Genomic DNA, 57,019 nt, shown 5'->3' with positions numbered 1-57,019 from the left:
GGCCTGGTTGGCGAAGTCCTGGCTGATCTTGTCACGGACGTCGTTCTCCGGCAGGACGGTGAAGTTCACCTTGATGCCGGTGTCCTTGGTGAAGTGGGCGGCGGTCAGCTTCTGCAGCTCCACCATCTGCGGGTTGTTCACCATCAGGACGTTGACGGAGCTGCCGTCGGCGGATCCGGACCCGCCGGCGCCCGAGCAGGCGGCGAGCGGAGCGATCAGCGTCCCTACCGCCGCCACGGCGAAGAGGGTCCGTGGCGAGCGTCGGCTCTGGGTTCGCATGGGTACTCCAGGAGATGTTGACACTAATGGGGACATGAGGGGGACGAGAGCGCCGCGCGGGGGCGGGCGAAGAGTCAGGTTCGGCGGGTGCCGGGTGGTCAGACCCGGATGACCTGCGGCCCGAGCAGCGAGTAGCGGTGCGCCTCGGTCGCCGGGAGCAGGGTGCTCGTCACGATCGCCTCCAGCGCGCCGACTTCGGCGAACCGGCAGAAGCTGACCGCCCCGAACTTGGTGTGGACGCCCGCGAGCACCACGCGGCGCGCGGCCCTGACCGCCTGCGCCTTCACCTCGCTGACCGCCGGGTCGGGCGTGGTCAGACCGTGTTCGCGGGAGATGCCGTTGGCGCCGATGAACGCCAGGTCGATGACGAAACCGGACAGCATCTTCGTCGTCCAGTGGTCCACGGTGGCGAGGGTGCCGGAGCGGACCCGGCCGCCGAGCAGCAGTACGGAGATGGTGCCGGTCTCGGCGAGCGCGCCCGCGACCGGCAGGGAGGCGGTGACCACGGTCAGCGGCCGGTCCCGGGGCAGGGCCTCGGCGATGAGCTGCGGGGTGAAGCCCTCGTCGACGAAGACCGTTTCGGCGTCCCCGAGCAGTTCGGCGGCGGCGGTCGCCACCCGCCGCTTCTCGGGTACGTGGCTGGTGGCACGGAAGGCGAGGGTGGTCTCGAAGCCGGCGCTCTCCACGGGGTAGGCGCCGCCGTGGGTACGGCGCACCAGACCGTGGTCCTCGAGGGAGCGCAGGTCCCGCCGGACGGTCTCCTTGGCCACGCCCAGGTCGGCGGCGAGCGCGGTGACGTCGACCGATCCGGTGGCACGCGCCAACCGCACGATCGCGCGCTGGCGTTCCTCGGCCGTCCCGTGGCTCATGGGTCGACCACCCGCTTCCTGGTTTAGATGCCCGTTCGGGCCCGGTGCGGCCCTTGCCGGATGTTCTACAGCGGGTGCGCGGTTCTGACCAGGCTTGTTTTGGGTTCGCTCCTGTCCGTTTACGCCCGTTCGGCTCGGGTGGTGCCCGCCTCGGACCTGCAGGGGGGTGTTCCGGTGCGTGGGAACGGGCAGCGCTGATGCCCGAATGCGAGAACGGGCGGGCCCGTTCGGTGCCCGCCCGCCCTCGGCTGCGTCGATTTTCCGCCGTGTCAGTAAGGCCAGATGGGCGGGTCCGTCACGAAGGGGCCGCCGATGTGGAGATGGGCCTTGTTGTCCGGGTCGAGCTCGCCCTGCTCGGCGATCAGCTTCCCGGCGTACCGCTCGGAGTCGTCCCGCGGTTCGTAGCCGAGCGCCCGCGCGCTGGTCAGATCGAGCCACAGGCGGGTGTTGGCGGACGCGCCGTACACGACGGTGTGGCCCACGCCCTTCGCGGTGAGGGCCGCGTGGAAGAGACGGGCGCCGTCGGCGGGGCTCATCCACAGGGAGAGCATCCGCACGCTGGTCGGTTCGGGGAAGCAGGAGCCGATGCGCACCGAGACGGTCTCCAGGCCGTGCCTGTCCCAGTAGAGCTGGGCGAGGTCCTCGCCGAAGGACTTGGACAGGCCGTAGAACGTGTCCGGGCGGCGCGGGGTCCCGACCGGCAGGAGCGGCTCGCCGGGGCCGGGGTGCGGGGTGTGGCCCACCACGTGGTTGGAGGAGGCGAAGACGATCCGCCGCACGCCCTCCTCGCGGGCCGCCTCGTACAGGTGGTACGTGCCCTCGATGTTGGCCTTCAGGACCTTCTCGAAGGGGGCTTCCAGGGAGATGCCCGCGAGGTGGATGATCGCGTCGACGCCCCGGACGGCCTCGCGCAGCGCGTCCCGGTCGGAGAGGTCCGCGACGATCGCGTCCGGCTCGTCCTCGATGGGCCGCATGTCCAGCAGGCGCAGCGCGTAGCCGTAGTCGGGCAGCAGGCCCCGCATCAGGGTGCCGAGCCCGCCGGCGGCGCCGGTGAGCAGAACGGTGCGGGGAGCGGGCATCCTCGGTCTCCTTGAGATGGGTCGTTCCTGTGTGTGGACACGATTCACATGGATGGACACGCTATGAACAGTGTCCGTACCCCGTCAAGTGTGTCGCGAACGCGCGAAATCCGCGCCTGTGTTGCCGGTTTGCGCGCTTGACCTGCCCGAATGGGGGCTCCTAACGTGATCGCGTTCATGAACGTGGACATTGCTCAGAAACAGGCACTCGCCCGGCTGATCGAGCGCGGCAGCGCACCGCTCGACGAGGAGGAAGCGTGAAGACCTCGGCCTTCGTCTACCCCTGGGACGTCAACGGCGATCCCGGGGCGCCCGGCCGTCTGGCCGCCCTCGGAGTGGAGCAGGTGACGCTCGCCGCCGCCTACCACTCCACACGCGCGCTGACCCCCCGTCATCCGCGCCACCGCGTGGTCACCGCCGAGCACGCCGCCGTGCTGTACCCGGTGGACGGCCGCTGGGAGGGCCGCACACCACGCCCGTACCCGGCCGGCGACTGGGCGCCGGGCGACGCGTACGGCGAGGCCGCGGCGGCCCTGGCCGGCACCGGTCTCGACGTGCACACCTGGGTGGTCCTCGCGCACAACTCCCGTCTGGGCGCCGAGAATCCGGACACCTCCGTCGTCAACGCCTACGGCGACCGCTACCCGTGGGCGCCGTGCATCGCCCAGCCCGCCACGCGCGCGTACCTGACCGAGCTGGCCGCCGAGGCGGCCGTCCGCCCCGGGGCGCGCGGCACCGAGCTGGAGTCCCTCGGCTGGTACGGGCTCGCCCATCTGCACGCCCACGACAAGACCGGCGGGGTGGGCCTCGGGGAGGCCGGCCAGTACCTGATGTCCCTGTGCTTCTGCCCCGCCTGCCGCACTGGGTACGGCGAACAGGACCTGGATCCGGATGAGTTGGCAGGCGCCGTACGCTCCGCCCTGGAACCGGTGTGGCGGGGCGCGGCCTCCGACGGCGGAGGCTGGGCCGGTGTGGTGGAACTGCTCGGCGAGAGCACGGCGGACGCCACCCGTGCCTGGCGCGACCGGACCGCGCGCACCCTCCAGGAGGCGGCGGTCGCGGCGGTCCGCGCGGCGGCCCCCGACGGCTTCCAGGTCCTTCTGCACGCCGACCCGGTGTCCTACCACTGCGGCGCCAACGCCGGTGTCGACCCCGCCCACATCCTGTCCGTGGCGGACGGCGTGGTGGTGCCCTGCACGGGCGGTTCCGGCCTGCTGGCCCCGTTCGCCGAGCAGGGCCGCCCGGACGCCGTCCTGGCCGCCAACTTCACGATCGTCTCCGGCATGGGCGGCAGCCCGGGCACCCTCGCCGAGGACGCGGGCCGTGCGCGGGACCTCGGGGCGTGCGAACTCCGGCTGTATCACGCGGGGTTGGCCTCGGACGGCGACCTGGCGGCGGTGCGGTCGGCGTTGCGGGGCCTGTGAAGCAGCATCAGTGACGTGGCCGACAGGGCCAGGGCCAGGAGGGCCAGGACCACCGGGAGGGAGACGGCGCCGACCAGCGCGGCGCCCGCGGCCAGACCGACGACGTTGGGGGCGAAGAGCAGCGTGTTCGCGGTCGCGGACGCCCGGCCGAGCAGCTCCGCCGGTGTCTCCCGCTGCACGGCGGTGAACGCGGCGATCGGCACGCACGGCAGCCCGGTGCCGCTCAGCACGCTGCTCACCAGGGCCACCGGATCGGACGGGACCGCGCGCAGGGCCACGCCGGCCGCCGTGAGGGCGATGCCGAAGGCCGCGAAGCGGCGGCTGCCCAGGCGGCGCAGAGCGGTGCCCGAGGCGAGACCGATCGCCACCGAACCGGCGCCCTGCACGGCGTACAGCACCCCGGTGTACGCGGGCGCGTGGCCGAGGCGGTCGACGACGGCGTAGATCAGCGCGCCGGTCACGCCGGTGAACAGCATCGTGGCGCCGCCGGCCAGCACCAGGGGCCGCAGCCGCGGGTGGGACCACAGATGGCGGGCGCCCTCGGCGGTCCGCGCGCGCCAGGACCCCTCGGACCGGCGGGGCTCGTCCTCGCGGACCCGTAGCATCGCGTACAGACCGGCGGCGAGCAGGAACGTGGCCGCGTCCAGCAGGGCCACGCAGCGGCCGCCGTACGCCGCGTACAGGCCGGCGCCCGCCAGCGGGGCCAGCAGCTTCATGCCCTCGTTGGCGGTCATCCGCAGCCCGTTGAAGTCGCCGAGCAGCTTCGCGTCGACGGCGGTGGCGACGAGCGCCGACTGCGCCGCGTCCTCCACGACGCCCGTCGCGCCGTAGAGGAACAGCACCCCGTACAGCACCCAGACGCGGCCCGGGGCGTCGACCGTGAGGAGGATCGGGAGCAGCGCCGCCAGCAGCAGGTTCGTGCCGATCAGCACCGGCCGCCTGCGGGTGCGGTCGGCGAGCGTGCCGAGCGCCGGGCCGGCCAGGGTCGGCGCCCACATCGCCAGCAGGCACAAGGCGGCCAGCCCGTTGGAGCCGGTGAGGTCCTTGACCCACACACCCGAGGCCAGCCACAGCGCCGAGGTGCCGAAACCGGACACCACCACAGCGGCCAGGCACACTCCCGCCGCACGGTCGCGCAGCACCCGCACCAGGGTCCATTCAGTCGTCATACGGCCCGATCGTCGCCCTGAGGCCCCGCCCCGCGGATCCGGCGGATGCCGTAGAACCCGGCCCCGCCCGGTCGGCAGTCCGCAGGTGAGGGTCGGTCATGTCACGGGGGTGCGAGGGCGAACGGGCGTGGTCCGTGGGCGGCGTCCGGCGGGATTTCCTGTGCCGGAGGCATTGACGAAAGCCTTTGCCCCTCTTACCTTCATCGCGTCGTACTTCGTACGTCATATATGAGACGCGATACGCGAGTTCGGAAACTCGCGATCCGAGCCGTGATGTGATCGACGAGATCCGAGAGGCGCGCATGACCTCTGTGCCCACGCCGATCCCCTCCCGCACGCAGGTCGTGCTGGAGGGAATCAAACACCGCATCCTCACCGGGCGGCTGACACCCGGTCAGGCCCTGGTCGAGACCGAACTCGCCGCCCAGTTCGGGGTCTCCAAGACCCCGGTGCGCGAGGCGCTGAAGACCCTGGCCGGCACCGGACTGGTCGTGATGAACCAGTACAAGGGCGTCACGGTGCGCGAGGTGGACGCGGACATGGCACGCGAGGTCTACGACGTGCGGCTGCTCCTCGAACCGGAGGCGCTGAGGCGTTCGGTGCGCCGCGGTGCCTCCCTGGACGCCGCCCGCGACGCGCTGAAGCGGGCCGAAGAGGCCGCGGACACCGCCGAACGCTCCCTCGCCAACCGCGAGTTCCACCGCGCCCTCTACCTGCCCTGCGGCAACCCGCTGCTCGGCAGGATGCTCGACGAGGTCCGCGACCAGGCAGCCCTCGTCTCCGCCGTCGCCTGGTCCGCCGACCCCTCCTGGGACCGGGAGGCCGCCGAGCACCAGGACATCCTGCGGCTCGCCCTGGAGGGCGACGCCGACGGCGCTGCCCGCGCCCTCCACGCCCACATCGCGTCGTTCGTGCAACGGGCCTTCCCCTCCGCGGAGTCGAAGGCCCAGGGAGAGGACGGTCAGGCATGACAACGGCGTTCGAGACCCAGCGGGCGGCCCTGGCCGACGTGGTGGCGATCCCGGTGACCCCGTTCACCGAGGACGGCGGCGTCGACGGCGCCACCTACCGGGCCCTGCTGCGCCGCCTGCTCGACGGCGGCATCACCACCCTCACGCCCAACGGCAACACCGGCGAGTTCTACGCCCTCACCCCCGAGGAGCGGCGGCAGGTCACCGAGATGACGGTCGAGGAGGCCGGGGACCGGGCGAGCATCCTGGTCGGCGTCGGCCACGACGTGCCCACCGCGGTCGCCACCGCCCGGCAGGCCCACGAGCTGGGCGCGCAGATGGTCATGGTCCACCAGCCCGTGCACCCCTACGTCTCCCAGGGCGGCTGGGTCGACTACCACCGCGCCATCGCCGAGGCCGTGCCCGAGCTGGGCGTCGTCCCCTACATCCGCAACGCCCAGCTGCCCGGCACCCGCCTGGCCGAACTCGCCGACGCCTGCCCGAACGTCATCGGCGTCAAGTACGCCGTCCCGGACGCCACCCGCTTCGGCGCCTTCGCCCGGGACGCGGGCCTGGACAGGTTCGTGTGGGTCGCGGGACTCGCCGAGCCCTACGCGCCCTCCTACTTCTCCGCCGGCGCCACCGGCTTCACCTCCGGCCTGGTCAACGTCGCCCCGGCCGTCTCCGTCAGCATGCTCAGGGCGCTCAGGGCCGGCGACTACCCGGCCGCGATGAAGGTCTGGGAGCGGATCCGCCGCTTCGAGGAGCTGCGCGCGGCGAACGGGTCCGCGAACAACGTCACCGTCGTCAAGGAGGCCCTCGCCGCGCTCGGCCTGTGCCGCCGGGACGTGCGCCCGCCGAGCAAGCCGCTGCCGGAGAGCGAACGCGCCGAGGTCGCCGCCATCGCCGCGGGATGGTGGATATGAGTGCCCGGCCCGGCGGGACGCGCCCGGAGGACCTGCGCAGCCACCAGTGGTACGGCACCGACGGCCTGCGCTCCTTCAGCCACCGCGCACGCACCCGCCAGCTCGGCTACCTGCCCGAGGAACACCTGGGCAAGCCGGTCGTCGCGATCCTCAACACCTGGTCCGACATCAACCCCTGCCACGTCCACCTGCGCGACCGCGCCCAGGCGGTCAAGCGCGGGGTGTGGCAGGCGGGCGGCTTCCCGCTGGAGTTCCCGGTCTCCACGCTCAGCGAGACCTTCCAGAAGCCGACCCCGATGCTCTACCGCAACATGCTCGCCATGGAGACCGAGGAACTGCTGCGCTCCTACCCGGTCGACGGCGCGGTCCTGATGGGCGGCTGCGACAAGTCCACACCCGCCCTCCTGATGGGCGCCGCGAGCGCCGACCTGCCCGCCGTCTTCGTGCCCGCCGGGCCCATGCTGCCCGGCCACTGGCGCAGCGAGGTCCTCGGCTCCGGCACCGACATGTGGAAGTACTGGGACGACAAGCGGGCCGGACTGATCGGCGACTGCGAGATGGCCGAGCTGGAGAGCGGCCTGGCCCGCTCGCCCGGCCACTGCATGACCATGGGCACGGCCTCCACGCTGACCGCCGCGGCCGAGGCCCTCGGCGTGACCGTGCCCGGCGCCTCCAGCATCCCGGCCGTGGACTCCGGACACGACCGCATGGCGGCGAGGGCGGGCCTGACGATCGTCGAACTGGTCCGCAAGGACCGCAGGCTGAGCGAGATCCTGACCCGTGAGGCGTTCGAGGACGCGGTCACCACCGTCCTCGGGCTCGGCGGCTCCACCAACGCCGTGATCCATCTGATCGCCATGGCGGGCCGCGCGGGCGTCCGGCTCACCCTCGACGACTTCGACCGCATCGCCCGCACCGTGCCGGTCCTCGCCAACGTCCGCCCCGGCGGCCAGAAGTACCTCATGGAGGACTTCCACTTCGCCGGCGGCCTGCCCGGCTTCCTCTCCCGCATCCCGGACCTGCTCCACCTGGACCGGCCGACGGTGTCGTACGACACCCTGCGCGAGCAGATCGCCGGCGCGCGGGTGCACGACGACGACGTGATCCGGCCCCGCGACAACCCGGTCGCGGACGAGGGCGGCGTGGCGGTGCTGCGCGGCAACCTCTGCCCGGACGGCGCCGTCATCAAGCACATCGCCGCCGAACCGCACCTGCTCGAACACACCGGGCCCGCCGTCGTCTTCGACGACTACCGGACCATGCAGCGCACCATCAACGACCCGTCGCTCGGCATCACCGCCGACAGCGTGCTCGTGCTGCGCGGCTCCGGCCCCAAGGGCGGCCCCGGAATGCCCGAGTACGGCATGCTGCCCATCCCCGACCACCTGCTCAAGCAGGGTGTGCGGGACATGGTCCGGATCTCCGACGCCCGTATGAGCGGCACGAGTTACGGCGCCTGCGTGCTGCACGTCGCCCCCGAGAGCCACGTCGGCGGACCGCTGGCGCTGGTGCGCACGGGCGACCGGATCACCCTCGACGTCAAGGCCCGCACCCTCCGACTCCACGTGGACGACGAGGAGTTGGAACGCCGCAGGGCCGAGTGGACGCCGCCGCCCGCGCGGTACGAGCGGGGTTACGGCGCCCTGTACTCCGAACAGATCACCCAGGCCGACACCGGCTGCGACTTCGAGTTCCTGGCCCGGCCCGGAAAGGTGCCGGACCCGTACGCCGGGTAGCCGGCCCCGCCCGGAACCGGGAGACCATCGCCCCATCCCCCTGCCCACTCCGCGGAAGCGCTTCACCCACGTGTACGTAGCAAGCGCTTCCTACGGACCGCTGTACTGCCCCACTGCGAACGGAGAACAGTCGTGGCCCAAGCCGCAGCCGTGGCGAAACCGCCCGCGCCACCCCGGCGGCGCGGTGCCTCCGCCACGCCGCGCAGGCTCCCGTACCTGCTGATCGCCCCGGCCGCCCTGCTCATGCTGGGCTTCATCGCCTACCCGGTGCTCAGCGTCTTCTACTACAGCCTGCAGAACTACAACCCCACCAAGCCGTGGCGGAACGGATACGCGGGCTTCGACAACTTCGTCCACGCCTTCACCCAGGACCCCCAGTTCTGGGACACGCTGATCTTCAGCGCCAAGTGGGTGGTCGTCGAGGTCGGGCTGCAACTGCTCCTCGGACTCGCCCTCGCCCTGATCGTCAACCAGACCTTCGTGGGCCGCGGGCTCGGCCGGGCCCTGGTGTTCTCCCCGTGGGCCGTCTCCGGCGTGCTCACCTCCGCGATCTGGGTGCTGCTCTACAACTCCCAGACCGGCATCACCCGTTACCTCGCCGACATGGGCATCGGCTCCTACGGCACCAGCTGGCTGTCCGACACCTCCACGGTGTTCCCGGCGGCGGTGGTCGCCGACCTGTGGCGCGGGGTGCCCTTCTTCGCCATCCTCATCCTCGCCGACCTCCAGTCCGTCTCGAAGGACCTGTACGAGGCGGCCGAGGTCGACGGGGCGAGCCGGCTCAAGCAGTTCTGGCACATCACCCTGCCCCATCTGAAGGACGCCATCGTCCTGTCCACGCTGTTGCGCGCGGTGTGGGAGTTCAACAACGTCGACCTGCTCTACACCCTCACCGGCGGCGGACCGGCCGGAGAGACCACCACCCTGCCGCTCTACATCGCCAACACCAGCGTCGACGCCCACAACTTCGGCTACGCGTCCGCCCTGACCACGGTGGCGTTCGTCATCCTGCTCTTCTGCTCGATCGTCTATCTGCGGCTGAGCAAGTTCGGAGGTGAGAAGTGATCACCGAGATCGCGCCCGCGCCCGAGCGCGCGGTGCCCGGACCGGCCCGGCCGCGCGGCGCGCGCCGCGCCTGGGACGAGGTCCCGCGCTGGCACATCTATCTGCCGCTGTCCGTGTACCTGCTCTTCACGCTGATCCCCTTCTACTGGATCCTGCTGTTCGCGCTGCGCCCGGCCGGCTCCACCTCGCTCGTGCCCTGGCCGATGACCTTCGACCACTTCGAGAAGGTGTGGACCGAGCGGAGCTTCGGCCTCTACTTCCAGAACAGCGTGCTCGTCGGCGTCGCGACCCTGGTCCTCACCACGGTCGTCGCCCTGGCCGGCGGCTACGCGCTCGCCCGGTTCGACTTCCGGCTCAAGCGCGGCTTCATGCTGGCCCTGCTCTGCTCCCAGTTCGTGCCCGGCGCGCTGCTGCTCGTCCCGCTCTTCCAGATCTTCGCCGAGCTGTCGATGATCAACTCGCTGGGCAGTGTCGTCATCGCCGAGACCGTCTTCCAGCTGCCGCTGTCGATGATCCTGATCAGCGGCTTCATCAAGAACGTGCCCCCGTCCCTGGAGGAGGCCGCCTGGGTGGACGGCTGCAGCCGCTTCTCCGCGTTCCGGATCGTCGTCCTGCCGCTGCTGCGGCCCGGGCTGATCGCCGTCGGCTCCTTCGCCTTCGTGCACGCCTGGAACCACTTCCTGTTCGCCCTGATGTTCCTCTCCGACCAGAGCAAGCAGACCATCCCGGTCGGCCTCAACACCCTGATGAGCTCGGACAGCGTCGACCTGGGCGCGCTGGCCGCGGGCGGCATCGTCGCCGCCGTACCCGTGGTGATCGTGTTCGCCTTCATCCAGAAGTGGCTGATCACCGGCTTCAGCGCGGGGGCGGTGAAGGGATGACGGCCACCACGCCGCCCACAGCGGTCACCACGCCGACGGCGACCCCCGATCCGACGGCGGCCACCCCGCCGTTTCCGGTCGTGCTCGCCGGAGCCCGCGGCCACGGCCGCTGGCACCTGGACAACATCCGCCGGCTCCAGGAGAAGGGCCTCGTACGGCTCGTGGGGATCTGCGAGCTGACCCCGCTGACCGAGGACGAGATCCCCGACGGGCTCGGCACACCGGCACAGTCCGCCGACTTCGGCGCCCTGCTGGACGCAACCGGCGCGCGGATCGCGGTGATCTGCACGCCCATTCCGACCCACACCGACCTGGCGCTCACCGCCGCGGGGCGGGGCGTCCACCTCCTGCTGGAGAAGCCGCCCGCCCCCTCGTACGCGGAGTTCCGCCGCATGGCCGACGGCGTCGCCGAGGCCGGGGTCGCCTGCCAGATCGGCTTCCAGGCGCTGGGCTCGCGCGCGATGCCCGCGATCCGGGAGCTGGTCGCCAAGGGCATGATCGGGACGGTCGAGGGGGTCGGCGCGGCGGGCGCCTGGGCACGCGACGAGGCCTACTACCGGCGGGCGCCCTGGGCGGGCAGACGCCGCCTGAACGGCGTCGACGTGGTCGACGGGGTGCTCACCAATCCCCTCGCCCACGCCGTCTCCACCTCGCTCGCCCTGCTCGGCGCCACCCGCGCCGAGGACGTCACCGGCATCGAGACCGAGCTGTGGCGGGCCAACGACATCGAGGCCGACGACACCTCCTGCGTCCGCGTCACCACCCCGCACGGCCGGGCCGCCGTCGCGGCCACCCTGTGCGCCGAACGCCCCGACGACCCCTACGTCATGGTGCACGGCAGCAGCGGCCGGATCACCTTCTGGTACAAGCAGGACCGGGTGCTGCTGCAACGGGCGGGCCACGGCCCGGAGGAGTTCGAGTACGGCCGTACCGACCTGCTGGAGAACCTGGTCGACCACCTGACCACCGGGGCGCGACTGCTGGTCCCGCCCGCGTCCACGGGCGCCTTCATGCGGGTCGTCGAGGCGATCCGCACCGCCCCCGGACCTACCGCGCTGCCGGACCGTTCCTGGCGGCGCCCGGCCGGCGAGGACCGCCGGGTCGTGCCCGGCGTCGACGGACTCGTCGCGGCCGTCGCCGACACCCTCCGCCTGTACTCCGAACTGGACGTCGACTGGGCGTTGCCGAAGGAGGTGACCGTGGGATGACGGACTCCCCGGTCCTGCGCGTGGCGGGCCGCCCGGTCGCGCGCTGCGTCACCCGTCCCGAGCTGCCCGACCGGCTCTCCCCGCGCCCGTATCTGCACCCCGTCACCACCCTGGCCGGCACGGCGGTCACCGAACTCGGCCCCGCCGATCACCTCCACCACCTCGGCGTCGGTGTCGCCGTTCCCGACGTCGAGGGGCACAACTTCTGGGGCGGACGCACCTTCGTGCGCGACCGGGGCCCGACCGAGCTGGACAACCACGGCGCCCAGCGGCACACCGGCTTCCCGCTGCGCGAGGCCGACCGGTTCACGGAGGAGCTGCGCTGGGTCGCCGCGGGCCGTGAACTGCTGCGCGAGCGCCGTACCGTCGCGGCCACCGGACTCACCACCACCGCCTGGGCCCTGGACTTCACCTTCGCCCTCACCAACGTCACCCCGCGGGCGCTGTCGATCGGCAGCCCCGCCACCAACGGGCGCCCCGGCGCGGCGTACGGCGGCTTCTTCTGGCGGGCCCGCAAGGAGGAACGGCCCCCGCTCGTGCTCACCGCCGACGGGGACGGCGAGGCGGCGGCCCACGGCACCCGCGCCGGCTGGCTGGCGCTCGTCGGCGGCACCTGGACGCTGGTGTTCGCCGGCGCCACCGGCGCCACCCGCGAGGACGCCTGGTTCGTGCGGGCCGCCGAGTACCCGGGAGTCGGCTCGTCGCTGGCGGCGGAGCGGCGGCTCGCGATCGAGCCGGGTGGGACGGTCCTGCGCCGGATCGTCACCGTCGTCGCCGACGGACGGCTCGGCCGGGACGAGGCCGGGGAACTGGCCCGCGAGGCGGTCCTGTCGTCCCCCACGCCCAACGAGTCGTAACCCACCCGCAGTCATCGGTCGGGAGCCGCCGTGGCACATCCTTCCAGCAAGCGCTTACCGGCGGGTCTCCCCACGTCTCACGCCCCAAGCACCGTGTTCCATCTCCGAGTTGGATCCAGAAGAAGAGAGCTGATCAATGAAGATCAACATCCGTAGAAGCAGGCGCGCCGCCGTCGCCGTCGTCCTGGGTTCCGCGCTCGCGCTGACCGCCACCGCGTGCGGTGACGACGGCAGCGGCTCCGCGAAGAGCAAGGGTTCCGAGGGGTCAGGCAAGGGCGAGATCACCTTCTGGGACAACAACGGCGGTGTGCGCACCGACGTCTGGAAGCAGATCATCGCGGACTTCGAGAAGAAGTACCCGGACATCAAGGTCAACTACGTCGGCATCCCGGCCGCGAGCGCCCAGTCCAAGTTCGACACCGCCATCCAGGGCGGCGGTCTGCCGGACGTCGGCGGCGTGGGCACCGCGGTGCTCGCCGAGATCGCCGCCCAGGGCGCCCTGGAGCCGCTGGACGGCCGGCTGGCCAAGAGCGAGCTGAACGGCAAGCTCAGCGAGAACGTGCTCGGCGTCAGCAAGGCGGCGGGCGGCGGCGACACCCTGTACCACGTGCCGACCTCGGTGAACAACGGCACGCTGTGGTACCGCACCGACCTGTTCAAGAAGGCGGGCCTGGACGCGCCGACCACCTGGGGCAAGTTCTACGAGGCCGCGGACAAGCTCACCGACCAGGGCAAGAACGCGTTCGGCTTCACCATCCGCGGCGGCGAGGGCTCCATCGCCCCGGCCCTGGACGCGGTGTACGGACAGTCCGGCATCACCTCGTTCTGGGACGGCGACAAGACCACCGTCAACGACCCCAAGAACGTGGCGGCGCTGGAGAAGTACGTCGCGCTGTACAAGAAGGACACCCCGTCCGCCGACGTCAACAACGACTTCACCAAGATGGTCGCCCAGTGGGACAGCGGCACCATCGGCATGCTGAGCCACAACCTGGGCTCGTACCAGGACCATCTGAAGGCCCTCGGCAAGGACAAGTTCCGCGGCGTCCCGAACCCCACGCTGGACGACGGCACCCGGGTGCAGGTGTCCAACCCGGTCGACGGTCTGGGCCTTTTCAAGGCGAGCAAGAACAAGGCGGCCGCGTGGAAGTTCATCGAGTTCGCCGCCTCGGCCGCGGAGAACTCCAAGTTCAACGAGTCCGCCGGGCAGGTGCCGACCAACGTCGACGCCGCCCAGGACGCCTGGATCCAGCAGGCCGAGCCGACGAAGCTGGCGGCCGAGGCGCTGAACGGGGCCGACACGAAGATCGTGCAGCTGCCGTACTACCTGCCCGACTGGAACACCATCTCCAAGGCCGACAACGAGCCGAACTTCCAGAAGGTGCTGCTCGGCAAGATGAGCGCCAAGCAGTTCCTGGACACGCTGGCCGACCAGCTCGACAAGGCGCAGGCCGAATGGAAGCAGAACCAGGGCTGACGCCGGCCGGCGCAACGAAGGCGGACGGTCCGGGAGCCTGTTGTCGCATCCGGGCCGCCGGCCGTCCGCGGCGGGGCGCGCGGTTCCCCGCGCCCCTTCTCGTCCCGACTCTCCGTTGAAAGAGGATCCGTACAGTGCGTACTTCGATGTGTCATGCACGCGTCATTGTCACCACGGTGAGCTGCGCGGCGCTGGTGCTCGCCGTCACCGGCACCACGTCCGCCGCCGCGGCCCCCGCGGCCGCCGACCCCGCCCGCCAGGTGCTCGGCGCCAAGGACGGCTGGGGCTCGTACGGCACCGGCACCACCGGCGGCGCCGGCGCCGACGCCGCCCACACCTACACGGTCACCACCTGGGACGGCTTCAAGGCCGCGCTCGCCGAGGGAGGCAGCGCGCCCAGGGTCATCAAGGTCAAGGGCATGGTCGACGCCGACGGCCCGAACTGCTCCGCCTTCGAGGTGCCCGGCTACGACTTCGACGCCTACCTGGAGACCTACTCGCCCGAGACCTGGGGCCGGGACCGGAACCTGGACGGTGAGCCCGACGACAGCCCCGAGGGTCTGCGCCGCGCCTCCGCCGCCGTCCAGGACAAGTACATCAAGGCGAACATCCCCGCCAACACCACCATCGTGGGCGTCGGCAAGGACGCCGGCTTCAAGGGCGCCAGCCTCCAGATCAAGAACGTGGACAACGTCGTCGTCCGCAACCTCACCCTGGAGAGCCCGCTGGACTGCTTCCCGCAGTGGGACCCCACCGACACCGCCGACGGCAACTGGAACTCCGAGTACGACAGCGCGGTGATCACCGGCTCCACCCATGTGTGGATGGACCACAACACGTTCACCGACGGCGAGCACCCCAACAGCACCCTGCCGTACTACTACGGCCGGATCTTCGAGCAGCACGACGGCGAGCTGGACATCGTCAGGGGTGCCGACTACGTGACGGTCTCCTGGAACGTCTTCGAGGACCACGACAAGACCATCCTCATCGGCAACAGCGACAGTGCGTCCACCGCCGCGGTCGACCGGGGCCACCTCAAGGTGACCCTGCACCACAACCTGTTCAGGAACCTGGTCGAGCGGGCCCCGCGCGTCCGCTTCGGACAGGTCGACTCCTACAACAACCACTATGTGGCCCAGGCCGGCTACGGCTACAGCCTCGGCATCGGCATGGAGTCCCGACTCGTCGCCGAGCACAACGCGTTCACGCTGGCGCGGGGCGTCGAGGCGGGCCGGATCCTGAAGAAGTGGAAGGACTCGCCGGTCACCGAGTCCCACAACTACGTCAACGGCAGGCTCACCGACCTGGTCGCCGTGCACAACGCCCAGGTGCCCGACGAGATCCTCCAGCGGGGCGGGGACTGGACCCCGGCCCTGCGCACCCGGATCGACAACCCGAAGGCGCTGCCCGGCATCGTCGACCACCGGGCGGGCGCGGGCCGTCTGCACTGACGCTCGGTTCCCGGCGGGCCGGGGGTACACCCTCGGCCCCGGCCCGCCGCCGTCCCGTCCCGTCCCGGCGGTTGACCCGCCCCGCCATCGCGATTGCCTCGACCCGCCACCGTCGTTGACCGGCGCTGCGTTGGCTCGCCACCGCCGAGAACCGCCCCGCCCCTGGCCCGCCGCCGTGCTGCCCCGCCACCGTTGTCGACCCGCCTGCCCTGTCCCGCCCCGCGAAGGAGCACCCGTATGCCCTCGCCCCACCTCCGCCCGTTCTCGCCCTCGCTGCCCGGGAAGGGGCTGTCCAGAAGGGGGCTGCTGCTTGCCGGGGCCGCCGCTGGCGTCGCGCTCGGTGCGGTCGGCGTGCCCGCTTGGGCCGTCGCCCGGCCGTTCGGCCGCTACGGCTCGCCGGACGCCCGCCGTACCCCGCGCACCCTCTACGTCGACCCGCACGGCCGGGGCGACTTCACCCGGGTGCAGGCCGCGGTGGACGCGGCCGTCGGCGGCGGATGGACCCTGGTCCTCGCGCCGGGCACCTACCGGGAGACCGTCTCCGTGGACACCGCCCGCCCGGACATGACCTGGATCGGCGCCACGGGCGACGCCCGCGACGTGGTGATCGTGTACGACAACGCGGCCGGCACCCCGAGGCCCGACGGCGGCACCTACGGCACCAGCGGATCGGCCACCACGACCGTCCAGGCGGACGGCTTCACCGCCCACAGGATCACGTTCGCCAACGACTGGCTGCGCGCGGACCATCCCGGCGTCACCGGCACCCAGGCCGTCGCCGTCAAGGCGCAGGGCGACCGCTCGGCGTTCCGGCACTGCCGCTTCCTCGGCCACCAGGACACCCTGTACGCCGACACCAGGTCCCTGACCGCCTTCGCCCGCCAGTACTACGCCCACTGCCACGTCGAGGGCGACGTCGATTTCGTCTTCGGTCGCGCGACCGCGGTGTTCGAGAACTGCCACTTCCGCGCGCTGGACCGCACCGACCTGGCGGCGCCGCCGTACGGCTTCGTCTTCGCGCCCTCCACCGCGGCCGCCAACCCGCGCGGCTACCTGGTCACGCACGGCCGGGTCACCAGCCGGGCCCCGGACGGCGGCTACAAGCTCGCCCGCCCCTGGGTGCCCAGCTCGGACACGACCGCCCGGCCGATGCTGACCGTCCGTGACACCTGGCTCGGCGCAGGCGTCGACACGGTCACGCCATACGCCAATATGTCGGACATGTACCCCTGGCAGGACCAGCGTTTCGCCGAGTACCGCAACTCCGGACCCGGCGCGCGGATCACCGTACCGGCCAACCGCCCCCAGCTCACCGGGGTCCAGGCCCGGGCGGCGACCCGGGAGGCGTACCTCGGCGACTGGACGCCGTGGCGGGAACGCTGACGGTGCGTGACCGGGTGAGGTGAACGGCGGGTTGCGCAGGCGAATTGCCGGTCCCGCCAGATATCGATAGGGCAAAAGGTACCCCGTACAGTCTCGCGCATCCGAGGGTGACGCGCGTAGAAAACGACTCATGCACAAGCCACTGCGTATCGCGGCCCTCGCCGCCACCTGCGCCCTCACCGGTGCCGTGATCTACGGCGCCGGTGCGGCCACGGCAGGTCAGTCGACCGCCAACTCGACCCACGAGCCCTACAACATCGGGCTCCTCACCCAGGACATCGACACCTACTACGGCACCAAGCTCGACAGCGACGGTGTCTACCAGGCGTCCCCGGACAGCCAGTACGCCAAGGACCTCGCGCGCGTCGACGCCGAGGCCAGGAAGTGGATCGACAAGGCGGCGGACAAGGCGGGCCACAAGGGCCAGAAGAAGCCGGCCGTCGTCTTCGACATCGACGACACCCTGCTGCTCAGCCTGGACTACGAGAAGAAGAACAGCTACGGCTACAACAGCGCGACCTGGGCGGCCTACGTCAACCGGGCCGACCGCCCGGCCGTCTTCGGCAGCCCCGAACTCGTGCGGTACGCCGCGAAGAAGGGCGTCACCGTCTTCTACAACTCCGGGCTCAGCGAGGCGCAGCGCTCCGCCGCCGTGGAGAACCTGAAGAAGGTGGGCGCCGACGTCAACCTCGACGCCGCGCACATGTTCCTCAAGGACGCGGCCAATCCGCCGTCCTACCTGAAGAACTGCGCCACCCCGGGCTCCTGGACCTGCACGACCGTCCAGTACAAGTCCGGCACCCGCAAGCACATCGAGGACCTCGGGTACGACATCGTCGCCAACCTCGGCGACCAGTACTCCGACCTCGACGGCGGCCACGCGGACCACACCTTCAAGCTGCCGAACCCCACGTACTTCGTCAGCTGATTCAAGGCACGTGCCCCGCCCGGTCCACGAGCCCGGGCGGGGCACGCCCCGTGCGTGCCCGCCGTCATCCGGCGTCGGCCCGCAGCGTCAGCACCACCTCGTCGATCTCCTCGCCACGCGCCTCGGCGAACCCCCGGGCCCGCGCCGACTCCCGGAACCCGCACTTGGCGAGCACCCGCAGCGAACCGGCGTTGTCCGCCGCGGCCCGCGCGTACAGCGGACGTTCGGGTACCTCGGCCAGCAGGGCCCGCAGCGCGGCCGTGGCGACGCCCCGGCCCCAGTAGGCGCGGTCCACCCAGTAGGTGACCTCGCACTCACCCGGCTCGCCGTAGACGGCGGCGCTGCCGACCACGTCACCGTCCAGCAGGACGGTGCGCAGCACGACGGACGAGGCGCGCATCCCGCGCCAGTGCGCAGCGAAGGCCTCGTGGTCGGCCGGGTTCCTCGGGGTGAAGGCGGCCATCCGCAGCGCCTCCGGGTCGTTCATCTGCCGGAAGAACACCGGCAGATCGCTGTCGTGGACCTCGCGGAGCACGACCTCCATGTGTCACAGCCTCCGGGTGGCGAGCGTCAGTCGGTCACGGGCGTCGAAGAGAGCATCCTTCACCATCTGCTCGTGCGCCGCCGTCAGGCGCGCCACCGGGACCGAGCAGCTCACCGCGTCCCGGGCCGGGGTCCGGTACGGGATCGCCACCCCGAAGCAGCGCAGACCCAGGGTGTTCTCCTCGCGGTCGACCGCGTACCCCTGCTCGCGGATCCGACGCAGTTCCCCGATGAGCCGCTCGCGGTCGGTGATGGTGTGCTCGGTCAGCGCGGGCAGCGTCTCGGGGAGCATCTTGCGCACCTGCTCGTCGGTGTACGTGCTCAGCAGCGCCTTGCCCAGCGAGGTGGAGTGCGCGGGCAGGCGGCGCCCGACCCGGGTGAAGGGGCGCAGATAGTGCTGCGACTGGCGGGTGGCCAGGTAGACGACGTTCGTGCCGTCGAGACGGGCCAGGTGGATCGTCTCGGTGGTGTCGTCGGACAGCCGGTCCAGCGTGGGACGGGCCGCCGCGACCACCTCGTCGCCGTCGATGTAGGACGTGCCGACGAGCAGCGCCCGTACGCCGATGCCGTAGCGCGTGCCGGTGGCGTCGGTCTCGACCCAGCCCAGTTCGACGAGCGTGCGCAGCAGCATGTACAGGCTGGACTTGGGATAGCCGACGGCCTCCTGGACCGCGGCCAGCGAGTGCATACCGAGCCGGCCGGCGAAGAACTCGAGCAACTCCACGGTCCGTACCGCGGACTTGACCTGCGCCCCGCCGCCTGCGTCGCCTGCCGACATCGCCCTGGACCCCTTCGTTCGACGAGAAGCTGGAGATATAGTCTCCGGCAGTGTATTCACCACCAGAGACAGCGTTCAGCATATCGAACGCGCTGGTGGTGACCCCCAATACGGCCGACCGTAGAGACCGGCCGGATACTGCGGCAAGACATGTGGAGGGATCCGCGGTGGCAGCACCAGTGTGGAGTGTCGACCCCCGTACCGGGAAGCAGCGGGAGCAGGTCGCGGTGGAGGCCACGGCGCAGGAGGTGGACGCCGCCGTGCGGGACGCGCACGAGGTGCGCACGGCGCTCGCCGACCGTGCCGTCCGCGCGGCCTTCCTGCGCTCCGCCGCCGACCGGCTGGAAGGGGCCCGGGACCGGCTCGTCGAGGCCGCCGACGCCGAGACCGCGCTCGGACCGGTCCGGCTCACCGGCGAACTGGCCCGCACCTGCTACCAGTTGAGGGCCTTCGCGGACATCGTCGACGAGGGCGCCTTCCTCGACGTGATCATCAACCACCCGGACGCCGACGCGGCCCCGCCGATCCCGGACCTGCGCCGCCACAAGGTGCCGCTCGGGGTCGTCGCCGTCTACTCGGCCTCCAACTTCCCCTTCGCCTTCTCGGTCGCCGGCGGCGACACGGCGAGCGCGCTCGCCGCGGGCTGCCCCGTCGTCGTCAAGGCCCACCCCGACCACCCGGCCCTGTCCGAGCTGGTCGCCAGGGTGCTGCGCGGGGCGGCCGCGCACCACGGCGTCCCCGAGACCGTGCTCGGCCTGGTCCACGGCTTCGAGGCGGGCATCGAACTCGTCCGGCACCCGCTGGTCGCGGCCGCCGGCTTCACCGGTTCCGTACGCGGCGGCCGGGCCCTGTTCGACGCCGCGGCCGCGCGGCCGGCGCCGATCCCGTTCCACGGCGAACTGGGCTCGCTCAACCCGGTCCTCGTCACCGAGGCGGCGGCCGCCGAGCGGGCCGAGGCCATCGGCGCCGGGCTGGCCGGCTCGATGACGATGGGGGTCGGGCAGTTCTGCGTGAAGCCCGGACTGGTCCTCGTGCCGTCCGGAGCCGCCGGCGACGGCCTGGTGAAGTCGCTCACCGACGCCGTCAGCGACACCGACCCGGGCGTCCTGCTCGACCACCGGATGCGCGACAACTTCCTCACCGGCGTCGCCGAGCGCTCGGCACTGCCCGGAGTCGAGTCGCCGGTCACCGCGGGCGCGGGCGGCGAGCACTCGGTCAGCGCGGGCTTCCTGACCGTCCCGGCCGCGCGGCTCGCCGAGGAGGGGCAGCACGACCTGCTCCTGGAGGAGTGCTTCGGACCGGTCACCGTGGTGGCCCGCTACGAGGACGAGACCGAGGTCGAGGCCGTCCTGTCGCGGCTGCCCGGCAACCTCAGCGCGACCGTGCACCTGTCCGCCGAGGAGGCGGCCGGCCAGGGGCGCGGCGCCGAACTGCTCGCCCGGCTGACCCCGCTGGCCGGTCGCGTGCTCGTCAACGGCTGGCCGACCGGTGTCGCCGTGGCCGCCGCCCAGCACCACGGCGGCCCCTACCCGGCGACGACCTCGACCTCCACCTCGGTCGGCGGTACGGCGATCGAGCGGTGGATGCGTCCGGTGGCGTACCAGAACGTCCCGGAGGCGCTGCTGCCGCCCGAGCTGCGTGACGACAACCCTCTCGGGCTGCCCCGCCGCTTCGACGGACGTCTGGAGCGCTGACCCCGCACCGCACGGAACCGGATCGCCGGGCCTCCGCGTCCTCCGTCGCATGATCGACGACGGTGAACGCGGACGCCTGGTGATCCGAACCGCCGTGCCCGCCGAGGCGGAGGCCGTCGCCGGCCTGATGACGCGTGCGCGGTCCACGTACTACCCGGACGGCGTCCCGGAGGCCGACGCCGACTGGACCGCCCGGTGGCGCGCGGCCATCGCACGCCCCGACGGCCAGGTGCTGTGCGCCGTCGACCAGGGCCGCATCGTCGGCGTCGCCTCCTTCCGCACCCCGCGAGGCGGCCCCGCGGACATGGTCGTGCTGCTCCAGTTCCACGTCGACCCCGGCCACTGGCGCTCGGGCATCGGCACGGCGCTGCACGCGGCCTGCGTCGAGCAGTGGCGCACCGACGGCAGGCGGACGGCCGTCCTGGAGGTGCACACCGGCAACGAACGGGCCCGTCGCTTCTACGCCCGGCGGGGCTGGACCCCGGATCCGCTGCGGCCTCCCGCCGAGGGCGAGCGTCATCTGGGGCTGCGCCGCACGGTGACCGGGGAATGAAAACCGCTGCTTGAACGTTCACGGACCCGGCGGAGGACGTCCACCTCCGCTTCCGTACGAGCGGGAGAGAGCCGAGAGCATGCGCGTCGAGATCTGGTCGGACATCGCCTGTCCCTGGTGCTACGTCGGGAAGGCGCGCTTCGAGAAGGCGCTCGCGGCCTTCCCGCACCGGGAGCAGGTCGAGGTGGTGCACCGGTCGTTCGAGCTGGATCCGGGGCGCGCCAAGGACGACGTGCAGCCGGTGGTCGCCATGCTCACCAAGAAGTACGGGATGAGCGAGGCGCAGGCGCACGAGGGCGAGGACAACCTGGGACGGCAGGCCGCCGCCGAGGGCCTCGACTACCGCACCCGCGGCCGGGACCACGGCAGCACCTTCGACATGCACCGCCTGCTGCACCTCGCCAAGGAGCACGGCAGGCAGAGCGAGCTGCTGGACGCCCTGTACCGGGCGAACTTCGCCGAGGAGCGGTCCGTCTTCACCGAGGGCGGCGAACGTCTGGTGGAGCTCGCCGTCGCCGCCGGACTCGACGCCGACGCCGCCCGCAAGGTGCTCGCCGAACCCGACGCCTACGCCGAAGAGGTCCGCGCCGACGAGCGGGAAGCCGCGCAACTCGGAGCCTCCGGAGTCCCGTTCTTCGTGCTCGACCGGAAGTACGGCGTCTCCGGCGCCCAGCCCGCCGAGGTCTTCACCCAGGCCCTCACCCAGGCGTGGGGCGAGCGCTCACCGCTGACCCTCCTCCAGAGCGGCGACACGGACGGGGACGCCTGCGGCCCGGACGGATGCGCGGTGCCGCGGAGCTGAGCGTCGCGGACGAACCGCAGGTCACGGCGGATCCATAAGGGTTGCTTCGCGGATCTGCGCGGAAATTCGCAATGGACGGGGGCCGCGACGGGCCGCACAGTGGACCCATGGAAACCTTCGAGACCCTCGTCCGCGCCGAGTTCGCCCCGAAGACCACCTATCTGAACAGCGCAACCCTCGGTCTCCTGCCCGCCCGTACCGTGGAGGCCCTGGGCACCGCCGTGGCGGCGGTCGCCGCCGGGCAGCCGACCGACATGTTCGCCGACGTCGAGGCCGCCCGCGCCTCCTTCGCCCGGCTGATGAAGGTGCCGGACCGGCGCGTGGCGGCCGGCGCCTCCGTCGCCGTCTACACCGGACTGATCGCCGCCGCGCTGCCCGAGGGCGCCGAAGTCCTCACCGTGGAGGGCGACTTCAGCTCCGTGGTGAACCCCTTCCACGTCCGCCGGGACCTGAAGGTGCGCAGCGCTCCGCTGGAAGGGATCGCCGAGGCGGTACGGCCCGGCACGGCCCTGGTCGCGGTGAGCGCCGCACAGTCGGCCGACGGCCGCGTCGCCGACCTGCCCGCCATCCGCGCGGCCGCGCGCGAACACGGCGCGCGCGTGTACGTCGACGCCTCCCAGGCCGCCGGCTGGCTGGACCTCGACGCGGACGCCTACGACTACGTCAGCACCGTCGCCTTCAAGTGGCTCCTGTGCCCGCGAGGCGTGGCCTTCCTGGTCGTCCCCGACGACCTCGGCGGCCTGAACCCGCTGTTCGCGGGCTGGGTGGCGGGGGAGCGGCCCTGGGACAGCTGCTACGGCCCCGTCGAGGAACTCGCCCACTCCGCACGGCGGTTCGACGAGAGTCCCGCCTTGTTCTGCTACGCGGGCGCCCGCCGCTCACTCGAACTCGTCGAGGAGCTCGGCGTGTCCGCCGTACGCGCCCACGATCTCGCGCTCGCCGACCGCTTCCGCGCCGGGCTGCGCTCCCTCGGCCACGAACCGGTCTCCGCGCCGGGTTCCCCGATCGTCGCCGTGCCGGGACTCGGCGCGCGCCAGGCAGAGTTGAGCGCCGAGGGCATCGAGGTCTCCCAGCGCGCGGGCAATCTGCGGGCCGCCTTTCACCTCTACAACACGCCCGCCGACGTCGACCGCCTGCTGGACGCTCTGGCCGGCTGAGGCCGCCGCCCGGACGCGGACACGGGCCGGGGCCTCCCGTCCCACACGAGGAGGCCCCGGCCGGTCCGTCGTCCCACCGCACGGGTGTGAAGTCCCGTGCGCCGATGCTGTGTCTTCCGGGGGCCAACCCCCGGACCCCCGGCCGGTTCGTCTCACCGCACCGGAGTGAAGTCCCGCGCCCCGATGAACTCCGGGCGCCGTACCGGCGCCGCGAACGGGTCGACCGCCGTGTTCTCCACGCTGTTGAACACGATGAACACGTTGCTGCGCGGGAACGGCGTGATGTTGTCGCCGGAGCCGTGCATGCAGTTGCAGTCGAACCAGGTCGCGGAGCCCGCCCGGCCCGTGAACAGCTTGATGCCGTACTGCCCGGCCAGCGCGGTCAGCGCCTCGTCGGACGGCGTGCCCGCGTCCTGCATCTGCAGCGACTTCTTGTAGTTGTCCTTCGGCGTGGCCCCCGCACAGCCGAGGAACGTCCGGTGCGACCCCGGCATGATCATGAGGCCGCCGTTGGTGTCGTGGTTCTCGGTCAGCGCGATCGAGACGGACACCGCCCGCATGTTCGGCAGGCCGTCCTCGGCGTGCCAGGTCTCGAAGTCCGAGTGCCAGTAGAAGCCGCTGGCCCCGAAGCCCGGCTTGACGTTGATCCGCGACTGGTGGACGTAGACGTCCGAGCCGAGGATCTGCCGGGCCCGCCCGACGACGCGCTCGTCGCGTACCAGAGCGGCGAACACCTCGCTGATCCGGTGGACTTCGAAGACCGAGCGGATCTCCTTGGACTTCGGCTCCACGATGGAGCGTTCGTCGGCCCGGATCCCCGGATCGCTCACCAGCCGGTCCAGCTCGCGCCGGTAGACGGCGACCTCGTCCTCGGTGATCAGCTGGTCGACGGCGAGGAAGCCGTCGCGCTCGAACGACTGGAGGCCGGCGGTGTCGATCGGTCCGGGCGTGTCGGGGGAGCCCCAGACGACCGGGTCCTGGCGGGGAGTGGTCACCTCGGTGGTGCCGCGGGTGGGATACAGGTCGGTGACGGTGCCCATGGTCGTGCTCACACCTCCTCGGCCTCGGTGAGCAGGGGATAGACGCCGTTCTCGTCGTGGTCCTCCCGGCCCGTGACGGGCGGGTTGAACACGCAGACGCAGCGGAAGTCCTCCTTGACGCGGAGCGTGTGCCGCTCGTGGCCGTCGAGGAGGTACATGGTGCCGGGCGTGATCGTGTACGTCTTCCCGGTCTCGCGGTCGGTCAGCTCGGCCTCGCCCTCGACACAGACGACGGCCTCGATGTGGTTGGCGTACCACATCGACGTCTCCGTGCCCGCGTACAGGATCGTCTCGTGCACGGAGAAGCCGACCTTCTCCTTGGCGAGGACGATGCGCTTGCTCTCCCAGGTGCCGGACGCGGCCTTCACATGCCGGTCGGTGCCTTCGATGTCCTTGAACGAACGGACGATCACGGTGTCGCGTGCCTCCTTGCGTGGTTGCTTCCGGTTCTCTGTGGCTGTGTGGCTGTGGGGCCCGCTGGTCTCAGGCGGTCTCGCGTGTCGCGCGGGCGAGGATGCTCATGCCCTCGTCCAGCTCGTCGGCGGTGATGGTCAGCGCCGGCAGCAGCTTGACGACCTCGCCCTGCGGGCCCGACGTCTCGACCAGCAGCCCGAGGTCGAAGGCGCGCCGCGCGATCCGCCCGGCGCGCTCCCGGTCGTGGAACTCCATGCCCCACACCAGGCCCCGGCCCCGGTACTCCTTGACGTCCGCGAGGTTCTCCTCGGTGATCGAGATCAGCCACTGTTCGAGCCGCTCACCGCGGGCGCGGGTCTGCTTCTCCATCGCCGAGCCGTCCGTCCAGTAGGTCTCAAGAGCGGCCGTGGCCGTGACGAACGCAGGGTTGTTCCCGCGGAAGGTGCCGTTGTGCTCGCCCGGCTCCCACACGTCCAGCTCCGGCCGGAACAGGCACAGCGACATCGGCAGGCCGTAGCCGCTGATGGACTTGGAGACGGTGACGATGTCGGGCACGATCCCGGCCTCCTCGAAGGAGAAGAAGGCCCCGGTGCGCCCGCACCCCATCTGGATGTCGTCGACGATCAGCAGCATGTCCTGCCGCTCGCACAGCTCCTTGAGCGCGCGCAGCCACTCGGGCCGGGCGACGTTGATGCCGCCCTCGCCCTGCACGGTCTCGACGATCACGGCGGCCGGCTTGTTCAGACCGGAGCCCTGGTCCTCAAGGAGCCGCTCGAACCACAGGAAGTCCGGGACCTTGCCGTCGAAGTAGTTGTCGAACGGCATGGGCGTGCCGTGCACGAGCGGGATACCGGCGCCGGCCCGCTTGAAGGCGTTCCCGGTGACGGCCAGGGAGCCCAGCGACATGCCGTGGAAGGCGTTCGTGAACGACACGATCGCCTCGCGCCCCTTGACCTTGCGGGCCAGCTTCAGCGCCGACTCCACGGCGTTGGTGCCGGTCGGGCCCGGGAACATCACCTTGTACGGCAGGTCGCGGGGGCGCAGGACCAGGTTCTGGAAGGTCTGGAGGAAGGTGCGCTTGGCGGTGGTCGACATGTCGAGCCCGTGGGTGACCCCGTCGCGCTCCAGGTAGTCGATCAACGCCCGTTTCAGCACCGGGTTGTTGTGGCCGTAGTTGAGCGAGCCCGCGCCCGCGAAGAAGTCGAGGTACTCGTGGCCGTCCTCGTCGTACATACGGCTGCCGCGCGCGCGGTCGAAGACGGTGGGCCAGCCGCGGCAGTAGCTGCGCACCTCGGACTCCAGGGTCTCGAAGACGCTCAGGTCGGGCTGGGTGATGGTCACGGCGAATCGCTCCTCGGTGGGGGAGTGAAAGGGAGGCGGAGAGGGGGGGGCTGGGACCGGAGGCCGGCCGGAGGGGCCGCGGTCAGAAGGAGAGCGGGCCGATCCGGTGGAGGACCTCCGGGTCGTGCGGTCCGTCCGGGAACTGCTCGGTCCCGAACAGGACCTCGCGCTCGACCGCGGCGCCGTGCCGGGCGGCGTAGGAGGCGAAGAGCCGCTCGGAGGCGGTGTTGCCCGGAGTGATCGTGGTCTCCAGGGAGGTGAGCCCGCGCTCGGCCGCGACCCGGGCGGTCAGCGCGTCCAGCAGCCGGGCGGCCAGGCCCTGTCCGCGGTGGCCGGCGTCCACGGCCACCTGCCACACGAGCAGGGTGTGCGGACGGTCGGGCCGCGCGTACCCGGTGACGAAACCGACCGGCTCGCCGTCGGCGCCGCGCGCCACGGCCGAGGTGGCGGCGAAGTCGCGGCACCAGAGTAGATAGCTGTACGAGGAGTTCACATCCAGCGTCCCGGATTCCTTCGCAAGTCGCCAGAGTGCGGCGCCGTCGGCGGGGGATGGACGCTCGATGCGGGGCGTCTCCGGCAATTCTGTGTGGGGGGAACGCAGGTCTGCTTGGGCGGCAGTCATGTGGAATGAACTTACCGAGCAGAATTCAAAAATGCATCGCCCGAGAACCTTACGTGGGCCGGGCACATGTGTTATCGCGCGGGCGCCTGATCGCGCGAGAGGGGGGCGTTATGGGCGGGTTTGCCCCTTAATTACTGGGCAAAAGGGTCACGCCTGTGGAGTCCGTCACAGTCGGACAACGCTCCCGGCGACCTTCGAATTGGGTCGCCGAGAGCTCGTGAAATCTCTGCGTTTACGCCCCGGGAAACGGGGCAGAAGAATATGGGAAGCTGCCCGGAATTTAATTACCGAATTATCTCGTCAATAAGTTCTGTGAGTTCTGTGAGCCCTGTCCGTCCGATTCCGGAGAACGCGGGCCCGCCGCCCGCGCGTCTACTGCTGCCAGGCCTTCGCGGCCGCCTGTCGGGCGCCCTCGGCGTCCACGGTCGCGCCGAGGCCCGTCAGGGCGGCGGCCAGGGCCGTCAGGGCGGCCTCGACGACGTCCGGGGTGGCGTCCTGTCCGTAGTGGTTGACGCGGACCATCTCCTTGGCGAGCGGGCCGCCGCCCGCGGCCAGCGGGAGGGCGGGGCCGGTCTCCAGGGCGCGCGCGACCAGCTCGGAGGCGTCGACGTCCGACGGGGCCCGCAGGGTGGTGGCGACCGGGGCCGCCTCCGACGCCTGGTGCACGTAGGGCTCCAGGCCCGCGCCGAGAGCCGTCGCACCCGCGCGGGTCGCGGCGGCGGCGCGGCGGTGACGGTCCATCACCGCGGCCAGGCCGGAAGTCTCGATGCGCTCGAGACAGGCCTCCAGTGCCAGCATCTCCAACTGCGCGGGCGCGTGCAGCAGCGCCTTGCGGCCGCCGTCGAGCCAGCGCTCCTTCCAGTCGAGGAGGGACAGGTAGGAGCGGCGCGGAGCGTGCGGGTTCGCCGCCATCCGGGCCCAGGCGCGCTCGCTGACCGACACCGCCGACACCCCGGCCGGGCCGCCCATCGCCTTCTGCGCCCCGATCACGCAGAGGTCCACGCCCCACGCGTCCGGCAGCACCGGCTCGGCGCCGACCGAGGCCACGGCGTCCAGGTAGAACAGGGCGCCCTGCTCCGCCACGGCCTCGCCGATCTCCGCGACCGGGTTGGTGTTGCCGGTCGCCGCCTCCGCGTGCACCAGCGACACGAAGTCGATCTCCGGGTGCTCGGCGAAGGCCTCCCTGACCTGGTCCGCCGTGACCGCCGTGTGGTACGGCACGGACAGGTCGTACACCGTCGCGCCGCAGTCGCGCAGCCAGTCGCCGAACGTCTGTCCGTACGGACCGGTGATCACGTTCAGCGCGGTCGTGCCGGGACCGGCCGTGCCCCTGATGGCGCCCTCCAGCGGCAGCAGCGCCTCGCCCTGCATGATCACGACGTCCTGCTCGGTGGCCAGCAGCCGCGCCACCCGGTCCTCGATCGAGGCGAAACGGTCGGCGCTCAGCGGGGCGAGGTCCAGGAACGGGTTGGTCACGGCGGTGCTCTCTTCGTACGGGCCGAGGCGGACGCATCGAGGGTAGTCGGCGGGTCTGCCCCGCTTTCACCCGGTGACCTCGGACCGGGTGGTCCGCGACGGGCGCGGGCTGATTAGGGTGCGGTGCATGAGCGATCACGCGGTGCTGCACGTGAAGGGTCGGGTGCTCGTCGGCCCGGACGAGGACCAGGTCCGGGACGAGCTGTGGGTGGTCGGCGGCCGGATCTCCTACGACCGCCCCACAGGCGCCGCCGATGTCAGGACCGTCGAGGGCTGGGTGCTGCCCGGCCTGGTCGACGCGCACTGCCACGTCGGCCTCGACGAGCACGGACCGGTGCCCGACGACGTCTCGGAGAAGCAGGCGCTGACCGACCGCGACGCGGGCACCCTCCTGCTGCGGGACGCGGGCTCGCCCTCGGACACCCGCTGGATCGACGAGCGCGAGGACCTGCCGAAGATCATCCGTGCGGGCCGCCACATCGCCCGCACCCGCCGCTACATCCGCAACTACGCGTGGGAGATCGAACCGGAGGACCTGGTCGCGTACGTCGCCCAGGAGGCCCGGCGCGGCGACGGCTGGGTCAAGCTGGTCGGCGACTGGATCGACCGCGACCTCGGCGACCTGTCGGCCTGCTGGCCGCGCGGGGCGGTCGAGGCGGCGATAGCGGAGGCCCACCGCCTGGGCGCGCGGGTGACGGCCCACTGTTTCGCGGAGGACTCCCTGCGCGATCTGGTCGAGGCGGGCATCGACTGCATCGAGCACGCCACGGGTCTGACCGAGGACCTGATCCCGCTGTTCGCCGAACGCGGCGTCGCGATCGTCCCCACCCTCGTCAACATCGCCACCTTCCCCCGCCTCGCCGACGGCGGCGAGACCAAGTTCCCGCGCTGGTCGGCCCATATGCGCCGGCTGCACGAACGTCGCTACGACACGGTCCGGAACGCCTACGACGCCGGCATCCCGGTCTACGTCGGCACCGACGCCGGCGGCTCCCTGCCCCACGGCCTGGCGGCGGCCGAGGTCGCCGAGCTGGTCAAGGCCGGCATTCCGCCGCTGCAAGCCCTCTCCGCGACCACCTGGGCCGCCCGCGCCTGGCTGGGCCGCCCCGGCCTGACCGAGGGCGCCCCCGCCGACCTCGTCGTCTACGACGAGGACCCACGCGCGGACGTACGGGTACTGGCGGCACCGGGGCGCGTGGTGCTGAACGGCCGCGTGACCGGCTGAGAGACAAGGGGCCTCGCCCCTGCGGCCGACGTGTGGACCCCGTCCGATCGGCGGAGACGTGATCGGACGGGGTTTTTCATGCGCGCCAGGGCACGTGACCGCCCAGGTGAAGACACAGTTCGGTCACAGGATTTTCACGGGTTTCGAAGTCTGCCCCTCGAGGCGGTCGGTCAACTCGTCGAACTCGTCGAGGGTTTCGGGGAGCAGCGTGGTCGCGAATGTCCGCGCCGGCGGGCACCGTGACCACGGGTATCCCGTACCCGTCGGTCAACTGGGAGCGCTTGGTGCCCTGCTTGCCCCGGTCTACCGGAGACTTCCCCGCGCACTGCCCGCCCGAGGGTGCCTTGGTGATGCACCCGTCCGCGGCCAGGTCCTCGAGTTCCAGGCCCACCATCTGGTCGTACGCTCGCAGCACGGCGAGGAGCAGGTGGCCGATGACACCGGCCTCGATCCACTCGTCCCGTCGCCGGCGGATCGTGGTCGCCGAACAGGCCCGGTCAGCGACCCGCTCTTAGCCCATCCCCGAGACCAGCGCCAGGACAAGTCGAACACGACCGCGTCCGCGATCCGCGGGTTGTGGCACCCCGGCGGGTGCGAATCGGGCCGGGCAGGGAGCAGCCTCAGGAACTCCTCACGGATCGGGTCGATGATGGACGCGGGCACGGCGGACACGAACCCCCCAGATGGTCACATAGCGTAGACAACTCCATGATCATCAAACCCGTCTCCGTCGTGCCACCCTCTCCGTCCTCGCCCGAGCCTACTGGCCGACGCTCTAGATGATGAAGCGGTGGATGGCCTCGTTGGCGTGGTCCTGAAACGACGGGTTGGCCAGGTCAGGGAAGATGTCCGCTTGGTCGACCAAGGGACCCTTCAGCTTGTTGGCCGCGCTGGCGTAGAACACGCCGCTGGACAGGGTCGGGTCGGTGACACCGTCGACCAGTCGCTTCGCGCCAACCTCAAGCTTGTGGGAGATCCCTAGGGCGGGCATGACGTACTTGGCCGCCATACGCAGCGGTAGGGCGATGTCGTTGGAGGCTTGGGTGCCGGTGGTGGCGCCGGGACTCACGGTGATGAAGCGGCGGTCGGGGTGTTGGCGGGCCAGGTAGGCCATCCATAGGGCCCCGATGTACTTGGCCTGCCCGAAGGCGAGGTTGAAGTCGGTCTTTCCGTCGGCGAAGAATCTACCGTCGATGACGGTGGCGAGTTCATCGGCAGAGGTTGAGACAAAGGACGGCCGTTTCATCCGCAAAATCGGAAGTCCCCTGGCTGCTTCACTTCCGGCGAGGACCGCGACCTCGCCAAGCCGCCCCTCGGCCAAGAGCCCTTCGAGGAGGACGACGTGGCCAAGAACATTCGTCGCGAACACATTGGTGACGCCGTCGGCGGTCAACTCCATCGATTGCGGGCCAATGACACCAGCGTTCATGACCAACGCGTCGACGGATCCGTCGATGGCCGCAAGGCCGGTTCGGACCGAGCCCAGATCGGCGACATCCATAACAACGATGTCGAAGATGCGCCGGCCGGTAGCGGCTTCGAGTTCGGCCTTTGCCGTTGTCGCCCGATCTCGGTTGCGGCATGCCAAGTAGATGCGGGCCGTCTCCGGTCGCAAAGCCAGTTGCCGGGCCACGTCCTTGCCGATCCCGACGTTGGCGCCCGTAATCATCACGGTCTTTCCTGGGAGTGTGCTCATCGGGATTCCCTCTCATCTTCTGTGGGGCTGTTCAGGTTGGACGGCTCTTGCTGCGTCGCGGGGCCAGTGCTCCGTTGGCGAGTCACGCGGCCGTTCTTGGTCGAGGGCTCTGCTGCCACTGCTGCACCCCTGACTTTGGACGTCGGATTCCACCCGAAACGAAGGGGGTCAGGCACTCAGACGCCGCGACCGGCGTCAGGTCGATACTCGGCCCCCATCAACGGGAACAGTGACGCCATGGATAAAGCTGGCATCCTCGCTAGCCAGGAAGACGATCGCGGAGGCAAGTTCCTCGGGCTCAGCTACGCGACCTGCTGGTGCTAGACGTGCGAGCTGGTTCACCATCTCGCCGGGGATGCCTTCGGTCATACGGGTGCGCGTCGGGCCGGGCGCAACGGCGTTCACGCGAACGCCACGCGGGCCGTATTCGGCGGCCCATGCCTTCGTCAAGAGTTCGAGGGCCGCTCGGCTCGCGCCGTACATCGCCATGCCGGGCTGTCCGAAGCTGGCGACCATCGTGCTGACATTGACGATTGAGCCCCATCCACGCTCGGCCATCGCGGGTGCCAGGGCCGCGACGAGGAAGAACGGAACCTTGACGTTGAGTGCGAAGGTCTCGTCGAACTCTGTTTCGGTCGCTGCATCGCTCGGCCCCAGCAAGGCGACTCCAGCGTTGTTGATGAGGATGTCGACGTGACCATCGCCGGCCTCAATGGCCCATCACGCTAGGTCTTGCGCCGATTCCAGGTCTCCCAGCGTGGTGAGCCTGAACGACGCTCTGCCTCCGCCGCCTTCGATCTCGGCCACGACCTGCTCGGCTCTTTCTGCGTTGCGTCCGACAACCAGGACGTGAGCGCCGCGGGCAGCGAGAGCTATGGCCGTCGCCTTGCCGATCCCGCTCGTAGAGCCGGTGACCAGTGCAGTTCTGTCTTTCAAGTCAGCAGGCATGCGTTGCTTCCTCCTCCTCAAAGTGGGTTACGCAACCCAGTCTGGCTCGATCGGACTGGGCTGTCAAACTCAGAATCGCTACTATGGGTGCATGGTGAACAAGGCGAACGATCGGCCGCGGCTCACGCCGAAGGGTGAACGCGTCCGGGCGCGGATCGTGGAAGGGGCTGCGGCCTTGATCCACGAGCGCGGGGTCGCGGGTACCACCTTGGAAGACGTCAAGGTGGCAGCGGAGGTCAGCGGTTCGCAGCTCTACCACTACTTTCCCGACAAGAACGAACTCCTGCAGGCGGTCATCGGCTACCAAGCCGACACCCTCGTCAATCACAATCGGCAGGCGCTCGGCAGCGAGGACGGAGTCGCAGCCTGGCGGAACATGCTGATCGCCGGGGTGGAGCATGGCCAGGCAAAGGGCGGCTGCCCACTCGGTTCGCTCGGCGGTCAACTCGCCGAGAGCGACCCCGAGGCCCGAGCCCTCATCGCCGCCGGATTCGAGCGATGGTCAACCGCCATCAGCGAAGGACTCAGGTCGCTTCATGCCGAGGGGAAGCTCGCACCCGGCATTGACCTGGACGCCCTCGCCACCACTATGCTCGCCACCCTGCAAGGGGGACTTCTACTCGCCCAGGTACAACGCAGTACGCGTCCCTTCGAAGTTGCGGTCGATACCCTCCTCGCCCTTGCCATCCAGCCTTGAGACTCAAAGGCCGGTTCCGATATGGGGGGACAACCCCCGGATAATCCCCGAAGCCACCGGCCTGGGGTCGCCAGTGACACCTAGGACAAGTCACCCGTGGGCGTCCCCGCGGCTGCCCCGGCGGCGTCCCTCTCCCGAGGGCGCCGCCGGGGCTCCCCAGCCACTCACGCGGCTGGGGCCACCGCTGAAGATGAGCGACCTGGTTGCGTCCGTCACCAACACGGCCCACGCCTCCCCCCGAGTCCGCCCTGCTCAGCTGCAGGGCGCGTCTGTCAGCCCTGCGAGTAGCCGGGTGTTCTCCGCCATGAGCCGCTGAACGATGCGTCGCATAGCCACCAGGTCCGCGCGCCGCCCGACTGCTGGGGCCTGGTCCCGCTCCTTGCGCACTTCCCCGGGCTCATCGTCGCGTTGAGGCAGAGCAGCACGGTCCCGCCGAGCGGCGGCGATGCGGTTCTCCATCTGAGGACCTGGCCGCGGACGGGTGCATCACCAAGGCACCCTCGGGCGGGCAGTGCGCGGGGAAGTCTCCGGTAGACCGGGGCAAGCAGGGCACCAAGCGCTCCCAGCTGACCGACGGGTACGGGATACCCGTGGTCACGGTGCCCGCCGGCGCGGACATTCGCGACCACACACTGCTCCCCGAAACCCTCGACGAGTTCGACGAGTTGACCGACCGCCTCGACCACGCCCCGCAGAACCCGGCGCTGAGCCTGGACGCCGGCTACGACTACCAGCCCGTCCACACCGCCCTGGCCGAACGCGAGATCAGGCCACGCATCAGCAAGCGCGGCACGAAGACGCCGATCCAGACCGACGGCCGCTGGGTGGTCGAGCGCACAAACTCGTGGATGAACAACTTCGGCAAGCTTCGCCGCAACACCGAGCGGCGACGAGCATGCACCGAGTTCTTCCTTGCTCTGGCCACGGCCATCATCACCGTCCGTAGCCTGATCCGACGAGCCTGGTACACCCACCGGTGGGACACCCGCCCGCGCAGCCCCCGCATCCGATAGCCCAGCTCAACGCCCACTGGCGGACGCTCTAAGGACGTCGTCGAGGGCGAGACCGCCTCCAAGGTGGTCTACGAGGTGCCGCTGACCCGCGCCAAGGGCGGCCCGTACGACATGTCCGGTGCCGATGTGGCCACCTGGGGCCAGGCGGACGCGCCCACGGACGCCACCGCCGTCTTCGACGACGAGTCCGACCCCGGCACCCACACGGCTACGGCCACTACGCCCGGAAAGGACGGCTACCGACAGGCCACGGTCCACTACCTCAACGCCTCGGCGCAGGAGGTGAACTCCGCCACCTGGTCCCCGACCGGCGTCGGTGACATCGACACCACCGGGTACGACCGGTTCGGCAACACGGTCCGCTCCCTGGACGCCCCCGGTCGCCTGCTGGCCCTCGGCAAGGAAGACGATTCCGACGAGAAGGCGGCCGAACTGGAGCTGCCGGACGACCCTGCGGCCCGCGCCGGTCTGCTGGACAGCCGCAGCGTCTACAGCCGCGACGGTCTCGACCTGCTCGAAGAGCTCGCCCCCGTCTACCGGGCACGGCTCGACGAGGACGTCCCGGCCCAGTCCGACCCGCCGATGCCGGCACTGAAGGCCGGCGAGTCGGTGGTCGTCCGCTCCCACACGGTCCACGCCTACGACGAGGGCAAGCCCGACGGGGCGGCGTACCACCTGGAGACCACCACCCGTGAGGGTGCCCGCATCGAGGGCTACACGGCGGACGTCGAGGTCCGGGTCACCAAGACCGGCTACGGCACTCCGATCGGCGGCACCTCGGGCTGGACCCTGCGCGCGGAGACCTCGGTGACCACCGACGCCGTCTCCGGCGGAGCGAACCTGACCTCGACGATCAAGTACGACGCGGCAGGTCGTGCGGTCGAGTCCCGCAGGCCGGGCTCCAACGGCTCGGACACGGGCACGGTGAAGACCGTCTTCCACACCGCGAAGGGCAACCCGGACGACGCGACCTGCGGCAACCGTCCCGAATGGGCGGGCAACCCGTGTGTCACGCTGCCCGGCGGCAAGGTCACCGGCGCGGACACCGCCCGTATGCCGGACACCCTTCCGGTCAAGCGCATCACGCGCTACTCCCGCTTCGGGGACGTGGAGGAGGCCACCGAGACCAACGCGGGCAAGAGCCGCAAGACGGTGACCGTCTACGACGCGGCCGACCGGATCGTCTCCACGGAGATCACCTCCGACGTCGGCAAGGCCCTGCCGAAGGTGACCACCGACTACGACCCGGTCACCGGGCACGCCGTGAAGACGATCGCAGGCAACAAGACCATCACCGGCGTCTTCGACGCCCTCGACCGGCTGCTGTCCTACACGGACGCCGACAGCGGCACCACGACCACCGAGTTCGACAAGTACGGCAAGCCGGTCAAGGTCACCGACAACACCGGCTGGACCAGCTACGCCTACGACCGCACCAAGGAGCCGCGCGGCTTCGTCACCTCGGTCACCGACAGTGTGGCCGGCACCTTCACCGCGAAGTACGGGCCCAGCGGTCAGATGGTGGAGCAGACGTACCCCGGCGGCTACGTCCGTAAGGACGCCTTCAACGCGGCGGGCGCGGCGACCGGCCGGACCTACACCCGCACCTCGGACGGCGAGGTCGTCTACGGCCAGCACATCGAGCTGACCACGCAGGGCGCGGTGGCCTCCGACACCTCCTCCACCGACAGCAAGGAGTACACCTACGACCGTCTCGGCCGTCTGACGAAGGCCGTCCAGAGCACCACCGCCGAAGGCTGCGTCACCCGCAACTACCGCTTCGACGAAGCAGGCCGCAGCATCGCGGGCCGCATGAACCGCACGTCCAAGACGGTCGTACCGGCCGCCGAGGACGGCTCGTGCGCGACCACCGGCGGCACGACCACGGCAAACTCGTACGACAGCGCCGACCGGCTGCTGGCCACGGGCTACACCTACGACGCCTTCGGCCGCACCACGGCCACCGGCACCGGTTCGGTCAACGCCTACTGGGCCAACGACCTGGTCGCGTCCCAGACCGCGGGCGACACCCGCCAGTCCTGGACGCTCGACCCCGCCCTGCGCTTCGAGGCCTTCACCACCGAGAAGAAGCAGGCGGACGGCACCTGGGCCAACGCCACCAGCAAGCTCAACCACTACGGGGACGACTCCGACGAGCCCCGTTGGATCATCGAGGACGCCACCCAGGGCACCCTGACCCGCAACGTCTCCGGCCCCGACGGCGACCTCGTGGCCACCACGTCCGCGACCGGCGACCTGGAGCTGCAGTTCGCCAACCTGCACGGCGACGTGTCCGTCACGCTGGACACCGCGATGACGGCACCGAAGGTGCTGCTCTACGACGAGTTCGGGGTGCCGGTCGACGGCCAGGCACCGCAGCGGTACGGCTGGCTCGGAGCCAAGCAGCGTTCGGGTGAGGCCCTTGACGGCGTCATCCTCATGGGCGCCCGCCTCTACAGCCCGGCGCTGGGCCGGTTCCTGCAGACCGACCCCGATCCCGGCGGCAACGCCAACGCCTACGACTACTGCAGCGGCGACCCCGTCAACTGCGTGGACCTGGACGGGCACTGGGGCTTCTCCTTCAAGAAGACGTTCCGAAGGGTTGCCCGGGTGGCGGAGGTCGCCTCCTACATCCCCGGTCCGATCGGCAACGTCGCCTCCGCCGTGGGGGCCATCTCCTACGCCGCCACGGGCAACTGGCGCAAGGCCGCCGAAATGAGCGTGGGCATCGCCTTCGGCTCCGCCGACCGCCTCGCGGTCAAGGGCTTCAAAGCGGTCCGCACGATCCGCAAGGCCAGCCGAGTCAACCGGACCTTCTCCAGGGCCCGGTCGGTCTTCCGCCGCTCCCGGTGCAACTCCTTCGCCCCGGACACGCCGGTCCTGATGGCCGACGGCAGCTATATGCCCATCGGCGCCATCGAGATCGGTGACTACGTGGCCGCCACCGACCCCGAGACCGGCGAGACCTACGCCGAACCGGTCCTGGACGTCATCAGCGGCTACGGCACCAAGCACATCGTCGAGATCGACACCGACTTCGACCCTGCGACGCCGCCGCTGGAAGCAACGGCGGAACACCCGCTGTGGGTGGTCGACAAGGGATGGGTGAGGGCTGCCGACGTCCTGACCGGTGATGCTCTCGTATCGCCGGACGGCAGCAGTCACCAGGTCACCGCAGTGCGCGACCGTGGTGAGGTCGAGGGGCGCTTTGTCGTCAACCTCAACGTCGGTGATGTGCACACCTACACCGTTGCCGTCGGCAACGACGACGTGGTGGCTCACAACCGCAATGGCCAGTGCCGCATCGACCTCAAGCACGTGCTCGACGGGCATGGATCCACCAGCCGGGAAGCCGGTAAGAGCCGCTTTCGATCGAGGAACGTCAAGGAGATCAAATACCTGATCCGGACAACAATCAAGAAGGGGAAGAGCCGCAAGAACACCGATGGTCGTCCCGGGCGTATCCACGAATACGATTTCGGCCGTCGAGTCGGCCGCAACTCGAAGGGGAAACCGACGTCACGAGTTCGTGTCGTGGTGAAGAACAACAGAGTCCGGACCGCGCATCCGTACTAGTGTGCACAGTCACCAGAATTGGGACGGTAGGTCCTGTGAGGATTTCTCTGTCTCGCTGAAGAGCACCGATGTCATTTGTCGGTTGTAGCATGAACAGGTGGCGGCTTGCGTGAGATCGCTCGCGCAGGTCGCCGCTTGCTTCTGGAACTTGCCGGTTCGGAATCGTGGGGCCGGCGGAAGATGAGATCTGGTCAGGGGTCAGCAGAGTGATAGAACTTGATTACCGAGTAGAAGGCATCGTCGATGGTGCGGATACCCCCGAGCTGCGGCGCAAGTTGGTGACGGCTGACCTGTACGACCTTACGTATGAAATGTTCTGGGGCGACCTTGTTTTCAGGGTTGAAGGCGCGGACTTCAGCGGCCGTGGTCCTGTATTTGACGCCGCGTACGTCCTGTTCTGTGTCGCGCAAGACCTTCAGGAGCAACCAAAGAGAAGCTACTCTGCGGCAGAAGGGGCAGGTGAGTACCGGTTTCACCGAAAGGGTGATCTGTTGCAGATCAGGGAGGATGATGGGATTCGTGGAGTGGTCCTCTATGAGGATTTTCGTTCCGCCACGACAGCGTTTCTTCGCACGCTCGTCGATGATCTGTGCGGGCGTTATCCCGAATTGCGTAAGAATGCAGAGATCGCCAAGATTCGCCGTCGGTTGCTGTCTTCCGGTTGACCAAAAGAGATGATGGCGGAATGCTCTTGTCCGGCCTGGCGGGCGAGGCATCAAAAGCCGACGTTCCAAGCGGTCAGCGGAGATGGTTGCCGCCACCGGCATCCATGCCCTGCCCGCCCCCTGCAAGGCCGCGGCCGGCGGACCGACTACGCCCAGCATTTCATCGACGGCACTTGCAACGGCCTTGTGGCAGGTGCTCCCACCGGGCGGGCAGGCATCGGGTCCGCACGTCTCATCGAACGACTTGTAGGAGCGACATGAATAAGCGGCAGAACGCCGGTGGTCAAGACGAGTTGACGTGGCGGAAGAGCAGCTACAGCGGCTCGGGTGGCGGCAACTGCGTTGAGGTCGCCGAGGCGGTCGGCGAGGTCGTCGTACGGGACTCGAAGGACACCAGCGGAGACAGGGTGCATGTCAGCCGGGAGGCCTGGGGCGCCTTCCTGCCCTACTCCGGAGGCTGCTCGGTCTGCTGACCGCCGTCTGTCACGGGAGTGGCTGGAGGGAACACCCGTACCTGGAAAATCGAACAAGCGGACGGAAACCTCCCGAAAGGGTGAAGTAACCGTAGATCGCTGACGCTTCACCCTCAGTACGTAATTCTTACCGGGTCCCAAGCATTCCTTTCTGGGGGTCCCACACCTTGAACGGCAACAACTTCCGCATGTCCGCACGTCGTTGCGCCACTGTCGCCGCGGCCACCGTGCTGGCGACCGGGCCGGCGACGCTGGTCGGCGCCGGGTCCGCGCACGCGACCGGTGGGCAGGAGGGTCACGCGAGCGCCTCCGTCCTGCGTACCGGGCTGGACGTGTCCCTGCTCAACAAGACGGTGAACGTCCCGCTCGCGGTCTCCCTCAACGAGGTCGAGGCACCGCGGAGCGCGCAGCAGACCGCGCTGACCGCGCGTCTCGACGGCGTCGACGGCGGGAAGCCCTTCAGCGTGATCCGCGCGGACGTGGCGAAGACCGACGCGACCGTCTCCGCGGACAAGTCGGAGGGCGTCGTCGAACTGGCCCACGCCCGTGTCCACGTCCCCGGCCTGCCCCTGCTGTCCCTCATCGAGGTCGACCAGGTCACGTCCAGGGCGACCTGCGAGGCCGGCGAGACCCCGGTCGCCAGCAGCAACGTCCTGGGCTCCGTGACGGTGCTCGGCAAGAAGGTGACGCTGAGCGCCGGCGGCCCGACCGACGTCCGTGTCCCCGGGGTCGGCGAGGTCCGCCTCGACCTGTCGAAGCGGGAGACGACGTCGAGCACGGCCGCCGCGACGGCCCTGGAGCTCAAGGTCTCCGTCAACCCGCTCAAGCTGAACGTGGCCGAGGTGGAGGGCACGGTCACCCTCGCCAAGGCGACGTGCGAGACCCCGGCGGCGCCGGAGAAGGAGGCGGCCCCGCCCGCCGAGCAGGGCGGCGACGACAAGCCCCAGGCCACCGAGGACAAGCCCCAGGGCGCCGACGACAAGTCCGGAAGTGACGACGTCAAGTCCCAGGACGCCGCCGACGTGAAGCCGCAGACCGTCTCCGAGAAGAAGACCGTCGACCTGGCGGAGACGGGCGGCAGCTCCCTCACGCCGTACCTGGCTGCGGGCTCCGCCGTTCTGCTGGCCGCCGGGGGAGGCGCGCTGGCGGTGGCACGCCGGCGCCGCGGCTGACGGCCGGGATCTCGCGGCCTCGCCGGGAAGTCCTGGACCGCCGGGACTTCCCGGCGCGGTGAGTCAGGGAACGGTGGGCGGCGCCAGCGCCGAGCCCAGGGCGCGGACGAAGCCGTCCACCGTCCCCCTGTCCCGCACCGCCAGCCGCAGCCAGTCCCCGCCAAGACCGGGGAACGTGTCCCCGCGCCGCACCGCGTAGCCCAGCCCGCGCAACCGCCGCCTCACGTCCGCCGCCCCCGGCACGCGCACCAGCACGAAGGGGCCCTCGGCCGGTCGCACCACCCGCACCCCGTGCCCCGCGAAGGAGTTCAGGGCCGCCACCAGGTGGGCCCGGTCCGCGGCGATACGGCGGGCCGCGTCCTCCGCCTCCGCCAGCGCCCGCGGCTCCACGCAAGCCACCGCCGCCGCGAGCGCCGGAGTGGACACCGGCCACAGCGGCTGGGCACGCTCCAGCTCGGCGATCAGCTCGGGCGACGACAGCACGTAGCCGATCCGCAGCCCCGCGAGACCCCACGTCTTGGTCAGGCTGCGCAGCACCACGAGGCCGGGCACGTCCGTCCGCCCCGCCAGCGACTCCCGCTCGCCCGGCACCGCGTCCATGAATGCCTCGTCGACCACCAGAACCCGTCCCGGACGGGCCAGTCGGGCGACGGACGCGGCCGGATGCAGCACCGACGTCGGGTTCGTCGGATTGCCGACCACCACCAGGTCCGCGTCCTCGGGGACGGCCGCCGGATCGAGCCGGAAGCCGTCCTCAGCCCGCAGCAGCCCCCGGTCGACCGTGTGCCCCGCGTCCCGCAGCGCCGCCTCCGGCTCGGTGAACTGCGGATGCACGACGACCGGCCGCCGCACCTTCAGCGCCCGCGCCAGCAGTACGAACGCCTCCGCCGCCCCCGCCGTCAGCAGCACCCGCTCCACCGGCAGTCCGTGCCGCGCCGCCACCGCCGCCCGCGCGGCCCGCCCGTCCGGGTAGGCGGCGAGACCGGTCAGCGAGGCGGCGATCCGCTCCCGCAGCCACCCCGGCGGCGTGTCCGCGCGTACGTTCACGGCGAGGTCCACCAGCGCCGCCCCGTCGTCGCGGACCTCGGCGTCCCCGTGGTGCCGCAGATCGTGCCCGAACGGCACCGAATCCTCAGTGGGCATGGGAGTGGGCGTGCCCTCCATGATGATGGCCATGGTGCCCGTCGTCGTCCGGGTGGAAGTGCGGCTGCTGCGGCAGCCCCACCTTGTCCTCGAAGCCCGGCAGCGCGATCCGGTACACGCACGAGTCGCAGTTCATGCGCAGATCGCCCTTCACCGCCTCCTCGTACCGCTCCATCACCAGGTCCAGCAGCTCCGGCTCCGGCCCGATCACGTCCGCCGACCGCACCTCGGTCTCCGGGTGCGCCGCCGCCCAGTCGTCCGTCTGCCGCCGCACCCGGTCCGGCAGGATGCCGGTGAACAGGAAGTACGGCAGCACCACGATCCGCCGGGCGCCCAGCCTCACGCACCGGTCGAGTCCGCCCGGCACGTCCGGCGCCGCGAGCGACACGAAGGCCGTCTCCACGCCCGCGTAACCGCGTCCCTCCCACAGCAGCCGTGCCGCCTTGTGCACCTCGGCGTTGGCGTCCGGGTCGGTCGAGCCGCGCCCGACCAGCAGCACCGTCACCTCGGAGCGGTCCCAGGACGGATCGACCGCCTCGTCCAGCCGCCGCTTCAGCACCCGCAGCAGCGAGGGGTGCGGGCCCAGCGGCCGGCCGTAGGTGTACGAGATCCCCGGGTGCCGTTCCTTCTCACGGGCCAGCGCCGCCGGAATGTCGCCCTTGGCGTGCCCGGCGGACACCAGCATCAGCGGTACGGCGGCGAACCGGCGCACGCCCCGCTCCACCAGCTCGGCGACGGCCTCGCCCAGCGGCGGCGGGGACAGCTCGATGAAGCCGCCCGCGACGGGCAGTTCGGGGTTGCGGCGCCCCAACTCCCGTACGAAGTCCCGGAAGGCCTCGGCTCCGGCGTCGTCCCGGGTGCCGTGACCGGCGACGAGCAGAGCGGGCGGCGGCGGGGTGGTCACAGGGTCTCCTCGGGCGATTCAGGCGATTCAAGCGAACCAGCGTGGTACAGCAGGGCGTTGAGCGCGGCCGCGGCGACCGCCGAACCGCCCTTCTCGGACACGTTGCTCACGGCGGGCAGCCCGCTCTCGCGCAACGCGGCCTTGGACTCGGCCGCCCCGACGAAACCGACGGGCAGACCGATGACGAGCGCGGGGGAGGCGTCCAGCTTCAGCAGCTCCTCCAGGGCGGTCGGCGCGCAGCCGATCACCCAGAGCGCGCCGGGGCCGACGTCCTCGTACGCCAGCCGGATCGCGTGCGCCGAACGCGTCATTCCGGGACCCGACCTGGCGTCCCTGAGTCGGCAGACGCTCTCGCGCCGGGTGATCCCGGCGGCCACCATCTCCACGTCGGCGACCACCGGAGCACCCGCGTGCAGCGCGGCGTGCGCCGTCACCAGCTCGCGTTCGTCCAGGACGAGGTCGGACGCGTACTCCAGGTCGGCGGAGGAGTGCACGACCCGCTCCACCACCGCCCGCGTCAGCGGCGCGAGGTGCGAGGTGTCCAGGCGGGCGCGCAGCCGCCGGAACGACTCCTGCTCGATCGGGTGGACGACACGGTTCACTTGGGCTCCTCCCGGGATGCCTGCCAGCGGTAGCCGCGCGGCGTGACCATGCGCCCCGCGATCTCGCGGGTCGCGGTGTTGCCCACGGTCACGACCGTCATCATGTCGACCGTCTCCGGGTCGAGACCGGCCAGCGTGGTGACCCGGCTGGACTCGCCGGGCCGTGAGGCGTTGCGTACGACACCGACCGGCGTCGCCGGCTCCCGATGCTCCGCCAGGACCGCCAGCGCCTTCGGCAACTGCCAGTCCCGGCCACGGGAGCGGGGGTTGTAGAACGTCACGACGAGGTCGGCCTCGGCCGCCGCCCGCACCCGCCGCTCGATGACCTCCCAGGGGGTGTGCAGATCCGAGAGGCTGATCGAGACATGGTCGTGGCCCAGCGGAGCGCCGAGAAGGGCGCCCGCGGCGAGGGCGGCGGTGATCCCGGGAACCCCGACGACGTCGATGTCGCCCGACGCCTCGGCCAGCGCGGGCGAGGCCATGGCGTACACCCCGGCGTCACCGCTGCCGATCAGCGCGACGGCGTGCCCGCGCCGGGCCTCGGCGACCGCCGTGCGGGCCCGCTCCTCCTCCGCGCCCAGCCCCGACTCGAGGACGCGGGTACCGGGCCGCAGCAGGTCGCGGATCTGGTCGACGTACTGGTCGAGCCCCACGAGCACGGAGGCGCGCCGCAACTCCTCCCGCGCGCGCGGCGTGAGCAGGTCCCGGGCGCCGGGACCCAGCCCGACGACCGCGAGCCGCCCGCGCCCCGGCCGCCGTACGACCGCGCAGGTCGCCATCGCGGGCGTCCCGTCGGGGCGCTCCGACTTCCGCTTGGGAATGATGAGTTCGCCCCCGCGCACGAGCGCGGCCGCCTCCGCGACGGAGGGGGTGCCGACGGCGGCGAGCGGCGCCGGCGAAGGGTTGGGCACGTCGACCGCGGCCAACTCCTCGGCGGAGTACGTCACCAGGGGCACCCCGAACCGCCGGGCCGCCCCGACGACGCCGGGCTCCTCCGCCTTGGCGTCGACCGTGGCCAGCTCGGCGAGCGAGGCCGCGGACAGCCCGGCCTCCGCGAGCACGCCCTCGACCAGGCCCACCACCTCCTCGACGGGCGCGCCCCTGGACGCGCCGACGCCCACCACCAGCGTCGGCGGCCGCAGGACCACCTCCCGTTCGGCGGGCGCGGCGGCACGGTCGGTGACCCGGATCGTGTAAGCGCCCTCGGCGGCGACCCGCAGCGGCGGCAGCGGCCAGCTCACCTCCGCGTCAAGACCGACCGGCTCCCCGTCGAGCAGCGCCCGCGAGACCCCGGCGACATCGCCCTCCACCGGAAGGCCGAGCGTGTCGAGGCCGGGCAGCCCCACGGCGTCCGTCGCGGTCGTCACGACCGGCTCCGCGCCCAGCACCTCGCCCACCGCGCGGGCCAGTTCGTTCGCCCCGCCCGCGTGCCCGCCCACCAGGGACACCGCGAACCGGCCGCCCTCGTCGACGCAGACCACTCCCGGGTCGGAGGACTTCTCGCCCAGCAGCGGCGCGATCAGCCGTACGACCGCCCCGGTCGCGAGGAAGCACACCAGCTGCCCGCACTCGGCGAAGGCGGCGCGTACGGCGTCCCCGACGGGCCCGTCGTACACCCGGGTACGGTCCGGCCAGGCCGCGGCCAGCCGGTCCCGCGCAGCCGCGCCCGCCGCCGTGGCGGAAATGAGGCCGATCACTCAGCGACTCCTTCATGAAGCACCGGGGGCCGCGTGCCCCACAGCAGGAAAACAGGGTTGGTGGCCGCGAGCCGGGTCACGTCGCCCGGCAGCGACGCGAGCCGCGAGGACTGGAGCAGCACGCCGTCGCATGCGAGCCCGGCGGCGGCCAGCGCCTCGCGCACGGCCGGCACCCGGTCGAGCGCCGCCACGGCGACCACGACGGTCCGCCGGGCCCGCAGCGCGCACGCGGTCACGACCGCGGGCAGCGCGCGCCCGCCGCCACCGACGAACACCGCGTCGGGGTCGGCGAGCCCGGCCAGCGCCTCCGGCGCGGTTCCGTGCACCACCGACACGTCCACGGCGTGCGCCGCCGCGTTGGCGCGGATCCGCTCCACTCCGTCGGCCGTCCTCTCGACGGCGGTGACCGCGGCACCCAGCCGGGCGCACTCCACGGCGACCGAACCGGAGCCCGCGCCCACGTCCCAGACCAGGTCGCCGAGGCGCGGCCCGAGCCGGGCCAGCGCCAGGGCGCGCACCTCGAACTTGGTGATCATCGAGTCGCGGTGGGCGAACTCGCTCTCCTCCAGCGCCCATCGGGACGGGCCGGCGGGCGGACCCGCGACCGTCCGCAAAGGTCCGGGCGCGTGCGCCCCGTCCAGGCACAGCACCACGTTCACGGCCGTACCCCAGTCGCGGGCGGCGGCCTCGGCCGGCGTGAGCCGTTCCACGCGCTCGCCGTCCGGGTCGCCGAGCGCGGAGGCGACGACCAGGGTCCGCTCGCCGCGGGTGCCGGCCAGCGCGGCGCCCAGCTCGGCGGGCCCGGCCCCCGGTCCGGTCAGCACGGCGACCTTCGGACGCGCCCGGCACACGTTCACGGCCGTGCGCAGATCCCGCCCGTGCGCGCTGACCACCACCGCGTCGTCCCAGGGCAGCCCGATCCGCGCGAACGCGGCCGCCACGGAGGAGACACCGGGTCGGACGTCGAGCAGCCCGGGCCCGAACCGCTCGGCGAGCGCCCGTACGATCCCGAAGAAACCGGGGTCCCCGGAGGCCAGCACGGACACGGGACGTTCCTCGGTGACGTACTCGGCGATGGTGTCGAGCGCGGGCGCCAGCGGACCCAGGACCACCCGCTCGGCGCCCTCCGGCAGCCGTACGGCGTCCAGATGCCGCCGCGCGCCCACGACAAGACCGGCGTCCGCGGGCACCCCGGTGCCGTACGCCCTGGTGCCCGTGCCGACCACCGTGATCACGTGCTCGCACCCCGCGCGCGCAGGGCCCTGCGGGCCTCGGGGTCGGCCTTGCGGTGGCCGTGGAAGTGACCGGGGTGGTAGAGGTGCGAACGCGTGCCGTGGGCGGCGAGGGCCGGTCCGACCAGGAACAGCGTGTGCTTCCAGAGCTTGTGCTCCTTGACCGTCTCCTCCAGCGTGCCGACCGTGCACGTGACGATCAGCTCCTCCGGCCAGGTCGCCTGGTAGGCCACCACGACCGGCGTGGACGTCGGGTAGCCGCCCTCCAGCAGCTCCCGCACGAGCTGGCCGCTGCGGGCCGCCGACAGGAACACCGCCATGGTGGTGCCGTGCCGGGCGAACTCGCGGACCTCCTCGCCGGGCGGCATCGGCGTCTTCCCGCCACCGAGCCGGGTCAGCACGACCGACTGCGCGACCTCCGGGATCGTCAGCTCGCGCCGGGCCAGCGCGGCCACGGCCGAGAAGGACGAGACACCGGGCACGACCTCCGTCCCGATGCCGATGTCCTCGCACCGGTCGAGCTGCTCCTGCGTGCCGCCCCACAGCGCCGGGTCGCCGGAGTGGACACGGGCCACTTTCAGCCCCTCCGCGTGCGCCCGCTCGTACACGGCGACGACGTCCTCCAGGGAGAGGGCCGCCGAGTCCAGGATCTCCGCGTCCTCGCGCGCGTGCTGGAGCACCTCGGCCTGCACCAGGCTGGCCGCCCAGATCACGACGTCGGCCTCGGCGATCGCGCGGGCCGCGCGGAACGTCAGCAGGTCGGCGGCGCCGGGGCCGGCACCGACGAAGGTCACCTTGCCGGTCGGGGCAACGGCCATGGGTTCGGGTCCTCTCATGTGGAATGTCCTGATGTGGGGGGATGTAGCAGTGGCCGGATGTGCGCGATCGGGCCCTGATCGGATAGCAAGGGCACATGGCGGTCTTCGTCGCGCTCGGCGCGTTCCTGATGACGCTGGCCGGCGGCTGGACGGCACAGCGGGTGACCGACCGCCGTCATCTGGTCCTGGGACTGGCCGGCGGCCTGATGCTGGGCGTGGTCGGCCTGGACCTGCTGCCCGAGGCGCTCCACTCGGCCGGCCGGGAGGTGTTCGGCGTACCGGCGGCCCTGCTGCTGTTCGTGGCCGGGTTCCTGGTGGCCCACTTGGTGGAACGCCTGCTGGCGGCGCGGCAGGCCGCGCACGGCGGCGCCGAGCGGCACAACCACCGCGCGCCCGAGGTGGGCTTGACGGCGGCGGCCGCCATGGTCGGTCACAGCGCCATGGACGGCGTGGCCATAGGGGCCGCCTTCCAGGTGGACCACGGCATGGGCGTCGCCGTCGCGCTCGCCGTCATCGCCCACGACTTCGCCGACGGCTTCAACACGTTCACCATCACCAGCCTGTACGGCAACGCGCGGCGCAAGGCCGTCGCCATGCTCGTCGCGGACGCCCTGGCCCCCATAGCGGGCGCCGCGGCGACCACGCTCGTCACCATCCCGGAGTGGTTCCTCGGCGGCTATCTCGGCCTCTTCGGCGGGGCCCTGCTCTACCTCGCCGCGGCCGAGATCCTCCCCGAGGCCCACCACGAGCACCCCGCCCGCTCGACCCTGCTGTGCACGGTCGCGGGCGTGGCCTTCATCTGGATGGTGGTCGGCCTGGCGGCCTGACCGGTCCTCCCGCACCCTGGTACGGCTCACAGCTTCCCGCCCCGGCCGCCCTCGCGCCGCGCGGGCGCGATGAGCGTCGACAGGTACGGCAGCGTCGCCCCGTCGAGCCCCGACGCCGGCCGGATCGACTCCTCCGGCAGCCCCAGCGCCGACCCCCACACCGCGTCGTCGATCCGCCCGCTCTCCCGCAGCGCCTCGGCCACCTCCCCGGCCTGCCGCCCGAACTTGTACGCCACCACGGTCCCGGGCCCGCTCAGTGCCTGCCTGAGCACGGCGGACCCCGCGGTGACCGGCACCAGAGTCAGCGGCTCCGTCCCCTCCGTCAGCACGGCCCCCGAACGCGCCGCGAGATCCTGCATCGCGGTGATGCCGGGCACCGTCTCCACCACGGTCCCCGGCACCAGCGCGGCCACGGTCTGCGCCAGATACGTGAAGGTCGAGTAGACGTTGGGATCGCCGATGGTGGCGAAGGCGACCGTGCCACGGCTTTCGAGCAGCCCGGCGACCCGCTGCCCGGCCGCGTCCCACGCCGCCTCCCGCCGCGCCCGGTCCGACCGCTCGTTCAGCGCGAACACCACCCGGACGACCTTCTCCGCGGGCACGTAGTGCAGCACGGTCGCCTCGGCACGCCCGCGCTCCCCGCCGTCCGTTCCGTCGGACGCGCCCATGACGGGCACGACGACGACGTCCGCGGTGCGCAGGGCGTTGACGCCCTTGACGGTCACCAGCTCCGGATCGCCGGGGCCCACCCCGACTCCGATCAGCCTGCTGCTCATGACGTCCGGCACCTCTCGACGAACCGACGGGCGACACCGGGCGCGGCCACCCAGTGCGTGTGCAGATAACTCGCGTGCACGTTGTGCTGTACGAAGCCCTCGACCCGCCGCTCGGGGACGCGCACGCCCCAGGCGGGGGCCGCCGCCCCCGACCCCGAGCCGGGCTCCACGGCGGTCCGGTGGAACTCGTGCCCCCGCATCCGCTCCCCGGCCCCGGCGAGCACGCTGTCACTCACGGCCACGGCGTCCCGGTAGCCGAGCGTGAGCCGCCCGGTCATCCGCGCCGAGGCGTCCAGCACCCCGCACATGGGCAGCCCGTCCAGCTCCCGGCACAGATACAGCAGCCCGGCGCACTCGGCGGCGACGGGAGCACCGCCGAGCGCCAGCCCGGCCACCGCTTCTCGCAACCGCTCGTTGGCGGACAGCTCCGCCGCGTACACCTCGGGAAACCCGCCCCCGACGACCAGCCCGCGGGTCCCCTCCGGCAGCCGCTCGTCCCGCAGCGGGTCGAAGGACACGACCTCGGCCCCGGCGGCACGGAGCAACTCGGCGTGCTCGGCGTAGGAGAAGGTGAAGGCGGATCCGCCGGCGACGGCGACCCTCGGCCTCTCCCCGTGGTCCCCGGCCTCGGGGGAGGGCAGGGCCCCGGCCGCGTCCCAGGCCTCGCACGGCAACGTCCCCGCGCCGCGCGCCAGCGCGACCAGCGCCTCCAGATCGCACCCGTCGGAGACCTGCGCCGCCATCGCGGCCACCGCGTCCACGGCCGCCGCCCGCCGCTCGGCGACCGGCACCAGACCGAGATGGCGAGACGGCGTGTCCACCTGCTCGACCCGGCGCAGAACCCCCAGCACGGGCACCCCGACCGAGTCCAGCGCCTCGCGCAGCAGCGCCTCGTGCCGCTCGGAGGCCACCTTGTTGAGGATCACGCCCCCGATCCGCACCTCCGGGTCCCAGGTCACGAACCCGTGCACCAGCGCCGCCACCGACCGGGACTGCGCGGACGCGTCGACGACCAGCACCACCGGCGCCCGCAGAAGCTTCGCCACCTGCGCGGTGGAGGCCAGTTCGCCCTCCCCGGCGGCCCCGTCGTACAGCCCCATCACGCCCTCGACGACGGCGACGTCGCACCCGCGCGCCCCGTGCAGGAACAGCGGGCCGATCAGCTCGGGACCGCACAGGTACGCGTCCAGGTTGCGTCCCACGCGCCCGGTGGCGAGCGCGTGGTACCCGGGGTCGATGTAGTCCGGGCCGACCTTGTGCGGGGACACCGAAAGGCCCCGCCGGGCCAGCGCGGCCATCAACCCCGTGGCGACGGTGGTCTTGCCGCTGCCCGACGAGGGCGCGGCAACGACCAGCCGGGGCACGGACGGGGACATCACCACTCGATGCCCCTCTGCCCCTTCTGCCCGGCGTCCATCGGATGCTTGACCTTGGACATGTCGGTGACGAGGTCGGCGAAGTCCACCAGCTCCCCGGGCGCGTTCCGCCCGGTGATCACCACATGCTGGGTCCCGGGCCGGTTCCGCAGCACCTCCACGACCTCGGCGGTGTCGACCCAGCCCCAGTGCATCGGATACGCGAACTCGTCGAGCACGTACAGCCGGTAGGTCTCGGCGGCCAGGTCCCGCTTGACCTGCTCCCAGCCCTCCCGCGCCTTCTGCTCGTTGGTCGCGTTGTCACCCTGTGTGTCCCGCTGCACCCAGGACCAGCCCTCGCCCATCTTGTGCCAGTCCACGGTGCCGCCCTGCCCCGAGGCCCCCAGCACCCGCAGCGCGTTCTCCTCGCCGACCTTCCACTTGGCCGACTTGACGAACTGGAACACCCCGATCGGCCAGCCCTGGTTCCAGGCGCGCAGCGCAAGGCCGAAGGCGGCGGTGGACTTGCCCTTGCCAATACCGGTGTGCACGACGACCAGCGGCCGGTTGCGGCGCTGACGGGTCGTCAGCCCGTCCTCCGGTACGACGCTCGGCTGCCCCTGAGGCATTACGCGGCCCTCCTCGAAGTCCCCTGCACGTCCCTGACGAGACCGGCGATGCTGTCCGCCCGCAGCTCGTCCAACGTCACTGCCGTACCGCCCAGTTCACCCGCGAGCTGCCCGGCGAGCCCCAGCCGCACCGGGCCCGACTCGCAGTCCACGACCGCGGACGCGGTGCCCTCGGCCGCGAACAGCCGCGCGGCGCGCCCGGCCAGGGCGACCGGCTCCGGCCCACCCGTGGCCCGTCCATCGGTCACCACCACGACCAGCGCCCGCCGCGCGGGGTCACGCAGCCGCTCGATCCGCAGCACCTCGTGCGCCTTGAGCAGCCCGGCCGCCAGCGGGGTGCGCCCGCCCGTGGGCAGTGACTCCAGCCGGGCCGCGGCGGCGTCGACGGACGACGTCGGCGGCAGCGCGACCCGCGCCTCCCTGCCGCGGAAGGTCACCAGCCCCACCTTGTCCCGCCGCTGGTAGGCATCGAGGAGCAACGACAGGACGGCGCCCTTGACGGCGCTCATCCGCTGCCGCGCGGCCATCGACCCGGAGGCGTCGACCACGAACAGGACGAGGTTCCCCTCACGCCCCTCGCGGGCCGCCTGCCGCAGATCGTCCCGGCGGACGACCAGCCCCGGCCCCGACCGCCCACGCGCCCGCTGGTGCGGGGCGGCGGCCTGCACGGTGGCCGCCAGGTGCAGCTTGGTCAGGGCACCCCTGGGCCGCCGGGCCCCGATGGTGCGCCCGTGCTCGGTCCGGGCCCGCGAACGCCGCCCGGCGGCGCCCTCGCCGAGGCCGGGCACGCTGAGCACCTTGGTGCGGAACGGCTCGGAGGCGCGCACGGCGGACTGCTCACCGGCGCCGGCACCGGAGGGCTGCGGCTCGCCGCCGCTGTCGCCCGCGTCGGGCCGTGCGGCGGTGTCACCATCCTGCGGGCCGCGGTCGTCGGGGGAGGGCTGCCCGCCGCCACCGCCGGGCCCGTCGGGACCGGGGTCGGGATCCTCGTCCTCCGAGCCTCCGAACTCCTGAAGGGTCTCGTCGAGCTTGTCCTCGTCCAGGCCGGGTGCGTCGAAGGGGTTGCGGCGCCTGCGGTGCGGGAGGGCCAGCAGCGCGGCCTGCCGCACGTCCTCGGCGAGCACGTCGGTCCGCCCGGCCCAGGCGGCCAGCGCGGTGGCGGTCCGGGCCATGACGATGTCGGCGCGCATGCCGTCCACCTCGAAGGCGGCACAGGTCGCGGCGATCTGCCGCAGCGCGCCGTCGCCCAGCCGGACCTGCGGCAGCAGCTCCCGCGCCGCCACGATCCGCTGCCGCACGGCGGCCTCCTCGTCCGCCCACCGGGCGGCGAAGGCGGCGGGATCGTCGTCGTGGGCGAGCCGCCTGCGCACGACCTCCACCCGCTGGTCGGGCTCCCGCGAGGCCGCGACCTCGACGGTGAGCCCGAACCGGTCGAGGAGCTGCGGCCGCAGCTCGCCCTCCTCGGGGTTCATGGTCCCCACGAGCAGGAAACGCGCGGCGTGCCGAACGGAGACGCCCTCGCGCTCGACGTACGAGGCGCCCATGGCGGCGGCGTCGAGCAGGAGGTCCACGAGGTGGTCGTGCAGAAGGTTGACCTCGTCGACGTAGAGGATCCCGCGGTGCGCGTCGGCGAGCAGACCCGGCTCGAAGGCCTTCACGCCCTCGGCGAGCGCCCGCTCGATGTCGAGCGCGCCCACGAGCCGGTCCTCCGAGGCGCCGACGGGGAGTTCGACCATCCGCGCCGGCCGCTCGGCACCGGCCCCCGGCTCATGGGGACCGTCCGGGCAGGCGGGATCGGGCGCGCCGGGGTCACAGGAGAAACGGCACCCGGGCACGACGTCCACCTCGGGCAGGAGCGCGGAGAGGGCGCGTACGGCGGTGCTCTTCGCGGTCCCCTTCTCACCGCGGACGAGCACGCCGCCCACGGCCGGGCTCACCGCGTTCAGCAGCAGCGCCAACCGCAGGTCGTCCTGTCCGACGACAGCCGTGAACGGAAACGGGGTGGTCACTTGTCCTCGCCCTCCAAGTCGCCCTCCAGCTCCAGGTAGGTGGTCCGGAGCCGCTCCAGCGTGTCCGCGTCCGGCTCCGCCCACAGCCCGCGGTCGGCCGCCTCCAGCAGGCGCTCGGTGATGCCCCGCAACGCCCACGGGTTGGACTTCTTCATGAAGTCCCGGTTCTCGGCGTCGAAGACGTACTCGGCGCTGAGCTTCTCGTACATCCAGTCGTCGACCACGCCCGCCGTGGCGTCGTAGCCGAAGAGGTAGTCCACGGTCGCCGCCATCTCGAAGGCGCCCTTGTAGCCGTGGCGCCGCATGGCCGCCATCCAGCGCGGGTTGACCACCCGGGCGCGGAAGACGCGGTGCGTCTCCTCGCCCAGGGTGCGGGTCTTCACCTGGTCGGGTACGGCGCTGTCGCCGACGTACGCCTCCGGGCTCGCCCCCGTCAGGTGCCGGACCATGGCGACCATGCCGCCGTGGTACTGGAAGTAGTCGTCGGCGTCGACCAGGTCGTGCTCTCGGGTGTCGACGTTCTTCGCCGCCACCGCGATCCGCCGGAACGCCGTCTCCATGTCCCCGCGCGCCGCGCGCCCGTCGAGGCCGCGCCCGTAGGCGTAGCCGCCCCACACCGCGTACACCTCGGCGAGGTCGGCGTCACTGCGCCAGTTGCGCGCGTCGATCAGCGGCAGCAGGCCCGCGCCGTACGCGCCCGGCTTGGAGCCGAAGATGCGGGCAGTCGCCCGGCGCCGGTCGCCGTGCTCGGCGGTGTCCTCGTCGGCGTGGGCCTTGACGAAGTTCCGGTCGGCGGGCTCGTCCAGCTCCGCCACCGTCCGTACCGCGTCGTCGATCAGAGAGACGACATGCGGGAACGCATCCCGGAAGAAGCCCGAGATACGGACCGTGACGTCGATGCGTGGTCGGCCCAGCTCCTGAAGGGAGACCACCTCGAAGCCGGTCACCCGGCGGGAGGCGTCGTCCCACGCCGGGCGGCAGCCCAGCAGTGCCAGGATCTCGGCGATGTCGTCGCCCTGGGTGCGCATCGCGGACGTGCCCCAGACCGTCAGGCCGACCGACTTCGGGTACTCGCCGGTGTCCTGGAGATAGCGGGCCACCAGCGAGTCCGCGAGCGACTGGCCGACCTCCCAACTCAGCCTGGACGGGATCGCCTTGGGGTCGACCGAGTAGAAGTTGCGGCCGGTCGGCAGCACGTTGACCAGGCCGCGGGTCGGCGAGCCGGACGGTCCCGCGGGGACGTAACCGCCGCGCAGCGCCCGCAGGATGTGCCCGATCTCGTCCGTCGTGCGGGCCAGCCGCGGCACGACCTCGGTGCAGGCGAACTCCAGCACGGCCGTGGCGTCCGGGAGTTCGGTGCCCAGCACCTCTCGTACGAGTGCCGGACCCGCCTCGGCCGCCCAGCCGCGCTCCTCCATGCCCTCGGCGATCCGCCGGCACAGCTGCTCCAGCAGGTCGATGGCGTCCGCCGCGGTGCGTGAGGGGCCCTCCACCAGGTCCGTCAGCTCCACCGGCACCTTCACCGGAGCGCCCGGCTCGGCCAGCAACTCCTTCTCCACCAGGCCGAAGTGCTCCGCGAGGCAGGCCCGCAGCCCCGGCAGCGCGTTCGCCTGCCCGCCCCACACCTGCGAGGCGCGCAGCACGGCCAGCACCAGGTTCACCCGAGGCTCGCCGACCGGGCCGCCGCCGAGGATGTGCAGACCGTCCCTGATCTGCACGTCCTTGATCTCGCACAGATAGCCGTCGATGTGCATGACGAACTCGTCGAACGCGTCGTCGTCCGGCTGCTCGTCCACATGGAGGTCGTGGTGCAGTTCGGCGGCCTTGACCAGGGTCCAGATCTGGGCGCGCACGGCGGGCGCCTTCACCGGGTCCAGGTCGGAGACGAGCGCGTACTCGTCGAGGAGCTGCTCCAGTTTGGCGAGGTCGCCGTAGGTGTCCGCGCGAGCCATCGGCGGGACGAGGTGGTCGACGACCGTGGCGTGCCCGCGCCGCTTGGCCTGGGTGCCCTCGCCGGGGTCGTTGACGATGAAGGGGTACACCAGCGGCAGGTCCCCGAGCACCGCGTCCGGCGCGCAGCCGCGCGAGAGCCCGAGGCCCTTGCCGGGCAGCCACTCCATCGTGCCGTGCTTGCCCATGTGCACGACGGCGTCGGCGCCGAACGAGTTCTCCAGCCAGCGGTAGGCCGCCATGTAGTGGTGGGACGGCGGCATGTCGGGGTCGTGGTAGATCGCGATGGGGTTCTCGCCGAAGCCGCGCGGCGGCTGGATCATGACGACCACGTTCCCGAACTGCAGGGACGCGAGGACGATGTCGTCGCCGTCTACGTACAGGGAGCCCGGCGGCTCGCCCCACGCCTCCGTCATCCCGTCCCGCAGCTCCGGGTCGAGCCGGTCGAACCAGGCCCGGTAGTCGGCCAGGGGCACGCGCGCAAGTGCGGCGGCCAGTTGGTCCTCCGTCAGCCACTCCACGTCGTGACCGCCGGCCTCGATGAGGCGGTGGATGAGCTCGTCGCCGTTGTCGGGGTAGCCCTCGACCGCGTACCCCGCCTCCCGCAGCGCGTCCAGGACGCGCACCGCCGACGCCGGGGTGTCGAGCCCCACCGCGTTGCCGACCCGTGAGTGCTTGGTCGGGTACGCGGTGAAGACGAGCGCGATCCGCTTCTCCGCGTTGGCCTTGTGCTTGAGCCGCGCGTGCCGTACGGCGATCCCCGCGACGCGGGCGGCCCGTTCGGGGTCGGCCGCGTACACCGGGACGTCGTCCGGGCCCTGCTCCTTGAAGGAGAACGGGACGGTGATGAGCCGTCCGTCGAACTCGGGGATCGCGACCTGCATGGCCGCGTCCATGGGGGACAGCGCGGCGTCGGACTCGTCCCACGCGGCGCGCGAGGAGGTCAGGCAGAGCCCTTGCAGCACGGGGATGTCCAGGTCCGCCAGCGCCCCGATGTCCCACGCCTCCTCGTCGCCGCCCGCGGAGGCCTGCGAGGCGTGCGTGCCGCCGGCCGCGAGGACGGTGGCGACCAGGGCGTCGGCGCGGCCGAGGATCTCGTACAGCCCGGCGTCCGCGCCGCGCAGCGAACCGCAGTAGACGGGAAGGGCGTTGGCGCCGTGCGCCTCGATCGCGTCGCACAGGGTGTCCACGAACGAGCTGTTGCCGCTCAGTTCGTGGGCGCGGTAGAAGAGCACGCCGACGGTCGGGCGGCCTTCCACGAGGGCACGTTCGCCGTGGACGCCGTGATCCGGCATCTTCCGCGGCTCCTCGAAGCCCTCGCCGGTCAGCAGCACCGTGTCGGAGAGGAACCGCGCGAGTTCCGCCAGGTTGTCGGGGCCGCCCTCGACGAGGTACTTCAGCGCCTCCGCCACGACCCCGGCGGGCACCGAGGACTCGGCCATCAACTCGGCGTCCGGCACGGCCTCTCCGCCCAGCAGCACGGTCGGCACGCCGGACGCCTTCAGCGCGGCGAGCCCGTCCTCCCAGGCGCGCTTGCCACCGAGCAGCCGTACGACGGCGAGGTCCGCGCCGTCGAGCAGCCCCGGAAGGTCCCGGCCTACGTCCACGCGGGTCGGATTGCCGATCCGGTAGGAGGCGGCCGAGGCTCGGGCGGCGAGCAGATCGGTGTCGGCGGTCGACAACAACAACACTGTGCTCATGCGGGCGCTCCCGGTGGAATGAAAGGCAGTCCTTGTGGCGCGCCCGACTCGATGAGCCGCCAGAGCGCGTCCGTGTCCGCGTGCTGTTCGATCAGGTCGCCGAGCCGGTCGAGCTGCTCCTCGCGCAGCGCGGCGAACGACGTGTCGGGGGCCGGTACGAAACGGCGGCCGGCGGCGGCCGCCACCTCGCGCAGGAAGGCCCGCCGGAAGCCGTCCGACTCCAGCGAGCCGTGCCAGTGCGTGCCCCAGACGGCCCCGACCCGGCAGCCGTCCAGGAAGGGGCTTCCGCCGGTGACTTCGGCGACCCCGTGGTGGATCTCGTACCCCTCGACCGGCTCGCCGAGTGCTTCGCCCCGAGGCCGGGTGAGGGTCTTCTCGCGGGCGAACCTGACCCGTACGGGCAGCAGGCCCAGCCCGCCGACGTGGCCGCGCCGGCTCTCCACGTCGTCCTCGATGTGCTCGCCGAGGAGCTGGAAGCCGCCGCAGACGCCCAGCACCGGCCGCCCCTCGGCGGCCCTGCTCGCGAGGGCGCGCGCGAGGCCGCGCTCCCGCAGCCACTCCAGCGCCCTGACCGTGCCGCGGGTGCCGGGCACGACGACGAGGTCGGCGTCCGCCAGTTCCTCGGGGCGGTCCACGAACCGTACGACGATGCCCGGTTCGGCGGCGAGCGCGTCCACGTCGGTGAAGTTGGACATCAGCGGCACGGCGCAGACGGCGACCCGCAGCACGTCCTCGCCGACCGGCGGGGCCACGGTGGACTCCCGTACGGCGCCCCGCAGGGACCCGCGCAGTCCGTCCTCCTCGTCGATGCCGAGCCCGTGCCGGAACGGCAGCACGCCGTACGTACGCCGGCCGGTGAGCCCGTGCAGCATGTCGAGGCCGGGTTCGAGCAGCGAGACGTCCCCGCGGAACTTGTTGACGAGGAACCCGGCGACGAGTTCCTGGTCCTGAGGGGACAGCAGGGCGACGGTGCCGAAGAAGGAGGCGAAGACGCCCCCGCGGTCGATGTCGCCGACGACGAGCACGGGCAGCCGCGCGCCGCGCGCGATGCCCATGTTGACGATGTCGGTGCGGCGCAGGTTGATCTCCGCCGGGCTGCCCGCTCCCTCGCAGATCACCGCGTCGTACGTGCTCCGCAGCTCGGCGAGGCAGTCGAGGACGGTGCCGAGGAGCTTCTGCTGCCGCCCGCCGTGGTAGCCGCGGGCGCTCAACTCGCCCACCGGTCTGCCCAGCAGCACGACCTGGCTGCTCTGCTCGCCCCCCGGCTTGAGCAGCACCGGGTTCATCAGCGCGGTCGGCTCGACGCGGCACGCCTGGGCCTGCATGGCCTGCGCCCGCCCGATCTCGGCGCCCTCCCGGGTGACGAAGGAGTTGAGGGACATGTTCTGCGCCTTGAACGGGGCGACCTTCACGCCCTGGCGCACCAGCCACCGGCAGATCCCGGCCGTGACGACGCTCTTCCCGGCGTCGGAGGTGGTGCCGGCGACGAGCAGACCGCCCCTCATGACGTCCGTCCTCTCTTCAGCAGCCGCGCGCCCGCGCACACGCCGAGCGCGAGCCAGCCCACACGGCGGGAGAGCCGTACCGCGCGCTCGATGTCACCCGGCCGGACGGCGCGTCCGGCGCCGTTGAGCACCGGGCGGTGCTCCACACGCCCGCCGTACGCGAGCGTGCCGCCCAGCCGCACCCCGAGCGCCCCCGCGAACGAGGCCTCCACCGGGCCGGCGTTGGGGCTCGGGTGCTTGCCGGCGTCGGCGCGCCAGGCCCGTACGGCACCGCGCGGGTCGTCGCCCGCCACGGCCGCCAG

The 57,019-nt window shown here is 71.7% G+C and carries 48 protein-coding genes and 3 pseudogenes (2 of these 51 cut by a window edge); 24 read left to right on the top strand and 27 right to left on the bottom strand.

From position 1 onward, the window contains the following. The 3 genes from ACIP4X_RS00540 to ACIP4X_RS00530 all read right to left on the bottom strand — a co-directional run. Window positions 1-279, bottom strand: the start of a protein-coding gene (locus ACIP4X_RS00540; RefSeq protein WP_358732580.1) for a sugar ABC transporter substrate-binding protein. Its footprint begins 1,083 nt before the window's first position; the window shows 279 of its 1,362 coding nt (coding positions 1-279); the start codon lies at window positions 277-279; its stop codon lies beyond the left edge, outside the window. Between the two features lie 98 nt (window positions 280-377). Beyond that, window positions 378-1,148: a DeoR/GlpR family DNA-binding transcription regulator gene (locus ACIP4X_RS00535; protein ID WP_358732579.1), complete on the bottom strand. Its 771-nt coding sequence runs from the start codon at window positions 1,146-1,148 to the stop codon at window positions 378-380. A 269-nt stretch (window positions 1,149-1,417) separates the two neighbouring features. Further along, window positions 1,418-2,227: an NAD(P)-dependent oxidoreductase gene (locus tag ACIP4X_RS00530; RefSeq protein ID WP_358732577.1), complete on the bottom strand. Its 810-nt coding sequence runs from the start codon at window positions 2,225-2,227 to the stop codon at window positions 1,418-1,420. 257 nt (window positions 2,228-2,484) lie between these two features. On the opposite strand from ACIP4X_RS00530, the gene ACIP4X_RS00525 reads away from it, so the two are divergent. Then, complete coding sequence (locus ACIP4X_RS00525; protein WP_401345938.1) at window positions 2,485-3,651, top strand: hypothetical protein; 1,167 nt, start codon at window positions 2,485-2,487, stop codon at window positions 3,649-3,651. On the opposite strand, the gene ACIP4X_RS00520 is transcribed toward ACIP4X_RS00525, so the two are convergent. Continuing rightward, window positions 3,588-4,820, bottom strand: a complete 1,233-nt coding sequence (locus ACIP4X_RS00520; protein WP_391453702.1) for an MFS transporter — start codon at window positions 4,818-4,820, stop codon at window positions 3,588-3,590. The two genes, ACIP4X_RS00525 and ACIP4X_RS00520, sit on opposite strands and share 64 nt — an antisense overlap. Before the next feature lie 302 nt (window positions 4,821-5,122). On the opposite strand from ACIP4X_RS00520, the gene ACIP4X_RS00515 reads away from it, so the two are divergent. The 11 genes from ACIP4X_RS00515 (at window position 5,123) to ACIP4X_RS00465 (ending at window position 17,685) form a co-directional block, all read left to right on the top strand. Further along, window positions 5,123-5,791, top strand: coding sequence for an FCD domain-containing protein (locus tag ACIP4X_RS00515; protein ID WP_391453704.1), 669 nt, complete (start codon window positions 5,123-5,125; stop codon window positions 5,789-5,791). Continuing rightward, a complete protein-coding gene (locus ACIP4X_RS00510; protein ID WP_358732572.1) occupies window positions 5,788-6,696 on the top strand; it encodes a dihydrodipicolinate synthase family protein in 909 nt (302 codons plus the stop codon). Before ACIP4X_RS00515 ends, ACIP4X_RS00510 begins: the two co-directional genes overlap by 4 nt. Beyond that, the gene (gene araD / locus ACIP4X_RS00505; RefSeq protein WP_391453706.1) at window positions 6,693-8,432 is read left to right on the top strand and encodes an L-arabinonate dehydratase; all 1,740 of its coding nucleotides are present in this window, start codon (window positions 6,693-6,695) and stop codon (window positions 8,430-8,432) included. Before ACIP4X_RS00510 ends, araD begins: the two co-directional genes overlap by 4 nt. 132 nt (window positions 8,433-8,564) lie before the next feature. Continuing rightward, complete coding sequence (locus ACIP4X_RS00500; RefSeq protein ID WP_391453708.1) at window positions 8,565-9,497, top strand: ABC transporter permease subunit; 933 nt, start codon at window positions 8,565-8,567, stop codon at window positions 9,495-9,497. After that, on the top strand, window positions 9,494-10,378 hold the full coding sequence (locus tag ACIP4X_RS00495) for an ABC transporter permease subunit (RefSeq protein ID WP_391453710.1): 885 nt from the start codon (window positions 9,494-9,496) through the stop codon (window positions 10,376-10,378). The genes ACIP4X_RS00500 and ACIP4X_RS00495 overlap by 4 nt, the downstream gene beginning before the upstream one ends. Then, entirely contained in the window at window positions 10,375-11,586 is a 1,212-nt protein-coding gene (locus ACIP4X_RS00490) for a Gfo/Idh/MocA family oxidoreductase (protein WP_391453712.1), read from the top strand. Before ACIP4X_RS00495 ends, ACIP4X_RS00490 begins: the two co-directional genes overlap by 4 nt. Continuing rightward, window positions 11,583-12,443, top strand: a complete 861-nt coding sequence (locus ACIP4X_RS00485; RefSeq protein WP_358732562.1) for a PmoA family protein — start codon at window positions 11,583-11,585, stop codon at window positions 12,441-12,443. The genes ACIP4X_RS00490 and ACIP4X_RS00485 overlap by 4 nt, the downstream gene beginning before the upstream one ends. Window positions 12,444-12,579: 136 nt before the next feature. Beyond that, window positions 12,580-13,920 carry an ABC transporter substrate-binding protein gene (locus ACIP4X_RS00480; RefSeq protein WP_401345931.1) on the top strand — a complete coding sequence of 447 codons (1,341 nt, stop codon included), beginning with the start codon at window positions 12,580-12,582 and terminating at the stop codon, window positions 13,918-13,920. Window positions 13,921-14,066: 146 nt separating this feature from the next. Beyond that, the gene (locus ACIP4X_RS00475; RefSeq protein WP_401345928.1) at window positions 14,067-15,374 is read left to right on the top strand and encodes a polysaccharide lyase family 1 protein; all 1,308 of its coding nucleotides are present in this window, start codon (window positions 14,067-14,069) and stop codon (window positions 15,372-15,374) included. Window positions 15,375-15,611: 237 nt separating this feature from the next. Next, the gene (locus ACIP4X_RS00470) at window positions 15,612-16,757 is read left to right on the top strand and encodes a pectinesterase family protein (protein ID WP_401345925.1); all 1,146 of its coding nucleotides are present in this window, start codon (window positions 15,612-15,614) and stop codon (window positions 16,755-16,757) included. A gap of 130 nt (window positions 16,758-16,887) precedes the next feature. Beyond that, on the top strand, window positions 16,888-17,685 hold the full coding sequence (locus tag ACIP4X_RS00465) for an HAD family acid phosphatase (protein ID WP_358732555.1): 798 nt from the start codon (window positions 16,888-16,890) through the stop codon (window positions 17,683-17,685). Window positions 17,686-17,749: 64 nt separating this feature from the next. Here the strand turns inward: ACIP4X_RS00465 and ACIP4X_RS00460 are convergent, their stop codons facing one another. Further along, a complete protein-coding gene (locus ACIP4X_RS00460; protein WP_401345922.1) occupies window positions 17,750-18,229 on the bottom strand; it encodes a GNAT family N-acetyltransferase in 480 nt (159 codons plus the stop codon). Between the two features lie 3 nt (window positions 18,230-18,232). Further along, the gene (locus ACIP4X_RS00455; protein ID WP_401345919.1) at window positions 18,233-19,006 is read right to left on the bottom strand and encodes an IclR family transcriptional regulator; all 774 of its coding nucleotides are present in this window, start codon (window positions 19,004-19,006) and stop codon (window positions 18,233-18,235) included. A gap of 167 nt (window positions 19,007-19,173) precedes the next feature. Between ACIP4X_RS00455 and ACIP4X_RS00450 the strand changes: the two genes are divergently transcribed. The 4 genes from ACIP4X_RS00450 (at window position 19,174) to ACIP4X_RS00435 (ending at window position 23,212) form a co-directional block, all read left to right on the top strand. After that, complete coding sequence (locus ACIP4X_RS00450) at window positions 19,174-20,700, top strand: aldehyde dehydrogenase (NADP(+)) (RefSeq protein ID WP_358732552.1); 1,527 nt, start codon at window positions 19,174-19,176, stop codon at window positions 20,698-20,700. A 49-nt stretch (window positions 20,701-20,749) separates the two neighbouring features. Then, on the top strand, window positions 20,750-21,253 hold the full coding sequence (locus tag ACIP4X_RS00445; RefSeq protein WP_401345917.1) for a GNAT family N-acetyltransferase: 504 nt from the start codon (window positions 20,750-20,752) through the stop codon (window positions 21,251-21,253). 79 nt (window positions 21,254-21,332) lie between these two features. Further along, complete coding sequence (locus ACIP4X_RS00440; RefSeq protein WP_401345915.1) at window positions 21,333-22,055, top strand: DsbA family oxidoreductase; 723 nt, start codon at window positions 21,333-21,335, stop codon at window positions 22,053-22,055. Window positions 22,056-22,162: 107 nt separating this feature from the next. After that, complete coding sequence (locus ACIP4X_RS00435) at window positions 22,163-23,212, top strand: aminotransferase class V-fold PLP-dependent enzyme (RefSeq protein WP_391453721.1); 1,050 nt, start codon at window positions 22,163-22,165, stop codon at window positions 23,210-23,212. Between the two features lie 152 nt (window positions 23,213-23,364). Here ACIP4X_RS00435 and thpD read toward each other — a convergent pair whose 3' ends face one another. The 5 genes from thpD to ACIP4X_RS00410 form a co-directional block, all read right to left on the bottom strand. Continuing rightward, window positions 23,365-24,252, bottom strand: a complete 888-nt coding sequence (thpD, locus tag ACIP4X_RS00430) for an ectoine hydroxylase (protein WP_358732754.1) — start codon at window positions 24,250-24,252, stop codon at window positions 23,365-23,367. An 8-nt stretch (window positions 24,253-24,260) separates the two neighbouring features. Further along, entirely contained in the window at window positions 24,261-24,665 is a 405-nt protein-coding gene (locus ACIP4X_RS00425; protein WP_358732546.1) for an ectoine synthase, read from the bottom strand. A 70-nt stretch (window positions 24,666-24,735) separates the two neighbouring features. Further along, a complete protein-coding gene (gene ectB / locus ACIP4X_RS00420; protein ID WP_358732545.1) occupies window positions 24,736-26,007 on the bottom strand; it encodes a diaminobutyrate--2-oxoglutarate transaminase in 1,272 nt (423 codons plus the stop codon). Between the two features lie 82 nt (window positions 26,008-26,089). After that, a complete protein-coding gene (gene ectA, locus ACIP4X_RS00415; protein ID WP_358732543.1) occupies window positions 26,090-26,629 on the bottom strand; it encodes a diaminobutyrate acetyltransferase in 540 nt (179 codons plus the stop codon). A gap of 372 nt (window positions 26,630-27,001) precedes the next feature. Further along, complete coding sequence (locus ACIP4X_RS00410) at window positions 27,002-28,105, bottom strand: aminotransferase class V-fold PLP-dependent enzyme (RefSeq protein WP_358732541.1); 1,104 nt, start codon at window positions 28,103-28,105, stop codon at window positions 27,002-27,004. Between the two features lie 127 nt (window positions 28,106-28,232). Here ACIP4X_RS00410 and ACIP4X_RS00405 point away from each other — a divergent pair, with 127 nt between their 5' ends. Next, on the top strand, window positions 28,233-29,330 hold the full coding sequence (locus ACIP4X_RS00405; protein ID WP_358732540.1) for an amidohydrolase family protein: 1,098 nt from the start codon (window positions 28,233-28,235) through the stop codon (window positions 29,328-29,330). A 159-nt stretch (window positions 29,331-29,489) separates the two neighbouring features. On the opposite strand, the pseudogene ACIP4X_RS00400 reads toward ACIP4X_RS00405, so the two are convergent. The 3 genes and pseudogenes from ACIP4X_RS00400 to ACIP4X_RS00390 form a co-directional block, all read right to left on the bottom strand. Then, window positions 29,490-30,002: pseudogene (locus tag ACIP4X_RS00400) on the bottom strand (IS5/IS1182 family transposase); the annotation flags it as partial. A gap of 103 nt (window positions 30,003-30,105) precedes the next feature. Further along, on the bottom strand, window positions 30,106-31,026 hold the full coding sequence (locus ACIP4X_RS00395; RefSeq protein ID WP_358732538.1) for an SDR family NAD(P)-dependent oxidoreductase: 921 nt from the start codon (window positions 31,024-31,026) through the stop codon (window positions 30,106-30,108). A gap of 195 nt (window positions 31,027-31,221) precedes the next feature. Next, window positions 31,222-31,974: pseudogene (locus tag ACIP4X_RS00390) on the bottom strand (SDR family NAD(P)-dependent oxidoreductase). Between the two features lie 91 nt (window positions 31,975-32,065). Between ACIP4X_RS00390 and ACIP4X_RS00385 the strand changes: the two are divergent. The 6 genes and pseudogenes from ACIP4X_RS00385 (at window position 32,066) to ACIP4X_RS00360 (ending at window position 39,570) form a co-directional block, all read left to right on the top strand. Beyond that, on the top strand, window positions 32,066-32,671 hold the full coding sequence (locus ACIP4X_RS00385) for a TetR/AcrR family transcriptional regulator (RefSeq protein ID WP_161243515.1): 606 nt from the start codon (window positions 32,066-32,068) through the stop codon (window positions 32,669-32,671). A gap of 467 nt (window positions 32,672-33,138) precedes the next feature. Next, a pseudogene (locus tag ACIP4X_RS00380) lies at window positions 33,139-33,684 on the top strand (transposase); the annotation flags it as partial. 75 nt (window positions 33,685-33,759) lie between these two features. Continuing rightward, a complete protein-coding gene (locus ACIP4X_RS00375; protein WP_401345908.1) occupies window positions 33,760-37,260 on the top strand; it encodes an RHS repeat-associated core domain-containing protein in 3,501 nt (1,166 codons plus the stop codon). A 206-nt stretch (window positions 37,261-37,466) separates the two neighbouring features. After that, a complete protein-coding gene (locus ACIP4X_RS00370; protein WP_358732535.1) occupies window positions 37,467-37,925 on the top strand; it encodes a hypothetical protein in 459 nt (152 codons plus the stop codon). 257 nt (window positions 37,926-38,182) lie between these two features. Beyond that, the gene (locus ACIP4X_RS00365; RefSeq protein WP_358732534.1) at window positions 38,183-38,398 is read left to right on the top strand and encodes a DUF397 domain-containing protein; all 216 of its coding nucleotides are present in this window, start codon (window positions 38,183-38,185) and stop codon (window positions 38,396-38,398) included. A gap of 167 nt (window positions 38,399-38,565) precedes the next feature. Continuing rightward, entirely contained in the window at window positions 38,566-39,570 is a 1,005-nt protein-coding gene (locus ACIP4X_RS00360) for an SCO1860 family LAETG-anchored protein (protein ID WP_358732532.1), read from the top strand. A 63-nt stretch (window positions 39,571-39,633) separates the two neighbouring features. Here the strand turns inward: ACIP4X_RS00360 and cobC are convergent, their stop codons facing one another. From cobC to cobM, 6 genes are read right to left on the bottom strand one after another with little or no spacing between them, the layout of a single operon-like run. After that, window positions 39,634-40,713: an Rv2231c family pyridoxal phosphate-dependent protein CobC gene (cobC, locus tag ACIP4X_RS00355; protein ID WP_358732531.1), complete on the bottom strand. Its 1,080-nt coding sequence runs from the start codon at window positions 40,711-40,713 to the stop codon at window positions 39,634-39,636. Continuing rightward, a complete protein-coding gene (locus ACIP4X_RS00350; protein ID WP_401345903.1) occupies window positions 40,703-41,617 on the bottom strand; it encodes a sirohydrochlorin chelatase in 915 nt (304 codons plus the stop codon). The genes cobC and ACIP4X_RS00350 overlap by 11 nt, the downstream gene beginning before the upstream one ends. Next, entirely contained in the window at window positions 41,614-42,219 is a 606-nt protein-coding gene (locus tag ACIP4X_RS00345; RefSeq protein WP_401345900.1) for a precorrin-8X methylmutase, read from the bottom strand. The genes ACIP4X_RS00350 and ACIP4X_RS00345 overlap by 4 nt, the downstream gene beginning before the upstream one ends. Further along, complete coding sequence (gene cobJ / locus ACIP4X_RS00340) at window positions 42,216-43,916, bottom strand: precorrin-3B C(17)-methyltransferase (RefSeq protein WP_401345898.1); 1,701 nt, start codon at window positions 43,914-43,916, stop codon at window positions 42,216-42,218. The genes ACIP4X_RS00345 and cobJ overlap by 4 nt, the downstream gene beginning before the upstream one ends. Continuing rightward, window positions 43,913-45,151 (bottom strand): precorrin-6y C5,15-methyltransferase (decarboxylating) subunit CbiE, encoded by a 1,239-nt coding sequence (gene cbiE / locus ACIP4X_RS00335; RefSeq protein WP_401345896.1) that lies wholly within the window; start codon window positions 45,149-45,151, stop codon window positions 43,913-43,915. The genes cobJ and cbiE overlap by 4 nt, the downstream gene beginning before the upstream one ends. After that, a complete protein-coding gene (cobM, locus tag ACIP4X_RS00330; RefSeq protein WP_358732522.1) occupies window positions 45,148-45,966 on the bottom strand; it encodes a precorrin-4 C(11)-methyltransferase in 819 nt (272 codons plus the stop codon). Before cobM ends, cbiE begins: the two co-directional genes overlap by 4 nt. A 95-nt stretch (window positions 45,967-46,061) precedes the next feature. Here cobM and ACIP4X_RS00325 point away from each other — a divergent pair, with 95 nt between their 5' ends. Further along, complete coding sequence (locus ACIP4X_RS00325; protein ID WP_358732520.1) at window positions 46,062-46,793, top strand: ZIP family metal transporter; 732 nt, start codon at window positions 46,062-46,064, stop codon at window positions 46,791-46,793. A 26-nt stretch (window positions 46,794-46,819) separates the two neighbouring features. Here ACIP4X_RS00325 and cobI read toward each other — a convergent pair whose 3' ends face one another. The 7 genes in view from cobI to ACIP4X_RS00290 are tightly spaced (each overlapping or abutting the next) and all read right to left on the bottom strand, a layout consistent with a single transcriptional unit that may run on beyond the window. Next, window positions 46,820-47,569, bottom strand: a complete 750-nt coding sequence (cobI, locus tag ACIP4X_RS00320; RefSeq protein ID WP_358732518.1) for a precorrin-2 C(20)-methyltransferase — start codon at window positions 47,567-47,569, stop codon at window positions 46,820-46,822. Continuing rightward, a complete protein-coding gene (locus ACIP4X_RS00315; protein ID WP_391453743.1) occupies window positions 47,566-48,945 on the bottom strand; it encodes a cobyrinate a,c-diamide synthase in 1,380 nt (459 codons plus the stop codon). Before ACIP4X_RS00315 ends, cobI begins: the two co-directional genes overlap by 4 nt. After that, window positions 48,945-49,553: a cob(I)yrinic acid a,c-diamide adenosyltransferase gene (cobO, locus tag ACIP4X_RS00310; RefSeq protein WP_391453745.1), complete on the bottom strand. Its 609-nt coding sequence runs from the start codon at window positions 49,551-49,553 to the stop codon at window positions 48,945-48,947. The genes ACIP4X_RS00315 and cobO overlap by 1 nt, the downstream gene beginning before the upstream one ends. Continuing rightward, a complete protein-coding gene (locus ACIP4X_RS00305; protein WP_391453747.1) occupies window positions 49,553-51,562 on the bottom strand; it encodes a putative cobaltochelatase in 2,010 nt (669 codons plus the stop codon). Before ACIP4X_RS00305 ends, cobO begins: the two co-directional genes overlap by 1 nt. Then, window positions 51,559-55,212: a cobaltochelatase subunit CobN gene (gene cobN, locus ACIP4X_RS00300; protein ID WP_401345891.1), complete on the bottom strand. Its 3,654-nt coding sequence runs from the start codon at window positions 55,210-55,212 to the stop codon at window positions 51,559-51,561. The genes ACIP4X_RS00305 and cobN overlap by 4 nt, the downstream gene beginning before the upstream one ends. After that, window positions 55,209-56,717 (bottom strand): cobyric acid synthase, encoded by a 1,509-nt coding sequence (locus ACIP4X_RS00295; RefSeq protein ID WP_358732509.1) that lies wholly within the window; start codon window positions 56,715-56,717, stop codon window positions 55,209-55,211. Before ACIP4X_RS00295 ends, cobN begins: the two co-directional genes overlap by 4 nt. Continuing rightward, on the bottom strand, window positions 56,714-57,019 hold the 3' end of the coding sequence (locus ACIP4X_RS00290) for a cobalamin biosynthesis protein (RefSeq protein ID WP_358732507.1). Its footprint extends 636 nt past the window's final position; 306 of the gene's 942 nt are visible here — the last part of the coding sequence; its start codon lies beyond the right edge, outside the window — the gene reads right to left on this strand; its stop codon occupies window positions 56,714-56,716. Before ACIP4X_RS00290 ends, ACIP4X_RS00295 begins: the two co-directional genes overlap by 4 nt.

Origin of the sequence: Streptomyces sp. NPDC088817 (assembly GCF_044750345.1) — a bacterium.
In the GTDB taxonomy this organism is placed as follows: Bacteria; Actinomycetota; Actinomycetes; order Streptomycetales; family Streptomycetaceae; genus Streptomyces.
The sequence above is the reverse complement of the archived record's forward strand: the minus strand, read 5'-3'. Positions and strand labels throughout refer to the sequence as shown.

What these genes read in the sequence shown, in the direction of transcription:
- ACIP4X_RS00535 (WP_358732579.1), bottom strand. Translation starts at nt 1,148, where the DNA reads ATGAGCCACGGGACGGCCGAGGAACGCCAGCGCGCGATCGTGCGGTTG.
- ACIP4X_RS00530 (WP_358732577.1), bottom strand. Translation starts at nt 2,227, where the DNA reads ATGCCCGCTCCCCGCACCGTTCTGCTCACCGGCGCCGCCGGCGGGCTC.
- ACIP4X_RS00520 (WP_391453702.1), bottom strand. Translation starts at nt 4,820, where the DNA reads ATGACGACTGAATGGACCCTGGTGCGGGTGCTGCGCGACCGTGCGGCG.
- ACIP4X_RS00515 (WP_391453704.1), top strand. Translation starts at nt 5,123, where the DNA reads ATGACCTCTGTGCCCACGCCGATCCCCTCCCGCACGCAGGTCGTGCTG.
- ACIP4X_RS00510 (WP_358732572.1), top strand. Translation starts at nt 5,788, where the DNA reads ATGACAACGGCGTTCGAGACCCAGCGGGCGGCCCTGGCCGACGTGGTG.
- araD (WP_391453706.1), top strand. Translation starts at nt 6,693, where the DNA reads ATGAGTGCCCGGCCCGGCGGGACGCGCCCGGAGGACCTGCGCAGCCAC.
- ACIP4X_RS00490 (WP_391453712.1), top strand. Translation starts at nt 10,375, where the DNA reads ATGACGGCCACCACGCCGCCCACAGCGGTCACCACGCCGACGGCGACC.
- ACIP4X_RS00485 (WP_358732562.1), top strand. Translation starts at nt 11,583, where the DNA reads ATGACGGACTCCCCGGTCCTGCGCGTGGCGGGCCGCCCGGTCGCGCGC.
- ACIP4X_RS00480 (WP_401345931.1), top strand. Translation starts at nt 12,580, where the DNA reads ATGAAGATCAACATCCGTAGAAGCAGGCGCGCCGCCGTCGCCGTCGTC.
- ACIP4X_RS00475 (WP_401345928.1), top strand. Translation starts at nt 14,067, where the DNA reads ATGTGTCATGCACGCGTCATTGTCACCACGGTGAGCTGCGCGGCGCTG.
- ACIP4X_RS00470 (WP_401345925.1), top strand. Translation starts at nt 15,612, where the DNA reads ATGCCCTCGCCCCACCTCCGCCCGTTCTCGCCCTCGCTGCCCGGGAAG.
- ACIP4X_RS00465 (WP_358732555.1), top strand. Translation starts at nt 16,888, where the DNA reads ATGCACAAGCCACTGCGTATCGCGGCCCTCGCCGCCACCTGCGCCCTC.
- ACIP4X_RS00460 (WP_401345922.1), bottom strand. Translation starts at nt 18,229, where the DNA reads ATGGAGGTCGTGCTCCGCGAGGTCCACGACAGCGATCTGCCGGTGTTC.
- ACIP4X_RS00455 (WP_401345919.1), bottom strand. Translation starts at nt 19,006, where the DNA reads ATGTCGGCAGGCGACGCAGGCGGCGGGGCGCAGGTCAAGTCCGCGGTA.
- ACIP4X_RS00445 (WP_401345917.1), top strand. Translation starts at nt 20,750, where the DNA reads ATGATCGACGACGGTGAACGCGGACGCCTGGTGATCCGAACCGCCGTG.
- ACIP4X_RS00440 (WP_401345915.1), top strand. Translation starts at nt 21,333, where the DNA reads ATGCGCGTCGAGATCTGGTCGGACATCGCCTGTCCCTGGTGCTACGTC.
- ACIP4X_RS00435 (WP_391453721.1), top strand. Translation starts at nt 22,163, where the DNA reads ATGGAAACCTTCGAGACCCTCGTCCGCGCCGAGTTCGCCCCGAAGACC.
- thpD (WP_358732754.1), bottom strand. Translation starts at nt 24,252, where the DNA reads ATGGGCACCGTCACCGACCTGTATCCCACCCGCGGCACCACCGAGGTG.
- ectA (WP_358732543.1), bottom strand. Translation starts at nt 26,629, where the DNA reads ATGACTGCCGCCCAAGCAGACCTGCGTTCCCCCCACACAGAATTGCCG.
- ACIP4X_RS00405 (WP_358732540.1), top strand. Translation starts at nt 28,233, where the DNA reads ATGAGCGATCACGCGGTGCTGCACGTGAAGGGTCGGGTGCTCGTCGGC.
- ACIP4X_RS00395 (WP_358732538.1), bottom strand. Translation starts at nt 31,026, where the DNA reads ATGAGCACACTCCCAGGAAAGACCGTGATGATTACGGGCGCCAACGTC.
- ACIP4X_RS00385 (WP_161243515.1), top strand. Translation starts at nt 32,066, where the DNA reads ATGGTGAACAAGGCGAACGATCGGCCGCGGCTCACGCCGAAGGGTGAA.
- ACIP4X_RS00365 (WP_358732534.1), top strand. Translation starts at nt 38,183, where the DNA reads ATGAATAAGCGGCAGAACGCCGGTGGTCAAGACGAGTTGACGTGGCGG.
- cobC (WP_358732531.1), bottom strand. Translation starts at nt 40,713, where the DNA reads ATGCCCACTGAGGATTCGGTGCCGTTCGGGCACGATCTGCGGCACCAC.
- cobM (WP_358732522.1), bottom strand. Translation starts at nt 45,966, where the DNA reads ATGGCCGTTGCCCCGACCGGCAAGGTGACCTTCGTCGGTGCCGGCCCC.
- ACIP4X_RS00325 (WP_358732520.1), top strand. Translation starts at nt 46,062, where the DNA reads ATGGCGGTCTTCGTCGCGCTCGGCGCGTTCCTGATGACGCTGGCCGGC.
- cobI (WP_358732518.1), bottom strand. Translation starts at nt 47,569, where the DNA reads ATGAGCAGCAGGCTGATCGGAGTCGGGGTGGGCCCCGGCGATCCGGAG.
- ACIP4X_RS00315 (WP_391453743.1), bottom strand. Translation starts at nt 48,945, where the DNA reads ATGTCCCCGTCCGTGCCCCGGCTGGTCGTTGCCGCGCCCTCGTCGGGC.
- cobO (WP_391453745.1), bottom strand. Translation starts at nt 49,553, where the DNA reads ATGCCTCAGGGGCAGCCGAGCGTCGTACCGGAGGACGGGCTGACGACC.
- cobN (WP_401345891.1), bottom strand. Translation starts at nt 55,212, where the DNA reads ATGAGCACAGTGTTGTTGTTGTCGACCGCCGACACCGATCTGCTCGCC.
- ACIP4X_RS00295 (WP_358732509.1), bottom strand. Translation starts at nt 56,717, where the DNA reads ATGAGGGGCGGTCTGCTCGTCGCCGGCACCACCTCCGACGCCGGGAAG.